This is a genomic window from Flavobacterium sp. HSC-61S13 (assembly GCF_024171535.1).
In the GTDB taxonomy this organism is placed as follows: Bacteria; Bacteroidota; Bacteroidia; order Flavobacteriales; family Flavobacteriaceae; genus Flavobacterium.
The window spans coordinates 1-57,671 of record NZ_JALJZV010000014.1 but is presented as its reverse complement, the minus strand read 5'-3'; the positions used below and the strand labels follow the sequence as shown (position 1 = coordinate 57,671).

Genomic DNA, 57,671 nt, shown 5'->3' with positions numbered 1-57,671 from the left:
TCATTCGATACAGGGATTCTCTTTGTTCGAGTTTTATTTTAATACTACTCGATTTTGCTAGTATCAATTGCAGGTATGCTCGCAATACGATCTCCGTTGATTCAACAGCTCTGATCTCTTGCTGCATTTGAGTAATTAGTTGCTCAAAAACACCCCATTCGATCGACGAAATACGTACTGTAGGATCTATATAAATAGAATTAAATAGGAGTCCATTACAAGCCACCTCTTCACGATGGGTTTCTATACAGTAAAAATCTGAATGAAACTGTAAGGTAAAAAACTCCAGCTCCCCTTCAGACGCTATCGATAAACCTTGCATCGGTGTTGCAAATAACAGTACGGGACCTGAAAAAGGGAAGGAATTACTATCTGCATAAAAAGTACCTTTACCATCTTTGATTAGGAAAACGGTATAGTCCGAAAAATGAACAGTTAATAGGAATTCTTGGCATACTCCTTTTTTAATGCCCAGTAGATGGATTCCATCTTTTGTAACAACTTGCTCCATCTTAATTTTACCTCTGAATTAACACTGTCAACTACGGCTATCTATGACTGCGTAAAAAAACTTTTTCGCAGTCATAGATAATCGATCCTACAAACCGCTTTGATTCTCTATACTTAATCGATCAACATCGGCTAGTAAACCATATATGTCAATGGACAGCAATATACAAAAAAAGTCTGGATCAAGGTCGTTGAACGACTTCCCGCACCTCTATAGTGCCTCCCACCTTATAAATGGGATTACTTAATGCTATAGTCACAGCCTGATCGATATTTTGAGCCTGTATGACCAAGTAGCCACTGATAAAAAAAGAATAATCATCACATACATCCTCTTCAATTCCCCCCTCGGCATCAATTCGCCTTGCAGGAGTAGACGTTAGTGTATTCCCCCGATCAACCACTGTTTGATTGTCTATTAAATCGCTCAACCAAGTTAGGCGTTCAGCTAATTGTTCAGCAGTAGGAACAGCAGGACTAGCGCCATTTAATCTAAAAATAAATGCAAATTTTTTCATGTTTTGTGAAATTTAGAAATTTTATTTATAACAATTCAATCTTGGAATTAGGGACAATTCGGATTGGTTTGTCAAGAAAAATTTCGAATTCACAGATACACAATAAAGAATATCACAAATGCTTAAACCTCATTAAAAGTTTATTCGAGTGAACAGCTCGCAAATTATTAACTACTGTTCATTTCATCTGTGTATAAACCTGCTTTGTCAATTAGTACTTTTAACTACTTTTACTCTGTCTGATGGGCAATTTAAGAATTGCTTCAAGACTGATCAAATGTTCGTATTCCACTTTCTGATTGGATCCCAAATGATAAAAACTAGGTCGATAGATCAAACCAAAACTAAAAAATTTATTTAACTGAAAAGAGGTCGGAAATACAAGACCCAAGGCATAACTAGTTTTAGTAATTGAAATATGATCTGGTGAATCCACATCTATATCATAGCCAGAATTGTCGAATTTCCACATATTATGCGAATAGGAAACTCCATAACCCAGATTCCATCTATTCCATTTATGGTTGTTTGAGAGACTCCAATAGGCAGACTGTATATTTTCAAAATCACTAAAAGGAGGAGGTGTTTTACTTGCTACATAAGTCCCTGAAGTACTTAAATACTGATTGGTTTTATAGTAATAATCAAAACCTAAAGAAATACCAAAAATTCCTGTTCTGTCCTTGATCGGTTCCTGACTCGGTTTCAGAACAAATGAATTTAAAGCTGGAATTGATACTCTAAAAAAAATATCTCCTTTGTTTTTACGAAATTCCTTACCGAAGTATCGACGCTGTTTTATAGCCATACTTCCTTCGTAAATCCTAAGCGTATCTGCTGTATTAAGGAAAACTTTATTGCCGTAATAAAAGCGTTTATGATTGGTCAGGTCAACGACATAATTTATTGGAGCGGCTAGCTCCCCCACCAGATTCATATATAAAAATTTCGCGGATAAACGCGGCTTAATGGTATATTCTATATTTACACTATCTGCGATCAGTATCATATTCAGATCCTTATTTGATCGGGTGACTTCTACATCAGCTGGTAATTCATAAACCTGATCATAAACCTTGACCTTGGCTGGTTCGATATTACTTGAAACGGGCATGATATAAGTTTTTTTATTCAAAATTGTAGCACAGGAAGTCATTACTAACCCACATACGACTACCGTCAATAATTTTTGCATCCTTGAAAGTCTATTTGTTGTCTCGTTGTTAATAATTTAAATTTCATTACTTCTCAAGCGTCGATTTTCTTGTTCCAACAATTTTATCAGTCGTTCTTTATCATGCAAACTCGCTTGTAACAATAAATTCATTTCTTTGAGCAATTTGGCTTCGCTTAAAAGTACGAGATTAGGTTGCTCTATACTATCGTGATTCGATATGTTCTCTTGACCTTGGTCCAACATCTCTCCATTTCCCGTTAAAAGCCATACTGGATTTATTTCAGGATATTTTATAATGATACTCTCTAACTTATCGGATCCCAGTGATTTGGTATTATTAATCAGGCTATGAGATACTCCAATAATCTCCGCAAACTTTCTTAGACTAATTCCTTTAAACTTTATAAACTGTTTAACTCGGTCTACCGTGGTGTATGACATAATATCCTAAAATGAGTAATGTTTTTTTAATTGTCGCATTGTAATCCAATTCAAACTTTCTCATCAAAATGCTATCAAAACAAGCTTTTTACTATCAAAACAAAACTTTAACACACTTATTTGCATAAAATACTTTACATAAATTTTGATAATGTAAAATATATTATACATTTGTGATTGAATTCTTATTAAGTCGTATTGTTTAAAAAATGAAATCAGTTTGAACAATACGCAAATATATATAAATGATTTAACATTTTAAATCGCAATACATGAAAACAAATCGCAGAAAGTACAACACTTTAGTAATTCACGAACTTTTTATCAAGTATGGTTACACAAAAATGTTTATACGGCAATGCATCAAAGGAGAACGCAATAGTGTTACAGCTATAAAGATTGCTGAAGAGTATAAAGTTTTAAGCAAAAAGATCGACCATCTAGTAATTAAGACCTTAAAAAATAATGAATAAATTAAATATTATACGATGAAAAACACATACAAAATAATCATTACAGTCGTCTTTCTATTGTGCACATTCAACCTATTAAATGCCCAAAACAATACTATACAGGGAATTGTTAGTGAAAATGGAAATGGTTTACCTGGCGCAGTAGTTACCATTGTAGGAACTAGCTTTGCTGTTCAAACTGATTTAGATGGAAAGTATACCATCCAAGCACCTATTGGTTCGTCCCTGGAATTCTCTTTTTTGGGAATGACTACAAAAAAGGTCTTGATTGGAAGCTCAAAAACGATAAATGTAACGTTGCAATACGATAATGCAATACTAGATGACGTGGTAATCATCGCCTATAGCACGGCAAAAAAAAGTTCCTTTACCGGTTCATTAACGCAAGTTAACGCAGAACAAATTGAAAAAAGAGCCATAACACATGTGCTTTCTGCTTTAGAGGGGGCTTCTCCGGGTATCCAACTCTCCTCGGCTTCTGGTCAACCCGGTAGCGCTCCAGATTTTAGAATTCGTGGAATCAGCTCAGTCAATGGTAATAATGCTCCTTTATACGTGGTCGATGGTGTTCCCTATTCCGGCTCGTTGCAGAGTCTCAGTACGATCGATATCGAAAGTTTTACGATTTTAAAGGATGCTTCTTCTACAGCTATTTATGGGTCCAGAGGTGCAAACGGTGTGGTGATGATTACGACCAAAACCGGTAAAACATCTGAAGATAAATTCAGTTTAAATGTAAGTCAGGGAATGATTACCCGAGCAATACCCGAATATAAAAGAGTGAATGCCTATCAATATTATCCGCTGATGTGGGAGGCCTATAGAAATAGCTTATCGATGTCTAGTAGAAATCCCATATCCACAGAAGCCGCTAATGAAAGAGCCTCTGAAAACATCTATGATTTGTTGGGATACAACCCTTTCAATGTTGCCAACGATCAAATTGTCGGTCAAAACGGTGCCCTGAATCCCAATGCCTCCCTCTTATATAGCGATGATTTAGATTGGGAAAAGGAACTACAGAGAACTGGAGTTCGCCAAAACCTCGATTTCTCGTATCAAGGCAGATCGTTAAAATCAAATTATTACGCTTCTTTGAGCTATCTAAAGGAAGATGCCTATATTCAAAATTCAGATTTCGAAAGAATAACGGGACGTGTCAATATCCATACTCAATTTAAAGAGTGGTTTAAAACAGGCTTTAATCTATCGGGCTCTACTACCGATTCAAATCAAGCTGTCGATGGGGTAAGCAGCTCTTCGTCCTATATTAATTCATTTTATTTTAACCGAAATATGGGACCGATTTACCCTGTATTTCAACACGATCCTAAAACCGGTTCTTTTATCTTAGATGAACTCGGTCAAAAAATATATGACCCTGGTAATCTGGCTGAAATTAGACCCGCAGGTGCTTCACCCGGACGACATGTTATACAAGAAACCTTATTAAATAGGGATCGAAATCAAGGTTTATCTCTTAATGCACGTACTTTCGCAACCTTCAATTTTTTAAATCACTTTAGTTTTACAGCTAATTTTGCTTTGGATAGAACCAGCTTTAATCGCAGTACCTATACCAATAATTTAATTGGCGATGCCATTGGTGCAGGTAGAGCTTCCAAAACCTATTCGGACTACACGGGTGTTACCTACAACCAATTACTGAATTACAATCAACGTTTTAACGAAAACCACAACCTAACCGTGTTGTTGGGTCATGAAAATTTTGACTATAAATTTGATTATTCGACAGGAACAAAAACAGACCAAATCATTGAAAACAATATCGAATTAATCAATTTTGTCTCTATTAATAGTTTGTATTCTCAACTGAGAAATTATACTTCCGAATCTTATTTTTCCCGTTTGGAATATGACTATAAAAACAAGTACTTTTTCTCAACCTCTTATAGAACAGATGGTTCTTCTAAATTCTCAAAAGACAACCGTTGGGGAAATTTTTGGTCATTCGGAGCTGCATGGAGATTGGACCAAGAACAGTTTATTCAAAATATTCCGTGGATCACAGCTCTCAAGTTAAGAGCCTCATTTGGAGAAGTTGGTAACGATTCATTTACCAGTTATACTGGACTGAGCTATTATGCCTATCAAGCCTTATATCAGCTGGGCGTTAATAATGCCAATGAAGGCGGCGTTCTAGCAGAATCCATAGAAGCTCCAAACTTAAAATGGGAAGTCAATACACAAAAGGATCTGGCATTAGAGTTTGCCTTGCTGGATAATCGAATCAAAGCAACGGCTGAATACTATCATCGTAAAACCGACGAATTAATCTTTGAAGTTCCCAATCCGTTGACCGTTGGATTAGATACAAGATTGGAAAATATCGGAGCCATGTATAATAAGGGGTTTGAATTTTCAATCGATGCCGATTTAATCCGAACTGCAAATTTCACGTGGAATTTCACAGTTAATGCTGCGACTATAAAAAACAAATTCACCAAACTTCCCCAAGAAGAAATAATTTCAGGTAGTAAAAAATTAGTTGTAGGTAAATCGATTTACGAATATTGGTTGCGCGATTGGTATGGAGTTGATCCAGCAGATGGTGCAGGACTATTTATAGCTAGCGAGGAAGCAATTGCTTTAGGTGGTGATGACATAAGAACGATAGACAATATCAAAGTAACCACCAATCAAAATAAGGCAAAGTATGATTTTGTCGGAACTGCCTTACCCGACCTATACGGTAGTTTTGGAAACAGTTTTAGGTACAAAGGCCTGTCGTTTGACTTTCTATTTACTTATCAATTGGGAGGAAAAACGTACGACAGTAACTATGCCAACCTGATGCATGCTGGAAATTATGGAAATGCATCTAGTGTTGATATTTTAAAGCGCTGGCAACAACCCGGAGACATTACAGATGTACCAAGATTAGATACTTCCCAGAGAACTATTTACGGAACTGGTAGTAGTAGATGGTTAGTAGATTCTGACTACCTGGCTTTAAAGCAAATGACACTGTCTTATAGTTTTGATAACGATTTTATAAAAAAATTAGGCGTAGATCAGGTCAGACTATATGTCAACGGTGAAAACTTACAAGTTTTTTCCAAAAGAAAAGGCTTAGACGTGGGGCAAACATTCAACGGAACCACTCAGAATCGTTTTAGCCCGGCTAGAACTATTTCATTGGGTTTCAATTTAAACTTTTAAACTTTTATTATTATGAAAAACCTTTTATATTTCGTCGTTCTAATTGTAACAATCTCCTTTTACGCTTGTTCAAGCGACTACTTAGATCAAATTCCGACGGAAGCTATTGATGAAAATGAGGTGATTGCCACGACAAAAAATCTAAGTGTCGCTTTAAGTGGAATACACCGATCATTATATCAGAGATATGAAAGTCAAGGCGAAGGAGGTCTTGGCGCTATGATGATAATTGCTGACGCTCTCGGAGAAGATGTCGTCATGACCTCCTCAGGCAATGGTTGGTATAATCGCGACTATCAGTGGTTGGATCATCGAAATGCCAACAGTAACAACGATTTATTCCCCTATCGTGTATTATATCGCATCAATCGAAACGCCAATGTTATTATCAATAACGTCGATCAGGCACAAGGTTCTCAAGAAGAGCGCGACATGCTAAAAGGCCAATCGCTATTCTATCGTGCATTTTGTCATTTTCAACTGGTACAACTTTATGCCATGCGGTATCAATCAGCCTCAACCAACAATCAACTGGGTATACCCATCATCGTTTCCAAAGCGATTGAAACACCAACTCGCGCTACAGTAGAGGAAGTCTATCAACAAATCAACGATGATTTAGATCAATCGATTACCTTATTACAAGCGTACCAACGTCCAAACAAATCACATTTAGATCAATCTGTTGCAAAAGGTTTGAAAGCTCGTGTCGCTTTGGTACAAGGTAATTGGAATATCGCAGCACAACTGGCGCAAGAGGCAAAACAAGGTTTTGCATTAATGAGTCCAGAATTGTACCGTTCGGGATTTAACAGCTATGAGAATACAGAATGGATGTGGGGTAGTCATATTGTAGTCGATCAAACTTTGTACTTTGCCAACTTTGGAGCTTATATGTCACGAAACTATAGTTCATCAAATATCAGAAGTAATCCAAAAGCGATTAATAGTTGGCTTTACAGCCAAATATCAGAGTCGGATGTAAGATCTACTATTTTTGATCCTAGCGGACAACACTTGGATATGCCTGCGGGTTATGAACTACCTTCCGCATTTAGCAAAAGACCTTACACAAGCCAAAAATTTTTAGCTGTCAGCAGTGCTGATAGTCGCATGGATATACCCTATATGCGTGCTGCAGAAATGTATTTAATCGAAGCCGAAGCAAAAGCGAGATTGGGCTCTGTCGATGCCAATCAAGTGCTTTATGAATTAGTTAAAAGCAGAAACCCATCCTATGAAATTTCAACAAAATCAGGTCAAGAATTAATTGATGAAATTCTAATACAACGTCGAATCGAGTTATGGGGTGAAGGCTTCCGTTTTTTCGATTTAAAAAGAACCAATGCCCCACTCGATCGAACTGGTGCTAATCATTCCAGTACACTTACCGGCGAAGTTATGACCGTGCCGGCGGGTGACCAAAGATGGGAATGGTTAATACCGCAAGCAGAAATTAATGCAAATCCGCTAATTATTCAGAATCCGCTTTAATTTTATAAATAGTTTTTATTGTTTGTTTTTCTTTAGTACAGCAATGTACTTAAGTATTGGGATTGCCTTGGGTATTTAACGAGTACATAAATGCCTGAGCAATCCCTATTTAATTATCTTCGGCTCAAAGCTTTTAAATGCACTAAATATTGATCAGCTATCCATAAAGTGCATTAAGCAGTTATAATTAGAAACGATTTAAAAAATGGCTATTTAATTTTTAATCACTTTGTGTTGTGACTGATTTCCCGAAGCTGAAGTGACTTTGATGATATATATACCCGCAGCATAAGTAGTTAAATCAATCACTTTATCCCTGATAAATCCAACTTTTTTCCCCGTTAGATCCCATATTTCAACTGAAGTAATTTCATGATCCGAACGAATAGTAACAATATCGGTAGTAGGATTTGGAAACAGCTTTATATTATCAGCTGTATAGACCTCTTCCACGCTAACCGTATACGGTTTATTATGTGCCTGAATATAAAGCGAAACTGGAATTTTCCCGTCGCCACCCGCGAATTGTGCTTCAGGTACGTCTAAAACAACGGTATGCGTTCCGGCGGCGAGTGTTCCTAAATCAATAATCCGTATCGGAATGCTATTGCCTGGACACCAGTTGTTCCAAGAGGCCCAAAATTGATCCGATTGCGGTGCATTTTGATAAATTCCATTGGGTTGGGTGTTGTATTTTCTAAAGGGTTCGCACGACAAGCCTCCAGGTTTGTATTGTAATTTTAAACTTTGATCAAAATACACATAGTGTTCGCGTCTGACATATTCTTCTCCCCCACTACCAGCACCGTGATTGGAAGTGATTAAAAACAATTTAGCGTTGTAAATCGTGTTGTCTAATTCAAAATTTATCGTCTTTTTAGATAGACCGATAGCATCGCTCGCACCCACTTGATAATTATTCAAGTCGTGCTTGATCAACAACGGAACTAAAACCAAATCATCGACCTTTTGTGGATCCGCTACAAGGTTGGAAACCACCTCTACACTTCCATAAAAAACATCGTTTCGCCCAGCACAACCCGGGATTTGAGTCTGGGCACTATAGGGTACTCCAAACAATTCCAGTTCAACCCAAATATCATACTTTGCCAAGGTAGCTTGATCCTTAAAAATACGACTGATATGATTTAAATCGTATGAATATGGAACGATATTAGGCGTTTTATTCTTATTCATAAAGGGTGTAATATAACGGCCCAACTCGATTCTAACCAGATCAGCAGCATCGAGTGTATAGGTTACTTGACCTTTGGGTACCAAGGCCAAATTGACATTTCCAATACGATCATAATTATCGCAAGCCGCTTTGATATTTACGTTAATCGTGATCTCATCTCCAAAAGCAGCCAATTGTTGTGCGCTGAGTTTTTTAGCATACAAATCGTTGCGATGGCGAATAACGTCGTTTGGCACCGGTTCATTTACCGTAGGTGCATAACCATCATAGAATAAAATATCATCAAAGATGACCGTCTTAGTTTGTTGTGCATATGTTGCAGTAACTATCAAAAGAAAAAAAAGTAGTTTTGTTTTCACGAGTTCCAATTTAAAGTTGTTCATAAGGTTATCACAAAGTCTATTTACCATAGTAAATCAAATAAACTATAAACAAATATAAATTTTTCAGCAAACAAATCGCCTTAAATGTATTTTTTTTATGTTAAAAAATCACAATAAAAACAAGAACTGTTCAATCAGTGTGTAAAATTAGAGAAGAACACAAGAAATCACAGTGATTCTATCACAATCGGACTAGCCCAAAGCAGGCTTTTAGACATAAAAACGGGCATGAGCTTTTTTCTGATTGTCATCGGGTCCTGCCCTACTACCTTCAAAATCACATACATGTCATCTTCACTTTTATCAATAGAAAAATGGTAATGATGCGGCGACGGAATTCCATCATAAAAATCATTGGGTATAAAATGCCTGATAATCGTGTAATATTGTTGGTCATAGAATATTAAAAAATCGTTTTCTCCACAGATCGTTTCGAAGCTGTATTTAGAAACTCCATCGAAAACAGCTTGCTCTAAACCCTTTTTCAACAAATCCTCATCGGTAGTGGAATTGATGGAATAAAATCCCGTTTGAATAACTACCCGCCTTAAATCTAAAGATTCACCCACCAATACGGTTGCGGTATTAGCCTTAGACGTGGTTGTATACCACAAATACACCAGTCCCAATACAACTAATAAAAAAACAAATACCGCCACGAAACTCTTTCTTCTCAATGTAAAATAATTAGTTAGTAATCAACTGCAATATAAACGTTTTTTCATATTTAGAACCTAAGTGATAAAAATATGCATTTTAAAAATTTACGATAGTTTGTGACAAATAAAAATTATAATTTTACTTCCCGTTTGGAGATTTACAATCGGCATTAACACTTGATATTTTACCTTATGTCGCTGATAAAAGATATTTACAATGAAACTTTTTTTAATCATTTTTCTATGGTTTTAAAACAAGTATTGCCAGAACTAAATCAAGCAGATTTTATCGCGCAGATTTATTCCGATAATTTCTTGGAAAAGGAATGGAAAGATCGAATGATACACGTGACAGATGTCTTGCATTTATCCATGCCGAAACAGTTTGAAGCTGCAGTACCGAAACTAACGAAATTGATTTCAATTCTACAACAGAGTCAAGAACGCGGAGAATCACTTGCCTATATTTTTTTAGCAGAATACATTGCACGATACGGAATAAACGACATCGAAAGGAGTATCATAGCCCTGGAATGCACCACGCAATTCATCAGTTGTGAATTTGCTGTTCGTCCGTTTATAATAAAATATCCCGATCAGATGTTGCATCAAATGTTATTGTGGTCAAAACATCCCAGTCATAAAGTCCGCCGTTTTTCCAGTGAAGGGTCAAGACCAAAACTACCTTGGTCAATGGCCTTACCGCAGTTACAAAAGGATCCTAGTCCTACTTTTAAAATTTTGCAAAACTTAATGCAAGATCCACACCCGTGGGTTAGAAAAAGTGTAGCCAATCACTTAAATGATATTTCTAAAGATCATCCCGACAAAGTAATGGCCTTTGCAGAACAATGGAAGGGCATGTCAAAGGAAACCGATGCCATCATCAAACACGGACTGCGTACTTTACTAAAAAGTGGATACCCGCAGACTTTATCCTATTATGAACTCAATGATACAGGAATCGAACTCGAAGGTTTTGTCATAAGCACGCCTGTGGTAACCATCGGAAATGCCCTGTGTTTCAGCTTTGAAATTGAGAACCAGAATACAAATGCAAAAACCATTCGCTTGGAGTATGGTTTATACTACCAAAAAGCAAATGGTCAATTGAATAAGAAAGTATTTAAGATTAGCGAGCGGGAATTTAAACCTTTGGAAAAATCAAAGATCCAACGCAACCAATCTTTTAAAATCATCACCACTAGAAAATTTCATACGGGATTACATCAATTATCACTGCTGATAAATGGCATAGAATCCGAAAAGCTTTCCTTTCAGTTGGTGGAATAGTCCCCAAGTTATCGCAGGTTTAAAACCAACATTTCTGCAGGGATTTCGTTGGAATTTATAAAAAAGGAACTGTCGCTATGCTTCTCAAAACCTCGATTCCTCAAGAGCGATTGCATAGAGCTGTTTTGCGTTTTTGTAACGGCAACAATGGCGTCAAAACTTTTAAAGACGGAAAGGCATTTATCCAGTAGAAGTTGCCCAGCATTGGTTTGATCATAACGCCCTAAGATTTCAAAATTGCGCAGATATCCAATCTTCTTATCGGTCAACTGTTGCGGTACCTCACCCTTTTCTTTTAATAAGGCGTATCCTGCCGGTTCATCGTCGACATAGACTACCAAAAATTGATTGGTAAAATCATTTAATTCCGTGATTATAAATTCACCACTATATTTTTCTGTTACAAAATCAGTAATATGTGACGGTTGAATTTGGCTTTGATGCAACTCTAAAAAGCGTTGCGCAGTTAAGTTCTGAAGTAATTCAACTCCTTCTGCTGAGGCAATGGTAAATTTTATCTTTATAGTAGAATCCATAAGTACTAATTATTAGTATTGAGCGAGTCAAGTAAATTTTATAAGTAACAACAAGGTTTTTAAAGAACGCTGTTCGCTATGGGTAAAGATAATCATTAAACCGATTTTACAATTCGCTTCAAAAATAGACTGAAAATCAATTATTTTTTTAATTTTATCTTTTATTAGGTTAGAATATCTTATTTATAATACTATTAGCCTGTTATAATCTATAAAAATTATGGTAATTAATATTTATGCAATAATCAAATATTTTAAAAAAAAGTCGATACTAATTTATTTTATTGTAAAATAAATAAAATAGATAAAGGATTTAATCTTAAAAAATTTAAAATTTTTAATGATCTAAAGCCTAGTTTTCAAATTTTTTATTGTTAAATGTGTAATATTTAATAATAAAACAAGTCTATACTAGTATAGAGCATCCCTCTACCACAACAAAAAACATAATATTAAACTCAAAACAGCTCAATTGGATAATAGAAATCATCAAAATATTGACTCGCTGATTACATTGTGTAAACTTGGAAATGCTAACGCGCAATTTGAAATTTACAATCAATTTAATAAAGCGATGTACAGTATTGCACTCAAAATAGTCAACGACAAAGTTTTAGTGGAGGATATACTTCAAGAATCCTTCCTTAAGGCTTTTATGAGCTTGCATGCCTTTAAGAACGAGGCTACTTTTGGAACTTGGCTTAAGAAAATTGTGATGAATGAGAGTATTGATATTTTAAAAAAAAGGAATAAAATTATATTAGAAGACATCAATAATGTTTTAAACACACTGATTGATGAAAATTCCAAAGACAGCTACCATATAGACCAAGAAAACAATCAAAATAAATCAAATCAATTATTAGATGTTTTATATACACTAAAAGGAAAAAATAAAATTATCATGATATTGTACTACGTCAAAGGTTACAACAAACAAGAGATATGTGAGATCATGAATATTACAATACAAAATTTCCATACAATTCACTTTCGAGCTAAAAATGAGCTGCGAAGAAAATTATATGATCCAAAACCAACCAAAAAAAGACATAAAAACCAACATAAAAAGCAAGTGTAACCTCGCTATAGTTTTTTTAAAAATTCCCTTATAGATAATAATCTACAACCAATAGATACAAATTTTATAAAACGATTTTTTTATCGCATGGTTTGTAAACATCTTATGATGGAATTAAATCGATGAATTTTTACATTGTGGAAGAATAATCCGTTGATCTTCCTAAATGATTTGAATAGAATGCCTTTAATTTTTTATTTTTTTTTTTGATTGGGCAGTTGGGGGACTGCCCTTTCTTTCTATTGAAAAACTTGCGTTTTTACTGATTTTGAACGAATTAACACCAAGGCTAATCCAATAATGATAAAGGGTATACTCAATAATTGTCCCATATTCAATAATAAATCATCTTCAAAATGCTCCTGATTTTCTTTGAAAAATTCTATAATAAATCGAGCCGAAAACATGAATATCATAAAGTACCCAAATAACACACCCTTGAATTGATCGTTTTTATGTTGATATAAAAACCACAAAACAACCGCTATCACCAAATAAGAAAATGCTTCGTACAATTGTGTTGGATGCCTCGGTATCAAATCATCCTGAGCAAAAACAACTCCCCAACTCCCATTGGTTGGCTTGCCATAAATCTCCGAATTCATAAAATTACCAAAGCGAATAAATGCCCCAGCAACCGGTATTCCAATGGCTACACGATCCAAAAGCCAAAGCATATTCATTTTATTTTTACGACAAAACAAATAGATAGCAATCAATACACCTATAGCGCCTCCGTGACTCGCAAGCCCCGTAAAACCAGTAAAAGTAAACTCTCCCCCTTCAATTTTAAACGGCAATAGTATTTCTAATGGATGTTGTGAGAAATAATCAAAATCATAAAACAAACAATGCCCCAATCGAGCACCTAACAAAGTACCTACAAATATATAAACCAATAAGCTCTCTAAATATTTCATCGGAATTGCCTCCCTGTTAAAGATGACGCTAACTATTTTATACCCCAATAAGATACCCAATCCAAAAAGTAAGCCGTAATAACGTAACGGTAATGCTCCTATTTGCACCATCACAGGATTTGCATCCCAAACTATAATTCCATCAACCATCTTTAATTTTTTTGTCTTGTTATTCCTATATATGCCAACGGCATTATTTTATTTCACTTTTCAAAGAGGGCAAAGCTACTCTAAAATATAAAGCCCACTATGCAAAAACAGCATTTTTACACTAATTTACCTAAACGCACTACCACACTTTTTTTGTTAAAACTGTAATACTAAACTTAAAATTCAGTCTTTATACTTAACCGAACCAAGGTTGCCGACCAAAAAATGATTGTTTCACGAAGATGCAAAACCATGAAATTCCTTTTTTACAGCCTATTTATATGTTATACTACTTTCTGCTTTGCACAAGCTTCAGCAACCAACCCATTCGAAGCCGATTTAGCCCTGCTGATCAAGCGTTGCAACCAAAATATTCAGTATGCCACACCCAAAACCATTTTAAAGAAAGCAAATAATTCCGCTGCTAAATTAACCGAAATGGCAAAGGAAGAAGATCATTGGAGTTGCAATTATTTCTGCGCATATTATACTTTTATAGCTTACCAACATGCTAATAAAATCACCAAGGAAGCTTATAGCAACAAATTGAATAATCTGTTCTTTCGCCTAGAACGAACCTCACATACAGCTGCCCAAAAAAGTGAATGTAAGACACTAAAAGCCTATTTCCTGATGCAGCTCATTCAAGACAAAGCTTTTTACCTGCATCCAAAATTAGTGGAAATTACAATCAAGGAACTGTTTGAAGAAGCCTTACAACACAATCCTAAAAACCCAAGAACGGTATATCTCTATCAGTTTTTTAAAACAACTGATATTAAAAGTCGAGAATTATCAACTGCCTTTTGCAAGGATATTATGTTAGCCAACCAATACTTTAAAGAGGAAGCTCAAAATGAAAACAGCCATTTGTTCCCTAAATGGGGAGCTAAAGATATACAACCCTACATTAAAAACTGTTCCGTTCCAAATAAGTAATTACCCCCAACCCACTGCAACAACATTGCAAAGTGCAAACAAAAAAAAGTAAATCGAGAATATTTTAACTATAATTGACTACTTTTGTTTCAATGAAAAAAGGAAGGCAAATAGTAATCATGTTTATTTCAGTACTATTACTAGTACTGGCCTTACTGCCTTGTGCAGATAAGAAAACTGTTACTGCTATGGAACATACACTGACACAAGTGTCGACCTCTTCCCACCAACATGTTGGTATGGACAAATGCAGCCCGTTTTGCGTATGCAATTGTTGCACTTCTCCCATCATGATCAAAAACAACGTGTTTTTTGAGCAATTTACCTTTCCAAAAACAACCTTAAAAAGTCCGGATTATTACCAATCTTTTGTAATCACGGTCTTCCACTTTATCTGGAAACCCCCACGCATAGTATATTTCAATTAAACGTATAAGCCTAGATAGGCTTTATTTCTATTAATTTTAATATACTACTATGTTAGATAAAATCATACATTTTAGTATCCATAATAAATTTATCATTGGGCTATTCACGCTGGGATTAATCCTTGTGGGTACTTACTCTTTGATCAATTTACCAATGGATACACAACCTGATATAACAAATAATCAGGTGCAAATCATTACAAGCTCCCCGACTCTTGCAACCCAGGAAGTTGAAAAATTTATTACATATCCGATAGAACAAGCGGTGAAAAGTATTCCGAATATCGTCGAATTGAGATCGATTAGTCGATTTGGTTTGAGCGTTGTTACCGTAGTTTTTAAGGAAAATGTCGATATCTATTGGGCGCGAACTCAAGTCTCTGAGCATTTAAAATCTGCCGAAGAGGTGATCCCTAAAAACGTCGGAAGTCCAGAACTTGCTCCTGTAAGTACAGGATTAGGAGAAATATATCAGTACATCGTTTATCCTGAAGAGGGTTATGAAGAGCAGTATACTCCAATGGAACTTCGAACCATACAAGATTGGATTATCAAACCGCAATTAATCGGTATTCCTGGAGTAGCGGAAATCAATACTTTAGGTGGAGAACTGAAGCAATACGAAATTTCAGTTCAACCCGACCGATTAAAAAGTATGAATACCAGTATTGCCGAAATTTTTGATGCTTTAGAGCGCAATAATGAAAATACAGGAGGGGCTTATATCGATAAAAAACCCTACGCCTACTTTATTCGTAGTATCGGTATGATCAGCTCTTTGGAAGACATCGAAAAAATCGTCGTTAAAAACACCAACGGAATTCCCGTACTAATCCGCGATGTAGCCACCGTTCAAATCGGAAGTGGTATTCGCTACGGCGCCGTCACCAAAGACGGCAAAGGCGAAGAAGTCAGCGGTATGGTCATGATGCTCAAAGGTGGTAACAGTAAGGTAGTAGTCAATCTGGTAAAAGATAAAATGGAGCAAATCCGAAAATCATTGCCAAAAGGTGTGCTTATCGAACCGTTTATAGACCGAACTACTCTAGTAGATAAAACAATCAATACCATTCAAACCAACCTTATTGAAGGAGCGTTAATTGTGGTTTTTGTGTTGGTAATGCTACTGGGCAACTGGCGTGCAGGTATCGTAGTGGCATCTGTGATTCCCTTGTCGATGTTATTTGCGGTGAGTTTGATGAAAGCTTTTGGCGTCAGCGGTAACCTGATGAGTTTAGGAGCTATCGATTTCGGGTTAATAGTCGATGGTGCTGTAATAGTCGTCGAGGCCATTTTACACCGCCTACAGATTGGTAAGAAAACCAAATTGAGCAAACAGCAAATGAATACGATGGTTTATGAAGCATCGTCTAAAATTAGAACCAGCGCATCCTTTGGAGAAATTATCATTCTAATTGTTTACCTACCTATACTAGCTCTTGTTGGTATTGAAGGAAAAATGTTTGGCCCTATGGCGCAAACCGTTTCCTTTGCCATACTTGGAGCCTTTATACTTTCGTTGACCTATGTACCAATGATGACTTCCCTAGTACTAAAAAAGGAAAGTGGAAAAGATAAACCCAACTTTAGCGACCGTATTATACAAGCGATTTATCGATTGTATGAACCGATTTTACAAAAGGCTTTACGCATTAAAAAGACACTATTATTATTGGCTTTTTCAGCGCTAGCTGCCTCCCTATTGATTTTTAATCAACTCGGTGGTGAGTTTATACCAACCTTAGACGAAGGGGATTTGGCGACGCATGTGATCATATCGTCGGGTAGTTCACTATCACAGGAAATTGAAACAACGACTAAGGCTGAAAAAATTCTAAAAGATCGTTTTCCCGAAGTAAAAATGGTCGTTACCAAGATTGGAAGTGCCGAAATCCCAACGGATCCAATGCCTATGGAAGCTGGTGATATGATTATTGTTTTAAAGGATAAAAAAGAATGGACTTCCGCTAAAACCAAAGAGGAGTTAATGCTAAAAATGGAAGAGGCTTTACAGGAAATTCCTGGCATTACTACCGAATTCTCCCAACCGATTCAAATGCGATTTAACGAATTAATGACCGGAGTTCGTAGCGATGTAGCTATTAAAATATTTGGGGAAGATTTAGAGAAATTAGTTAATAAAGGCGAAGAAATACAGTCTTTGATTCAAGATATCCCTGGAGTTACAGAACCAAAATTAGAGCGCGTAGCAGGATTACCACAGATTGCGATACGCTATAATAAGGACAAACTTGCTTTATACGGTTTGAATATTGGAGATATCAATAAAATTGTACGAACCGGTTTTGCTGGTGAAATTGCTGGTACCGTGTATGAGGGTGAAAAGCGTTTTGATCTTGTAGTCCGAATGGCGGAAAACAATAGACAAGATATCACCAACATCAAGTCCCTGTTTATTACATTACCTTCTGGGCATCAAATTCCCCTCGAACAGGTTGCCGATATCGATTATGAAGATGGTCCGATGCAAATAAGTCGTGAAGACGGTCGCAGGCGAATTGTATTAGGTTTTAATGTCAGAGGAACGGATGTACAAACCGTTGTAGAACAAATCCAAAATAAACTGGATGCCCAATTGGTTTTACCAGAAGGCTATTACTTGACATATGGCGGACAATTTGAAAATTTGATTCAAGCGAATCAACGCCTTGCAATAGCCATCCCGATAGCGTTATCTTTAATTTTTATACTGCTGTTTTTTACCTTTAAATCCGTAGCCCAAAGTTTAATGGTGTTCACAGCTATTCCATTATCAGCTATAGGTGGAATCGCTGCACTATGGCTTAGAGATATGCCTTTCAGTATTTCTGCCGGAGTTGGTTTTATAGCTTTGTTTGGTGTAGCGGTACTTAACGGTATCGTACTGATAGGCCAATTTAATATTTTGAAAAAAGAAGGAGTTACTTCCATTGAAGAGCGTATTTTACAAGGTACCAAAATCAGACTTAGACCCGTAATTTTAACTGCTTCAGTAGCTTCTTTAGGATTCTTACCGATGGCTTTGAGTACCGGTGCAGGTGCCGAAGTACAGAAACCTTTGGCTACAGTTGTCATTGGAGGATTAATCACCGCCACCCTCTTAACCTTAATTATATTACCTATCTTATATTATTATGTAGAAAGGGGTTTTCGTTTTAAATTTCCGAAAAAGACAGCGGTTATAGTACTCTTTCTAGGTCTGCCACTATGGACTATGGCACAAGAAGTTCCAAAAAAGAGCTTACAACAATTGATAACAATCGGATTGGAAAACAATTTGAACCTCAAAGCCAATAAACTGGAAACACAGGTCCAAAAACAATTGCAAAAAACGGCTTTTGATCTACCGAAAACAGAACTGACCTCCAATTTTGGACAGTTGAATTCAACCACAGAGCGCGATGTGAGTTTTGGGATTTCGCAGAACTTTAATCCGTTTGTTGTGAGTAGTCGCAAAAAACTTTTAAAGCAAAACTTCGAAGCCAGCGAACTGCAATATACCACCGCTCAAAAACAATTAATTTTAGACATCCAGCAATCGTGGTACAATCAATGTTTTTATTTGGAGAAGAAAAATCTTTTAGATCAGCAAAACGTCCTTTTAAAGGAATTTAGCAAATCGGCACAATGGCGTTATAAAACGGGTGAGTCCAATATTATGGAAAGTCAGTTAGCACAAGTCAAGCAACAAGAATTGGAGATTCAAATTCAACAAAACAACGCGGTTTTGACTAGTTTAAAAGCCAAGATGAAGACCTTGCTAAATACCACGGAAGACTTTGATCTTGCAGATCCCACTTTGGAGGTTTTGAGTAACCCGAAAACAGATTTACTCGATCTTTCGAACAGTACTTTAATTCAGGAAGCCGATAAAAAGATTCAAATTGCAACGGCACAAAAGAACCTAAAAAGAGCTTCTTTATTACCCGACTTGACTTTGGGTTATGCGATTGAGTCACTCGCAGGACTGGATCAAGTCAACGGAATTAGCAAAAATTATGGCAGCCAACCGCGTTTGTCATCTTTTTCTGTCGGAATTAGTCTCCCGATCTTTTCGGGTAGTCAACGCGCTGAGATAAAGGCAGGAAATTATGAAATCGAGAAAGCCGCTTTCGAAAAGAGTTATTTAGAGCAAGAGATCACACAGTCCGTAGCCCAGCAAAAGGATTGGATCAAAACACAACAAACGCTAATAACCTATTATCAAACCTCAGCTTTACCGCAAACAGAGACTTTGAGCAGTCATGCCTTAAAATCATACCAAAGTGGTGCGATATCTTATGTGGAATATTTGCAAGCCGTCGAGACCTCTTTAGCGATAAGACTAAATTACAATGAAGCGATGATGCAATTGAATTTGGCTGAAAGTAACTTAGAATTCTTGTTGAGGTAACTAAGGTGACACGAGGTTTCTTATAAACATTGATTAAATTAAAAGCATCGCACGGTTTAGGCCTATATACTAGTTTATAAAACGACCGAAACATCAGCAAATCTTCTGATTAAATGAGGGTTTCGTTTTAAAGCGGTGCACTAAACATAAAATACCATTTATCTATGAAAAAATATTTTCCAATATCATTAATAGTTTTGCTTCTATTTGTGATCGGCTGTAAAAAAACCAATGAAGAGTCGACTCCAGACAAAGCTGTAGAACACCAAGAGGAAGCAACTGCTTCCATAAAAGAAGTAGCTTTAAATGAAGCGCAATATCAAGGCGCGGGTATACAAGTTGGGGAAGTTACTTTAAAAAACCTCAACGAGGTGATTAAGGTTAATGGATACACCAAGCTTCCGCCACAAAATCAAGCAGATGTGCGCACTTTTGTAACGGGTATCATCAGCAAAATATTAGTCAATGAAGGGCAATATGTCAAAAAAGGACAGCTGTTAGCCGTTGCTGAAAGTACTGATTTTGCCAGATTGCAGGAAGAATATGCTGTAAGTAAAAGCAACGTAAACTATTTGCAATTGGAATTCGATCGTCAATCAACACTGAGGGAAGAAAATGTCAATTCTGAAAAAACCTTTCAAAAAACCAAATCAGAACTTGAAATTGAAAAGGCAAAATACCGTTCTTTGAAAAAGCAACTTTCAATTATGAATGTTTCGGATGTAAGAGACAGCCAATCGCTATCAATTATTGCTCCTATTGCGGGATATATCGCCAGTATCAATATCAAAATCGGTTCTCAAACCAATCAAGAACTGCCTTTATTCAGTTTGATCGACAATTCCAAACTGCATTTAGATCTGATGGTATATGAAAAGGATTTGCCTCAAATTCAAATTGGACAAAAAGTTGTTTTTAATTTGACAAATAGGGATAATACCGAAATACAAGGAAAAATATTCAGCATTGGTAAATCATTTGAGAATGAAACCAAAACAATTGCAGTTCATGCTGATATTGAAAACCAACATGAAAACTTAATACCGGGTATGTATGTCAATGCGCTTATTAATAGTGGTAAACAACAATTGGAGGCCTTGCCTAAAGAAGCCTTTGTTCGGGCGGATGGACGTGAATTTGTATTTGTATTAGAAGCGGATCACGCAAATGATGAAGCTGCGACATCTAAAGAATATCATTTTCAACGTATAGAAGTGAAATCTGGGGTTTCCGAATTGGATCATACTCAAGTCACTTTTTTACAAGAGATCCCTAAAAATGCGAAAATCGTAACCAAAGGAGCCTACTATATTCAAAGCCATTTAATAAAGAATGAAAGTGGCGGCGGACACGCTCATTAGTCGAGATTCTTAAGTCGAGATTCGAAATTTAAAAAATCAAAAAAGGCCAACCAAATAGTATTTTGGAAGGCCTTTTTTTATTGATAACGAATCACGATTCTCGAGTAACGAATCACGATTTAAAAGAAGCCATATCAACCACAAATCGATATTTCACATCGCTATTCAGCATGCGTTCGTAGGCAGCGTTTATATTGTGCATTTCGATCAATTCAATATCGGATACGATGTTGTGTTTACCACAGAAATCTAACATTTCCTGTGTTTCTTCAATACCGCCAATCAAGGAACCCGCAACGGCTTTTCTACCTAAAACTAAAGGTACGGTATTTAGCGCTGGTGATAACTCTCCTAAAAATCCAACCAATACCAAAGTACTGCTGGTTTTCAAAGTAGTCACATAAGGATTTACGTCGTGCACATAAGGAACGGTATCGATGATAAAATCAAAGCTATTCGCTACGGCTTTCATCTGTTCGTCATCTGTAGAAATCACCACATGATCGGCACCTAATTTTAATGCATCTTTGGTTTTTCCTGGAGTGCGTGAAAACAAGGTCACCTCTGCCCCCAATCCTTTAGCCAATTTAATAGCCATATGTCCTAAACCTCCTAAGCCCACTACAGCAACTTTACTACCTTTTGTAACGTTCCAATGACGTAACGGCGACCAAGTTGTGATACCAGCACACAATAACGGAGCCACCGCAGCCAAATCTAAATTAGCCGGGACTTTTAATACAAAACTCTCTTTAGCTACTATCTTTTCAGAATAACCGCCATAAGTTTGAGTACCTAAATGCACATCGGCACTGTTATAAGTACCTGTGAAACCACTAGTGCAATATTGTTCCTCTTTACAATTTGGACAACTACAATCGACCATACAACCGATAGCGGCAAAGTCGCCCACTTTAAATTTGGTTACCTTCGAACCAACTGCCGTTACTTTTCCTACAATTTCGTGACCGGGAACTGCGGGATACTTCGTACCGCCCCAATCATTTCTGGCTGTATGTAAATCTGAATGACAGACACCACAGTAGAGAATATCGATTTCCACATCGTCTGCTAATACTTGACGACGTTGAATTTCCATCTGTTTTAAATCTGCATCTGGCGCTACTGTACCGTAGGCTTTTACTTTAAATGTTTCCATATAATATTGAATATATTGCGATTATTAAATTTCATCAAATTGTGGTCATCGGCAAATTTACTTCTATAAATTTACGACTTATTGACTACGCTTTTTATTTGTAGTACAAATTTCCGCACTAAAATTAAGGTGTTGCTTATACAGATTACTGCTTTATATACCAGTTTTACGGATTGGAAAGAAGATGAAGTAAAAACAACGCACTTATGCTTAAATTTGTAAGATCAAATGATTGAGTATATGAGCGAAATTATAAAAATTGAAACGATAGATCAGTACAACAAGTTACGCGGCATTAAAACCTTGCATCCGTTGATCTCCGTAATGGACTTATCGCAGTTAGCTGCCATGCCCTCTCATACATTTAATTTTGGTTTTTACGCTATTTATCTCAAAGAGCTGATATGCGGTGAAATCAAATACGGCCGCAATAAATATGACTTTCAAGAGGGAACACTCGTATTTACCGCTCCAGGTCAAATTGTTAGTGTGCAACCCAACTTGCAAATCCCCGAAGCCAAGGGCTGGGCTTTACTTTTTCACCCCGATTTAATCAAGGGAACTTCCTTGGGCAAACACATTCAAGACTACTCTTTCTTTTCCTATGATGTACACGAGGCCCTTCACTTATCGGATAGCGAAAAACAACTGCTTACCGATAGTATCCTAAAAATTCATCAAGAGATGCAACAATCCATTGATAAGCACAGTAAAACCTTGATGGTATCTAACTTGGAGTTATTTCTAAACTACTGCACCCGCTTTTACGATCGTCAATTTATTACTAGAGATCACGATCACAAAGGGATTATAGAAAAATTCGAGCAAATTCTCCATACATATTTCTCCACAGATAAACCCCAAAATATCGGTTTACCTACTGTTGCTTACTGTGCTGAGGCCTTAAATTTATCGGCAAACTATTTTGGGGATTTAATCAAAAAAGAAAGCGCTATCACTGCTCAGGAATACATTCACACGATTATAATGGATGTCGCTAAAGAACGACTCTTTAATATGGATTACTCCATTAGCGAAATCGCTTATAAGCTGGGATTTAAATATCCTCAGCACTTTAGTCGTTTGTTTAAGCAAAAGGTTGGTCTTTCACCGAATGAATACAGGCGTATCAATTAAAACACCATTTTCGACGCAATGCTGAGTTAAAAAAGGGATATTCTTTTGTTTTTTACTTTGTTTTTTATTCCCTGTAAATCTTGATACTTCACTATTATAAAGCCGGTTGCTGACGCACTAAGGAACGATGTTCTGCTCCCCAAACATCAAGCATATCCCATATCGGTATCAGTTTAGTGGTGATCTCTGTTAATTCATAATCTACACGGGGCGGTACTTCAGCATACACTGTACGTTTTACCAGTAGATCTTTTTCCAATTCTCGCAATTGCAAAGTCAACATCCGCTCAGTGATCTGCGGTATGCATTTTTTCAGTTCTCCAAAACGCAGTTTACCCGTTTTGAGTTCACACAAAATCATCATTTTCCATCGCCCCCCTATTTTACAGATGGAGTAAATGGAATCGCAATAATTTACAATTGCCTCTTCATTAAACTTATTGGTCGAATTTTCTTTTCTTATTGCCATTACTTACAAAAATGTTAGTACCATACATTGGGTTGTATACCATACAAAAATAAGTCATTTCAAATAATTTTGTGCTTTTAAAAATATATTTGACATGAAAAAATATGCATACATTGGTTGTCTCGGATTTATCGGAGTAATTACCACCGAATTTGGCGTTATTGGAATATTACCGCAGATCGCTACTCATTACAGCATCAGCATTGATGTCGCGGGTTATTTGCTCAGTGCTTTCGCGCTGATAATTGCCTTAACAGGTCCAGTAATGACCCTACTGATGTCGCGCTTCGACAAAAGAACCATGATGTTATTAGCCATTTCTATCTTTGTTATTACTGGTGTGATTTCGTCCCTATCTCCACCTTTCTGGTTGTTGATGTTGGTACGAATACTTCCCGCTTTTCTACAACCCGTTTATATTGCCACTGCTCTATCAGTAGCTGTAGCTCAAGCTGATAAAAGTCGGGAAAATGAATTAATGGGTATTGTTTTTAGCGGAGTCGCCATAGCAATGGTAACCACCGTTCCTCTGGCTACTTTTTTAGCGACGCTTTGGACTTGGGAAGTATCGTTTATGATTCAGACCGCAGTGAGTATACTGGCTTGGCTAGGTATCTATTTTGTACTCCCTCCCATGCCGGTTACGCAGAGAAAATCTTATGGCAGTCAATTGATCCTTTTAAAAAAACCTTTATTCCTCCTCAGTACTGCTATGAATTTCTTTATGGTAACGGCTTGGTTCTCGACTTATAGCTATTTCGCAGAATATTTAACCAAAGCTAAAAACATGGATAATACCATGATGAGTTTGATGCTTTTATTATTTGGCGTTGTAGGGGTATTATCGATGCGTGTAGCGGGTAAAATGCTCAATAGAAGTGTTCCGAGAACCACGGCTTTTTATCTTTCAGGTACCATTCTCGTTCCGATATTACTATATATCGCTGGTACTAATTTTTGGGCTACGCTGGCAGTGATTATCATTTGGGGATTTCTTTATGCTCCCTGTTTCTTGAATGCTTCTTCCTATATGATATCGGTTTCGTCGGGTAATTTGGAATTCGCCAATAGCCTAGCAACCTCATTTGGCAATCTTGGAGTATTTCTCGGTACCACCTTGGGAGGCTGGATGATCGTTTATAAGGGCGTTCAATACACACCGTTAATCAGCATACTATTTGGTACACTCGCTTTAACCATGATGGGTGTTCGGCAGCTATTAGAAAACAGAAAAACAGCTGTTGCAAACAGTACTGATGACAAGATATGTTGTTAAAATCCTAATCGCTTTGTGAATATACTTTAAAAAAAATTCAAAACCGAATGCGCATAGCTGAGAATCTGTATAAGATCCCAAAGAAGGTTTATGGCTTACTTTGGGATTTTTTTATCTCGTCCCATCAGCGGACATAAAAGCCAAGTAAAAATGTCTGAATTGCACAATAATAGGACTCTTTATTATAAGTGTAAACCGTTTTAAACAACTACCTTTAATAAGATTTTTGAATCAATCGAAAACGGAATTCCTTGCTCTAAATTTCTTTATTATGGATGACTTTCTTGCTGCCAGATCGCAAATGGCACTCTCCCTAGGTTTTCATATCATCTTTGCTTGTGTCGGCATGGTTATGCCTTTTTTCATGGCAATCTCTCATTACAAATACTTAAAAACAGACGACCCCTTATATAAGGGAATTACCCAAGCATGGAGTAAAGGCGTAGCTATATTATTCGCTACGGGTGCCGTTTCTGGCACCATGCTATCTTTTGAATTGGGTCTGCTCTGGCCAAGCTTTATGGAGCATGCAGGGCCTATATTTGGCATGCCATTTTCTCTGGAGGGTACAGCCTTTTTTATAGAAGCTATTGCCTTGGGTTTTTATCTCTATGGGTGGGATCGTTTTAACAAATGGTTTCACTGGGCTACGGGTTTAGTTGTTGGAATAAGTGGACTGGCTTCTGGTATTTTAGTTGTAGCCGCTAATGCATGGATGAATAGCCCCAGTGGATTTGATTATCACAACGGTGTGTTTTCCAATATTGACCCGGTCAAAGCGATGTTTAATGATGCTTGGTTTTCTCAGGCATTACACATGACCATTGCGGCCTTTGTTGCTACGGGTTTTGCTGTAGCTGGAGTACATGCGTGGATGATCCTAAAAGCTAAAAATATTCGCTTTCATCAGGAGTGTTTTAAAATAGCGGCGATAACTGCTTGTATATTTGCATTACTTCAACCGCTCAGTGGTGATATCTCTGCTAAAAGTGTAGCAAAGCGACAACCGGCAAAACTAGCTGCTATGGAAGCTCATTTTAAGACGGATGGAAGTGCTCCTTTTATCATAGGTGGTATTCCAAACGAACAGACGCAACAAGTGGATTATGCCCTTAAAATCCCCGGAGGCTTGAGTTTTTTAGTTCATGGAAATTTCAGTGAACCCGTAATCGGTCTAGACCAATTTCCAAAGGAGAATCATCCTCCCGTTGCCATTACTCATTATGCATTTCAATTGATGATCGCTTTGGGTATGTTTTTAGTTCTCGTGGCCTTGTTGTATTTTCTTTCGCTCACTTATAAAAAGAATTGGAAAGAAAAACCTTGGTTATACAAGTTGTTTGTCGTCAGTCTTCCCTTTGGGTATATTGCCTTAGAGGCTGGTTGGACCGTAACAGAAGTAGGTCGCCAGCCGTGGATTATTTACAATATCATGCGTACTAAAGACGCCTTGACACCAATGCCCGGTATTCATTATTCCTTTATTCTGTTTAGTGCCGTGTTTGTCTCACTAGCTGTAATTGTTATTTTTCTATTACATCGTCAAATTAAAATGGTAGGTATTCTTTACGACTGTACGGATCCTCAATTTCAATCTAAAAAAGCGATATTATGATGTTGTATGTAGTTATACTCTTTTTATGGGCGTCTATATGCCTGTATCTCCTATTGGGTGGAGCGGATTTTGGTGCCGGTATCTTAGAATTATTTTCTAATAAAAAAAGAGAAAAAGAAGTCAGTTCCACTATGTATCGAGCCATAGGACCGATATGGGAAGCCAATCATATGTGGTTAATCATCGCTATAGTTATCTTATTTGTTGGTTTTCCCAAAATATATACTACCCTATCTGTTTACTTACACATACCATTAGTACTGATGTTATTGGGGATTATTGCGCGCGGTACTGCATTCTCTTTTAGGCATTATGACGCCATCGATGATCAATGGCAAAAAATCTATTCTAAAATCTATGTCATCAGCAGTTTATTAACACCTTTTTTTCTAGGTATGATTGCTGCTGCAACGGTATCGAGAACAATGGATACCGAGGCACCTGATTTCCTACAAGCTTATTTATGGAGCTGGCTCAATCCCTTTGGGCTTAGTGTAGGTATTTTTACTGTCTGTATTTGTAGTTATTTAGCGGCAATATTTATAGTAGGAAAGTCGAAAAATGACAGTGAGCAACGTTATTTTATCAAAAAATCCAAACGGGCTATGATCGCTATAGTAACTAGTGGCTTGATTGTTTTTATCACAGCCCACCTATCGGCTATTCCGTTGTTAAACTGGGTATTACAAACCTTTATAGGAAGAATTTCTTTATCCTTAGCCAGTATCTCTTTGATCTTTACCTTTTTTGCTTTTAAATATAAAAAAGTCATTACTTTAAGAATATTAGCTGGTTTTCAGATCATCATGATACTCGTAGCGGCCACACATAATCACTATCCGGAAATTATTTTATTTAAAAACGGATCCTCGCTTTCGTTAGTAGATGATATGGGATCCGAGAAAACCATAGATACGTTGGCTTGGGCTCTATTGATAGGGAGTGTATTTATTTTGCCGTCGTTGTTTTATTTGATTTACTCTTTTGGAGGCTCATCAAAGAAAAATGCGGAATAGTTAAATTTATTTTTTTATTTCTCAATTACATAAATAAAATAAGGTTCCTTAATATATTTTACATTACTGATTATGAATGGATTATTCATTAATTTTCAAGCATAAAACTTATAAATTCCTATTAAAAAACATTTTATACCGCATTTTAGATTAATAAATTTTAATTTTTTTTTTTGATTTCTCAATTCATTAATTTGTCTATATTTGTTTTTTAGACCTAGTAAATAATGAAATACATATATAGTAGCTTATTAGCTGCAACCCTAATCTTAGCATCTTGTAATAAAAACAAGGATTTAGCTGAGCGGATTCCGGCTGATTCGGAACTCCACATTACCGAAAACCCTTATGAGGTTCAGTTTAATGAATTGGATCCAGAATACATCTTAAAACAAAACCATATAGTAGAAGAATTTTATCATAAAAACATCAACAAAAACGATTATTCAGGTGGTTTCTTAGTCGCTAAAAACGGAAAAATTCTCTTTGAAGAATATTCGGGTTACTCCAACCGTGCTAAAAATGAAATGATTGGTCAAAACACGCCTATGCATGTAGCTTCCGTGGGTAAAGTGGTCACTTCTATAGCTACTTTACGTTTGGTTAATGACGGCTTATTGGACTTAGATCAAAGTGTAGTTAGCGTATTGCCTTCATTTCCTTATCCACAGACTACGATTCGCATGTTGCTGAACCATAGAAGTGGGTTAAAATATTACGGATATTTTACCGCAGAAAAAAACATTTGGAACACTACACAAACCATTACGAATCAAGATGTTTTAGATATTATTAGTAGTGGAAAAGTAGCTTTGGATTTCAAACCCAATAGCAAATTCACCTATTCCAATACCAATTACGTATTGTTAGCGTTAATCGTTGAGAAAATCAGTGGTAAACCGTATAAGAAGGCACTTAAAGATTTGATTTTAGATCCTTTGGAAATGACCCATACCTTTGTGTTTGATGATATCAACAAAAAAGATGAGGTCTGCCAATCTTATGATGGTAACTACCGATTGATGCGCTTTGATTACCTCGACGGTACCTATGGTGATAAAAACATATACACTACACCGAGAGACCTTTTAAAACTCGATAAGGCTATGTATTCCGATGTGTTTTTGAATAAAGATCTAAAAGATCAAATGTACAAGGGTTATAGTTACGAAAGAAAGGGAAAAAACAACTACGGATTGGGTATGCGTTTAATCGAAATGAACAACGGTAAAAACTACACCTTCCACAACGGTTGGTGGCGCGGTAATACTTCTTCTTATATTCGCTTACAACAAGATACCGTATCGATTATTTTGTTGTCAAACAAATACTCCAAGCTGACGTATAAAACCATTGATTTGGCGCACCACTTTGGTGACTATTCCGTCGGAAACTTAGAAAATTAAAAAACAAAAAACGCCTTTACTAGTAAAGGCGTTTTTTGTTTTTATAGGGTCGTTTCCTATATTATTAAATAGAAATCATCCGATTTTCAGCGAAGTCATACTTAAAGATCCCGCTACATACTTATCATTAAAGATTTCCACTTCTTCATTGGCCAACTGTAAGGCAAGTACATAAATCAACGGAAAATAATGATCTGGCGTTGGAATAGCAAGCTGTACTGCAGCTCCTAACTGTTGGTAATTGATTAAATCATTGTGGGATTTTGAAAGTATCTTTGCCTTAAACAATTCATTGCTTTCTTTTGCCCAATCAAAGCCATAGTTATCGCTATTGAGATGGCGCCAATCCATGATTCTTAAATTGTGAACCATATTACCACTTCCGATAATCAATACACCCCGCCGTCTTAACTCCATCAATTCTCCTGCGAGTTTATAATGATATGCTGCGGGTTTTCCATAATCAATACTCAATTGTATTATGGGAATATCAGCTTCTGGATAAATATGTTTAACAACACTCCATGCCCCGTGATCCAAACCCCAATCATGGTCCAATTCAATAGCGGTGCCCTTAATAATTTTTTGAGTCTCTATGGCTAATTCTGGGCTTCCGAGAGCTGGATACTGTACTTCATATAAAGCTTCCGGAAAACCGCCGAAATCGTGAATCGTCTTTGGTGCAGTCATGGCTGTAACCTTAGTAGTACCTCTGGTTAACCAATGAGCAGATACAACCAAAACCGCTTCAGGCTTATCTAAGATGCGCCCTAACCTATTCCAATAAGCTGTAAACTCATTGTCTTCTATCGCATTCATAGGTGATCCATGTCCGATAAATAAAACGGGGAATCGCTTATCTCGTATAGGGAAATGCAACATTTCATCTATAGACGGATGCGTTGACGGATGCTGTGAAAAGTTTGCTTTCATAATCTGAAAAATATATCATAACGAACTTATTTAAGACATACCAACTCAAATAAATTTTACTACAAGTTACAAAAAAAACTCCCAAAATGGGAGTTTTCATATAATAAGCTTTTATTGCTTTATTCGAACGAAACGTCTTCTTCCTCGATGAGGTAAATCCCGTCTTCTTTAATCTCTATCTTTTTTTCTTTGTAAAGTGTACCAATAGCCTTCTTAAAAGTCTTTTTACTCATGTTTAAGACTGTTTTAATATCTTCTGGATGACTGGAGTCGCTAAGTCCCAAAAAGCCACTATTGGCTCGCAATTCTTCCAAAATCATATCCGCACTACTAACCACTCCATCAAAACCGAGTTTGGTACGAGATACATCAATTTTTCCATCCGGACGAACATTTTTAATATATCCAATGATTCGATCTCCGGTTCTTAAATCTTCAAACAATTCGTTTTTATAGATCAGACCTTTAAACTTTTCATTGATAATCACATTAATTCCCAAATCGGTGATATGCGAAACGATCAAATCTACCTCTTCTCCTGTTTCAAGAGTCACTTCCTCCAAATCCAAAAACTGATTTAAGCGACTGGATCCAACCAAACGATTTGTTTTTTCATCCAAATACATATAGATGATATAGCGATTACCGTCTTGCATAGGACGCGCTTGTTCTTTAAAAGGAACAAACAAATCCTTTTCCAATCCGATATCCATATATGCTCCGAACTCATTCATATAGTTTACTTTCAATAAAGCAAACTCATTGAGGTATATAAAAGGTTCTAAAGTCGTAGCAACGGGTCTTTCTTCGTGATCTAAATAAACAAAAACAACGACTTCATCGTCTATTTCATATTCATCAGGCACGTATTTATTCGGCAATAATATATCATTCTCTCCATCGGTCAAAAACAAACCTACTTTAGTCGTTCTTGCGATTCTTAAAGTATTATCTACACCAATATTTATCATAACTGTCGTTCTTTATAATGCAAAGGTACAAAGTAAAATCTTTACTCCACTCATAATAGTTTTACGAATAGATAAAATCATTTAACGCTCACTTAACAGGCATATACTGCTATTTTTTTGTAGATTTACTAAGAACCCCATTAAAAAAACAAATTATTATGGAAAAGATGTTTCACTATGCTTCGGCCAGTATCGCGATAGAAGAATTAAAAAAGAAAGGTTTTGATATTGATTATAATATTGAAGAAGACCTAATTATACAGAATCCCGACAACTTCCAAATTGTTCATCTTTATCGTTATGAGGGTTTCAGTAATCCAGACGATGAATCAACCGTATATGGAATCCAAACCAAAGACAACACGAAAAAGGGAATTTTTGTTGCAGGTCAATTGGGCAATGATGAAGATAATGCCGCCAAAGTCTTGTTGGACTTATCCATACGCGACAACCAAGCTGCGAATCAAAATCGCCGAGAAGGTTTTGAAAAACAATAAAAATTTAAGCTAAAAATTAGGTTTAAACATTAAAAACGGGAGTATACTTCCGCAAGATTTACATTTTAGTAATATCGAGTTCAAACGTGCGAACCAACATTTCCAAAGCGGGATTGATTTGGTTCAAATGTTTGTACTTGTCTTCAGGAGTAAATGCGCGTTTTATGGTAATCTGCTCATTAACAAAAATATGGATCTCCAAATCATAGTTATTTAATCTCTTTCTCAAAAAATTAACCAACTCGTATTTATTTTCATCAAAACTTAGCTTGGAACCCTCATTCGGCAATTCAATATGAACCAGTACGCCTTCTAATTTGGGCTGACACATTCCCATCAAAGAACACATCAACATTAAACCAGACTGACTTAAGCGATTGGAATAATAATTCCAGTGCTCCATCATCTCATCCATCGTAAACGGGTCTTTAGGTAAATCTTCTAGGTTGATGACTTTCTTCTGCAACGAAGCTGCCAATTCTTTTTTAGAACGAATACTCGACAAGGACATGGCCGATACCTTTTTAGTCAGTACTGGGGCTTTTACTTCCTCAACTACGGCTTGGACTTCGATTGATTTTTCGTCCACTGCTACAACTGGTTCAACAACCTCTGGACTTTTTTCAGAGCTTGATGTTGTTGTAGGAGCTGTCACAGGAGAATCAACAGAAATTCCTTTAGCGCCTTTTAAAAAATGTGGTGGAATTATGTAGTACTTACTTTTTTTTTTTCGCCTTCAAAGGTGATAGATGCCAATTGCATCAGACACAACTCAACTAATAATCGTTGATTTTGGCTGGTTTTGTATTTAAGATCACAATTGTTGGCAATTTCAATTCCCTGAAGCAAAAAAGCCATAGATGTTTTCTGTGACTGTTCTCCAAACAATTGTTTTCCATGTTCTCCGATTTCTAGTAAACTCAAAGTAGCCGGAGTTTTACAAACCATCAAATCTCTAAAATGTGAAGCCATACCTGCAACAAAATGATGTCCATCAAAACCCTTTGCGAGTATATCGTCAAAAGCTAATAATAAATTGGGTATATCATTTTGTAAAATCATATCGGTGATTCGAATATAATATTCAAAATCCAAAACATTTAAGTTTTCCGCAACGGCTTGACGCGTCAAATGGTTTCCACAATACGATACTACTCTATCAAAAATAGACAAAGCATCACGCATCGCACCATCTGCCTTTTGAGCTATGATGTGTAAAGCATCGTCTTCGAAAGTAATGTTTTGGCTGGTTGCTACCTCTGCCAAATGATTTTTAGCATCCGATATGGTAATTCTCTTAAAGTCAAAAATCTGACAACGCGATAGAATCGTAGGAATAATTTTGTGCTTTTCCGTAGTTGCCAAAATAAAAATAGCATGACGTGGTGGCTCCTCTAGGGTTTTTAAAAAAGCATTAAAAGCCGCCGAAGAAAGCATGTGAACCTCATCGATGATATACACTTTGTATTTACCGGTTTGTGGCGGTATACGCACTTGGTCGATCAAATTTCGAATATCGTCTACAGAGTTATTTGAAGCGGCATCCAATTCAAATACATTAAATGCAAAATCCTCTTCCGGATCATCATAACCCTCTTGATTGATATTTCTGGCGAGTATACGCGCACAAGTAGTTTTACCGACTCCACGTGGCCCTGTAAAAAGCAAGGCTTGTGCCAAGTGATTATTTTCTATGGCATTAACCAAAGTATTCGTAATAGCTTGTTGCCCCACAACATCTTTAAAGGTTTGAGGTCTGTATTTACGAGCTGATACGATGAATTGTTCCATAGAAATAATATTAAGGCAAATATAATCTATTTTTTACGAAGAATAAAACCTCTTCGATTTAAAAAAGCTATTCTTTCAACTCCGCAGGATAAGCGTCTGAGTTTCCGATTTCAGCCTCCCATTTTTTTTTTAGTGCGTTAAAATCTATCGGTGGCGTTGCCTGTTGATAAGATAATCGGTAATTGTAAAAGAGGTAATTCAATTGGGTTTCTATGTAAAAATCTTCCAAGTCCGTATCGGGATGGTATTCTGACTTTAGGTTTAAATCAAATAAACGAGCAGTATTATTCGACCAAAATGCCGACCATCCGCTTTTAAACTCCTTGATCAAACTAAAGGTGGTATTCCCCGTTTGTCGATGAATGAGTTTGATTAAAATCCGACCGTCTTTTCGAGATAATTTTTTTAAACGCTCTTTAAATTCGGTCTCCAAATATTTTTGAGATCGGCTGATATACTGGTTTTTTTGTCTACGCGTTTGCATCTTTTCTAAATTGGCATTTAGAATCGTCAAATTTTCCGCCGTTGCTTTGGCATAGGGATATACACGTAGAATTCTATTTCGCAAAATACTCATTTCGCGCAAATACTTTTCCTCCTTTTCATTGACTCCAATGAAGATTTCGGGCATGGTATAAAATTCGGCAATAGAATCCTGTTCACTCTGGATCGCGACAGGTGGATCGGGTATCTGAGGAACGGGTTTGAGCTCCACTTGTGCCTGTACACCAAGTGCAAAGGAAAGGGAAATCAAAAGATAAAGCGCTTTTTCCATGGGTGTTAATTATCTCCAAAAATATACAATTATTTCGATTTGTATCCGCTGTATTAAGTATTTTAGCAAAAAAAATTAAGATGAGTCATCAAAGCATATTAAATGAGAAATCGCTCGAATTTCTTGAGCAATATTTGAATAATGCATCCCCTACAGGCTATGAGAGTTCGGGTCAGAAACTATGGATGGATTATTTAAAACCCTATGTTGATACCTTTATAACAGACACCTATGGAAATGCCGTTGGTGTAATCAATCCAGAGGCTTCCTATAAAGTAGTTATCGAAGGACATGCTGACGAGATTTCGTGGTATGTCAATTATATTTCAGAAGACGGTTTTATCTATGTCATTCGCAACGGCGGTAGTGACCATCAAATTGCACCGTCAAAACGGGTAAACATTCATACTAAAAACGGTATTGTTGCTGGAGTTTTTGGATGGCCTGCCATTCACACCCGCAATAGAGCAAAAGAGGAAACACCAACAACAGACAATATCTTTATCGATTGTGGTTGTGATACCAAAGCAGAAGTGGAAGCCTTAGGTGTACATGTAGGTTGTGTAATCACCTACCCCGACACCTTCAGCATATTAAATGAGAATAAATTTATCTGTAGAGCTTTGGACAATCGCGTAGGAGGTTTTATGATAGCAGAAGTTGCGCGTTTATTAAAGGAAAACGCTAAGACACTTCCCTTCGGATTGTATATAACCAATGCGGTACAAGAAGAAGTAGGATTAAGAGGCGCAGAAATGATTACGCAAACAATCAAACCCAATGTTGCCATAGTCACTGACGTATGCCACGATTCGACAACTCCGATGATCGACAAAAAGATTGAAGGAGAGATCAAAATCGGACGCGGCCCCGTAATTACTTATGCTCCTCCAGTACAAAACAACTTAAGAGATTTAATCATCCAAACAGCGGAAGCAGAAAACATTCCCTTTCAACGTTTGGCATCGTCGAGAGTGACCGGAACCGATACAGATGCTTTTGCTTATAGTAACGGCGGTGTAGCTACGGCCTTGATATCATTACCTTTACGCTATATGCATACCACGGTAGAAATGATTCACAAAAATGATGTCGAAAATGTGATACAACTGATTTATCACAGCGTTTTGACAATCGCAAATGGTGAAGATTTTTCTTATTACAAATAACCCAATTACTCCAACAAAAAAAGCTCCTTAGTAAATAGACTTAGGAGCTTTTAATGATTTTGTTTTCTAGTTCATTGCAATTTTATATACTAAATATACAACTATTTTTTACATTAACCTAGATAATTCAAATAAATTTATCCTTTTATCCTCTTTTTCTTCAATACAATTCACTAACATTTGTGCGGCTATCATACTGAACGTTATCCCGTTACCCCCATACCCCAAAGCAAATAACATTCGATCATTTTTAGGATAAGGTCCGATCAAAGGCAAACCGTCCTTGGTACTGCTAAAAGTACCACACCACGTCATATCTGCTACAAAATCTATCTCGGGAAAGAGCTTGTTAAACTGTTTGATTAATTGATCCTTTTTACTTCTGATTAATTTATCTCTTTTTATAGGATCTTTAAAAGGAACATCTTCCCCACCGATGATGATTCTGTTGTCCTTGGTAGTCCTCATATAGAAATATGGATTTGCCGTATTCCAGATCAGACAACGTTCTTGCCAGAGTTTAGTCTCTTCAACCGGTTGTGAAATAACTGCATAAGTGGATTCGAGTTTCATCAGTGGCTTGGGTAGAAAACGGCCCGCTTCGAAACCCGCCGCTATAATGACATATTTACACCTTATAAAATGTCCCTCACTACTAATTAAATCATAACCGCTTTCCCGCTTCTTAAAATCTATAATCTCAGTATGCGTGTACAATTCGAGTTGTTTCTTTTTTCTTCTATACTCCAACAGTTGTGTTGCCGCTTTATATGAATCCATTTGCGCAGAAGTATCGTTGTAAAGAGCACCTCGGCCATCGATATTAAACTCTTTCTTCAGTTCCTTCTTATCGACAAAACGGACGGGTAAACCGTATTTTTCACGAGCGGTAAATTCTTCTTTTATCAATTGAAAACCCTTTCTACTATCGGCTAAAAATAAAGTCGGAACCCTCTTAAAATCAGGGTTTATACCAACCTTTTCAAATGTTTGCTCCAAATCTGTGATCGACTGCAAACTAGCTTTATAAGCAGCAACCGCTTTTTCTTGACCAATGTCCTTGATCAATTGGCTGAGCGGAACATCAATCTCATATTGCAACTGAGCGGTACTCGCTATAGTACTACCCGTAGAAGCTGTCCGGCGATCAAATACCGTACACGATATACCGCGATCACACAATTCATTAGCAACTAAAGCTCCAGTTATACCAGAACCTATGATGGCTATTTCAACTTGTATGTCGCGCTTTAACGGATTGAAATAATCGTACAAAGCATTTTTTGCTATCCAAAAGGGCAAACCCGAATGTAAATCCATAAGCGGTTATTAATGGGTTAGTAATAAGGTTAAATACCCGAGCTATTAATAATAAATATACACCAAAAAAAAGATACAGCTCCCCTTTTCATCACAACTAATTTGATAAGGCTTCCAAAGCAGCCTCCACCGTTGGCAAGAAGTTAATCTGCCTTCCTCTATTGCTTTCCCTAATAAAATCAATCAGGCTCTGTTTTTCGAACATCGCAGGCTGACCAACAAAAACCAATCTAAGCCGAAAATTGGAACTTGTTTGCAATACAGCTCCAGCAATTCCATTGCTTAAATCAAAAAAATCAACTCCGATATTTTTAAGGTGCAGAATTATTTTATCGAAATCTTGATAATACAAATCAGCCAATAACGCATTACCCTCAGCGCTAGTATCGATTAAAATTTCATTGGAGATTAATTCGGCTATATTGGTCCCTTTTACGCTATGAACTTTAATTTCCATCTTCTAGAATTAGTAACTATTTAAAAATTAATTCGTCAAAAAAAAGGCTTGGGCAGTACCAAACAGAATTTGCGAATTCACCTTTCAATAATACAAAAAAGTATGGTTTCTCTAAGAAATAATCAAACGAATCGATCTTGATAATGTATCAATATTTTATATCGGTTTAAATGTGTTTACTGCGATACTTCATCAATAAAAAAACATATTATTCACTGACTGCATTCCAGTATAAAATCTAAATATTAACAATTATAGTGGTATAAAGAATTTTTTTTGGTTTAAATTTGAACTCCTTACTTAAATAAATCAAATTTATACCCCCCTTAAAAACTAAGATTTGAAAAAAACAACTTTATCCGAAATCCTTGAAAAAGCAGGTAATGACGCAACATATCGGGAACAGTTCTACCGTCGTTTTCTCGAAGAGAACGTCTATGTATTAACTCAAAAAGAATCCAATGGAAAGGAAATTGGTTCGACATCAGATCTAAAAAAACGTCCCATTGTTGTTTTCCCCAATCAAGTCATCCCTGTATTTACTGAGGTTACTAAGATTTTTGAACAGGAATCTATCCGAAATGAGGTGACGCCAGTACCGATAAACGGAAGGGAATTTTTAAAAATGGCACAGAGCTCTGCCGTAGTGGTGAATCCATTTTCAGCGATCTATAAAGAACTTATCCCTCTGGAAATATCCGAAATGCTCAGTGGCTCTATGTTTAATAAACAAGCTAATATTGCAAAAACCAAACAGACCATGGCCGTGCAAATTGGTCAGCCGAGTATTTATCCAACGGAATTGGTCGACTGTTTGATCGAATTGTTTACTACTCAACCCGAAGTAAAAGCAGCGCACATCGGCTGGATATACAATCCCGCAGTCGGAGACCCTCCGCATTATATTTTTGCACTGGAATGCGCTACAAAAGACATGAAACGAATCACAGATCAAGCAGCTCTTGCTTCTCAACCGTTTATGAATGCCGATCAATTTGTAGACTTTATGCAATTGGAAAAAGGTGCGGATATCAGTACTTATTTTTATGAACATACGGTACCGTTTTATACGAGTAATTAAACATCGAATAAATGATAATAGGTCACCATTTACAATAATAAAAAAAGGCTAACCGTTGACGGTTAGCCTTTTTTTACATTATTTCACCAAATCAAATCCCCAAGTTTTACCTTTTAAAACCGCAGGAATCCCAGTATCCATCCATACGGGTATCGGAGCTCCTTTTAGATAATGGTCAAAAAATTGTTGTTCACGTATTTGTATATCTTTTCGATTTTGGCGTTGCATTAAATTGTGCTCATCTCCATTGTAATTCAGCATCCAGACCGGCTTTTCCAAACGTCTTAACGCGGTAAACATTTCGATTCCCTGATACCAAGGCACAGCGCCATCGTTGTCATTATGCATAATCACCACTGGTGTTTCAACACGATCCATAAAGAAAAGCGGTGAGTTTTCAATATATAACTCGTGTGCTTCCCACAAGTTCGCGCCTATTCTACTCTGTGTTTTTTCATATTGAAATTGTCGATTCATTCCAGTTGCCCAACGTATACCGCCATAGGCTGACGTCATGTTCACTACCGGAGCTCCAGACCACGCTGCCGCATATCTATTGGTTCTGGTAATCAGATGCGCAACTTGATATCCACCCCAACTCTGCCCTTGTATTCCAATTTTTTTGGAATCAACCCAGCTGTTTTGCTTTAAAAAATCAACGCCAGAGTTGATATACTCCTCAGCAGATCTTCCTGGATATCCCTTTTCATAACTGATATCAGGTGTAAATACCAAATAACCATTACTGACAAAATAAGAGATATTCAAACGCGACGGTGTTGGTGCAGGCGCTTCATAACGATACAGATTATCGGTTAACTTCTCATAGAAATAAACAATCATTGGATAGGATTTTGCTTCGTCAAAATCTTCCGGTTTATACAAAATACCCGTAGCATTTTTACCGGTATCAGTAGTCCAATGGATCAACGATGCCGTACCCCAATTGTAGTTAGCTTGTTGTGGATTAGTAGCCTGCAAAAGCTCGTCTGATTTAAAATCTGTAGTGGTATAAATACGCGGTGCTTGTGTAAACGATTCCTTAACATACATATATTGCTGTGCATGCTTTGCCTTAACAACAGCATTGTTACTAAACATCGCTTCCATTCGCAATAACTCAGGATCTTTTTTAGCCAGAACTGTAGTTGTAAAAAAACCAGCATCTTTAGATACTTCGTTAAAAGCACCTAATAAAAGGGGCGCTTTTCGAGAAAGACTCCGAACATCAGTATCTAATTTTTCGATATCAAATCGGATTTTGTTGGTGCGTCCGTAACCTTTAGTAATCTGATGTGCTGCTTTACTTCCATTCAAAGAAAACTCCCAAATGTCATAACGATCTTTGATCAACACCGTCTCATCATGATCTGTCCACGCTGCAATACCATAGGCGTTTGGTAAGTCGGGCATATCAAAATCCTCATCGGCAAAAGCAACATCTAGATTTTTATTAAGGGCCACCTGTTTTTTGGACCCAACATGGTAACTAAACCAATTTCCTCCCTCTCGATTAAAATAAACGATGTATTTTCCCAGAGGCGAACTGTATGCGTATCCATTTAAGTTCGCTACGATTAAATTTGAACGCCCGTTACTCGTATTGATTTCGTAATAATCTCTTGGTGCAAAACCCGTCCACTGCGTTGCTAAACGGCCCTTAATATCAGAATACCCCAAAACATAGTCCGCATTACCTTCATCAACTAATACAACCTCCTGCAATTGTGCATCTGACAAGGGTACTAAAGTTTTTGGTTGATCTAATTGGATCACCGCTAAATAGGACCTCTTTAATTCTTTATCCAAGTTTTTAAGTTGGATGGTTTGCAAATAATCGTCTTTATAATGCCAAACATCTACTATAGCGTGATCCTCGACAATTAATGTAGTGTCTTTGGCGATTTTAACCGGCGCTATTCCGAAAAAAACCTTTTTACCATTACGGCTAAAAAGGGGTTTTCTATGCTCTGAAACAGCCCATTTATCGGGCATTCCTAAAGTTTGACTACTAGCCAAGATTTGAGCTTGCTCCGCTTTAAAACTACTGTATAACTGATAGGACTTGATTTCCTTTTTCTTTTCATCCAGAGTCCCAATGAATGCAACTCGATTACCCAATTCATCAAAAGCAAACTGATTAAATTCACCATTTCCTTCCAATAAAGTAGTTTGGACATTCGTATCGGTGTCGATCAGATAAACCCCATAAGTGGTCTTTTTGGATTCTTCCGCTATACTTAGGTCTTTTTCGTCTTTCTTAACTTCCTTTTTAGTCGGTTCTTGGGTTGCAAAAACCAATTTCTTACCGTTTTTACTAAACTCATATTCCACAACGTTTTCAAAAACCAACTGTTTTCCGCTTACCAAATCCATCAAAACCAATGGAAGCGGTTCAGCCTGTTTGTCTTTCTTTTTGGCTGGTTCAGTAGCAACGGCTTTCTTTTTTTGCAACGAATCTGTTTTTAAGCTATCCACTACCTTTAAAGCAACGGCTTTATGTAATTGATAAGCCAGTTTTGAACCGCCTTTTTCAGGAACCTTAAATGATTTTACCAAAGCAACCTTTGTGATTGAAAAACTGGAAGTATTGATGATCGCCAACGAATCTTTAGGAGTCTCTTCTTCTTTTTTCTTTTTGATTTTAGCCTCCCGAATATCCTTGTAAAAAGGTTTAATCAAAGCCACAGCAAATTTCGAATCGTAGGTAAAAACCGGATTCTCTCCTCTTGGTAGTTGATGCTTTAATGGCGAATCACTCCTTTTCATATACAGGAGTTTATCACCCTCTTGAGGGGACACCTGATAGATCGCCGTCTTCCCATCCGCGGACCATAATTTGACACCTATGCTTTGCCAAGCGTCATAAACACTGTGATCAATTGGTTTTTTTTGCGATAGCGAAACCGTTGAGTAAAGCAGTATAATCGAAACAAAAAACGATTGACGCAACAAACGAGCAGCCGTATTAAAAGGTAAATGGTATTTTAAAAAATTCATTGTCTTTAATCTTTATTATAGAATTTCCAAATTAAAGCATATTAGGTCAACCCTACAACTTTAGACAACAGTTTATCAATTAGGTCCAGCAATTAACAGCCCATTTCACCGGCTGCTAACCATATTAAATCCCAATTCATGAGAATATTTTATTGAATAAAAACTAATTAAAATATTAACTAAAAAGACAATTTTAGAACAAAACACCTCCAATTTTATATTTTTTTATTAAATAAAATCCTTATATTGAAAAAAAAATATTTAATTTTAATCTGCCATCTGAAGAAATAAACAGCTATTCCACACTTATTTAAAACTTTTTTATGAGTGATGTTTTTCATTGGAGTATGGACCAAATTTAGAAGCTTATGCAAAAAAGGGCAATACTTATTACTGGAGCAAGCAGGGGAATTGGTTTAGCAATAGCTAAAAAACTAGCCTCTTTAGATTTTTTTCCGATTGGGTTGGCCCGAAATACATCAGGGATTGATTTTCCAGGTGCGTTATTTTCTTGTGATTTGATGGATTTTGATAAAACTGCTATAGTATTAAAGGACATCAGTGAGCAATATCAAATCTATGGTGTAGTCAATAATGTGGGAGTCTCGCTACCTCAATGCCTCGAAGAACTCGATTTTGAAAGTTTGCAAAGCGTTTGGACCTTAAATGTCCGCTCATCTATACAAGTGACTCAGTTTTTTATTCCGTTTATGAAACAACTCGGACAGGGTCGTATTGTTAATATTTGTAGTAGAGCTATACATGGGAATGTCAACCGAACCGCTTACTCCGCAGCAAAAAGTGCGCTTATTGGATGTACCAAAACTTGGGCATTAGAGTTTGCAAAACATGGTATTACATCCAATGCTGTGGCACCTGGCCCCATAGAAACGCTATTGTTTCGCACTTCAAGACCTGTAGGCAGCCAAGCTGAAAAACAAACGATTAGTTCCGTGCCGATGAAGAGAATTGGGCAACCCCATGAGGTAGCAGCCGCAGTGTGTTTTTTCCTTTCTGACGATGCGGCTTTTATTACAGGCCAAGTCTTAGGAGTTGATGGCGGAGCTAGCATTGCTGGCAAAGAAGTATAAAATCCTCCTTGCCAACTTGCTGTAAAGTTATCTATTACGCTTATTTTTTGGTAATTTCAGCTACAAATTCCTGCAGATCTGAATCAAAAGTAGGTTGTTGAAGTAATTCCATCGCTTTAGATTTTAAAGCCACAAAATCTTCCTGATCAAAGGCATCTCCAAAACTATCGCGATAAAAATTACCTATTATTCCAAAAACACCCTGAATCTCTTCCTCTTTTACCTCTTTCACTACTTGATAACGTCCGCGTAAAACACCTGCTCCTACATAAGCACCAATAGCAACTAAATCTTCTATTTTGAGTTCTGATTTACTCGATTGTGCTTTTATTAAACCGTCTAAGTTTTGAATAATCACGTCTTGTATATGCATGGTATAATTTTTAAAACTCGACAAATTTAAGCAATTTATACCACTCCTTGATCACAATCATCATCTCGAAATGATGCCATAGATTTTTAAAATTCCCTATGTGATCGCCCAACATTACAATTCCTCCAATGCCTGTAGAATAAGTCTATAAATCTCATCCAATTCCGCATCTTCAATACAATATGGAGGAAGTATATACAGGACGTTACCCAAAGGGCGCAACAGTACTCCGTTGTTTAGAAAAAAATCATACAACTTTCCTCGTATCTCACTAAAATACGATCCGAGATGTTCGGTTTTCCAATTTAGTGCCAAGATGGTTCCCAGTTGTCGTACGCCTTCTACTTTAGGATGCATGGCAATGGATTTGGCGAAAACCCGATGCTTTTGAGTAATGCGTTCAATAGCAGCTTGAGTGGTAGGTAACAACAACAATTCTAAGCTTGCCAAGGCTGCACTACATGCCAAGGGATTTGCCGTAAATGAATGGCCGTGAAAAAGTGCTTTATGCTGATCGTCAGAATAAAATGCTTGATAAATCACTGCTGTACACGTGGTGATCCCCATCGGTAATGTTCCTCCCGTTAGTCCTTTAGAAAAACACATTAAGTCAGGCACTGCCGTTAAATAATCCACTGCGAACAATTTACCTGTTCGACCAAAACCAGTAAAAACTTCATCTTGAATCAAGAGTATATCGCGTTGACGGCAATAATCCATCAAAGCACTTAATGATTCAGCATCGTGCATCAACATCCCAGCTGATCCTTGGACTAAGGGTTCATAAATAAAACATCCCACCTCATTTGCAATAACATCAATCTGCTGTTGTATCTCCTTCAGATTTGCAGTCGTAGGAGCATCTATAAATACTACATCAAATAGTTGTTCTTCAAAGGGGTTCGTCCATACGCTACGCCCACTTACCGACATCGCACCAAAGGTATCTCCGTGGTAAGCATCTTTAAATGCCAGGATTTTCCTTCTGCTCTGCCCCTTATTATTCCAATATTGAAGGCACATTTTTAAAGCGACTTCTATAGCGGTAGATCCGTTATCTGAGTAAAACACCCTTTTCTGATTTTCTGGTAATATAGCCAGTAAATTTTCAGAAAGTTGAATGGCTGGCTCGTGTGTAAAACCCGCAAAAATCACTTGTTCCAAAGTATTTAATTGTTCTGAAACCCGTTGTGCAATATAAGGATGAGCATGTCCGTGAAGTGTTACCCACCACGAAGAAACCGCATCGATATATCGCTTACCATCTTCATCGTATAAAAAAACACCCTCACCTCTTACAATACCTATAGCCGCAGCCGCGGTTTTCATTTGAGTATAGGGATGCCAATTAACCGCCTGATCACGCTCTTTTAAACTTTTCATACCAGTGATACCGTTTCTTTTGACATCGGATGCAAACCGAGATTAGCAAACATTTTTTTATCTTCGGTTATACCTGGGTTGGGCGTCACTAATAAGGTTTCACGGTCGCCAGAAAATATCGAATTGGCTCCGGCCATAAAACACCATCCCTGCTCTTCTTCCGTCATTTCTACACGACCCGCACTCAATCTTACCATAGCTTTAGGCATTAATATTCGCGCCGTAGCAATCATACGTACCATATCCCAAGTTTGAATTTTTGGTTGGTTTTCCAAGGGTGTTCCCGCTACACGAGCTAAAGCATTAACCGGCACCGATTCTGGATGTTGCGGCAGTGTAGCTAGCGTTAGTAACATAGACATACGGTCTTGATGGGTTTCTCCCAAACCGATAATACCACCTGAACATACCGTAATTCCCGCTTTACGGACATTATTAATCGTATTCAATCGATCGTCAAATTTTCGAGTACTGATGATTTCTTCATAATAATTCTCAGAAGAATCCAAATTGTGATTATAGGCATGTAGACCAGCATCTTGCAAACGCTTAGCCTGATCTTCTGTCAACATCCCCAAGGTACAACACACTTCTAATCCCAATTCATTGACCCCTTTAACCATATCGATGATACGATCAAAATCGCGATTATTCCTTACTTCCCTCCAAGCTGCTGCCATACAAAAACGCGAAGATCCCGCATCTTTTGCCTGTTGCGCATGTGCAATCACTTCTGCTGTTGGCAATAAGGCTTGTACCTTTATATCCGTGTGATATCGTGCTGCTTGCCCGCAATACGAACAATCTTCCGGACAACCTCCTGTCTTCACAGACAGCAACGTACAAACTTGAATCTCTGTTGATTTATGCCATTGTCTATGCACTGTTGCAGCCTGATAAGTCAATTCCATCAACGGTTGTTCATAGATGGCTTGCACCTCTTCCTTGGTCCAATTCGTTCTTATTTCTAATTCGTTATTCATGATTATGCTAGTTTATAAGTTTGTATAATTGTTTTATTTAATTCTGAAAATTCTGGGATACGTACGATTTGTGTTGCCGAATCAACAGCTTTTAAAATAACGCGCTCCGAATCCACGTCCATAGTTCCGTTAATGACCAAATAAGCAATAGCTATCTTTTTTTGTCTTAAAAAAGCAATCGACAACAGACTGTGATTGATACAACCAAGATAATCGCGAACCACCAATACCACTGCTGCCTCTAAATCGATGATCAAATCAATCATAAAAAAATCATCGGATATCGGAACCAATAAACCTCCTGCTCCTTCAATTATTAGTCGATTGGCAGTAACTGGCAGATTAAAATCTTGTTTTTGTATCTGTATATTTTCCTGTATCGCTGACTTATGCGGAGAGGCCGCCAATTGCAACCGATGGCGTTCTGGATGAAATTGTATGCCAGCACCATCAACGAGTTGCTGAACCTTTTGAGTATCACTATCATCTAAATCACCCGACTGAATGGGCTTCCAATAGTCCGCCTGAAAATGCTGTACGAAAACAGCCGAAACCACCGTCTTTCCAACTCCAGTTCCTATTCCCGTTATAAATAAATTTTCCTCCTTATTCATCTGTTTATTCTTTATTTAGTAGTGAAACCAGTTCACTCATTTGACATTGTGTATTAAAAGTATGTATGCAAATTCTCAGACGCTCTTGACCAACCGTTACCGTCGGGCTTAAGATTGGATATACCGACATTCCTTGCTCAACCAGCTGTGAAGCTTTATCCCTAACGTTAGCATTACCTGGATAATAAAAAGCTTGTATAGGACTGACCAATGCATCCGACTCAAGCAGTAATAATTGGCGGAAAAAACGAATATTTTGATCTAATAGATTGGGTAATTCGCGTTGTTCTGCTAAGAAATCATAACCGTGTTCAATGGCAATCCATTGTGCTAAACTCGCCGAAGTACTGTAGATAAATGGACTTCCGAAATTTATGATCGTCTGCCGTAGCAATTGGCTGCCTAATATCGCCGCTCCATGACACCCCATTGCTTTGCCATAGGTCACCACTGTGGCAAAAACTTGTTGCTGTAAATGATAAAAAGAAACCAAGCCCCAACCAAAAATCCCGAATGCATGTGCTTCATCCACGATTAAGTATGCTTGATATTTTTGACACAATGCTACCAACTCAACTAACGGAGCAAAACTGCCATCCATAGAGTAAACACTTTCAACAGCCACATAACAGTTCACATCAGCTTGCGACAACAATCTTTCTAAATCGTTTAAATCATTGTGTTTAAACTTCCATTTTCGCGCGTGACTTAACTGGCAACCGTCGTGAACAGAACGGTGTATATGCTCGTCGATGATAACCACATCTCCGCGTTGTGGAACACAAGAGAACAAACACAAGTTTGCCAAATAGCCAGAACCCATTAAAAGCGCTGAATCCACTTGATGTAATTGACTTATTTTGTATTCTAAGTTTTCAATATATTTCGAGTTACCCGTCAATAAACGAGAACCGCTACTACCTAACAGCGCAGATTTTTGTTTACTAATAGTATCGAATACCCTCTCTTGAAATACCTCATTGGCAGCCAAACCCAAATAATCATTGGAGGCAAAATCAATGCCTTGAACCGTGCTTCCCAAACTGCGATATAATTGTGCTTCTTTTCGCGCCCTTAATCGCTTTTGTAACCTATCATGCCCTAGAACCATTGTCTGGTATCATTTTCTAAAGCTTTAAACCAAGCGCTATGTAATTCGTTTTCGATGTCGAGTATCTGAGCTGCCACACTTTGCCAGTCCACCGAAAATCGCTCTAATTGTGTAATCATCTCTTCTAAATGGCCTGCCTCTTCTAAAATGATCGACTTGACCATGACACGACTTTTTTGCTCGCTCAGTACCTCTTGATAGATCGGGTACAACTGATCTGCCCGAACTTCTATAGCATAGGTGACAAATAAATAAGCTGCAAATTTTAAATCCTTACCCGTCAAATTAAACTGTTGCTTTAACAAACGACAGGCTTTTATATCCAATTGATTCAGATACTGCTTGGTAGATACAGCGGCTAATAATTCGTCAGCATTATAGGTCAAACACCAATTAACATTGATTTTTTGAATTTGTTTTTTGAGGTAATAAGCGTGTCTATGCTCTTCTGCTGCGTGCTTTAATTGCAGTAAACTGACTTCAATCGGATGCTCGCAACTCGAAATTTTTCGCGCTCCTGCATTTTCCATAAATGAAAGCGTATTTAAAAATCGAGCGTGTAACCCTTGATTTTTAACTACGATATTCAATAAATTATTCCATTCCATATCTTTCATTTTCAGCAAAAGTAGTACCTTGCCGGGACATACAAACCTACCAGTTTTAAGATTATGAATAGTCCGGTTCAGATTCCATTTAAGAGTTTTATCACTATTGATAGACAGTCGATCACAGCGGTTTACTTACAAATTGCCTCACAAATCATCAACGCTATACAACGCGGATACTTGGTTCCTGGTACCAAATTACCGGGAAGTCGAAGCTTGGCTAATACCCTTGAAGTTCATCGAAATACAGTAGTTTCAAGCTATGAAGAGCTACAGGCACAGGGTTGGATTAATATGCTGCCGAACAAGGGGAGTTTTGTTGCGGGTACTCGTGAAGACAAACCTCAAAAGATCAAATCATTTTCTGCGAACAATCTGGCACATTACCCCCAACGTACCGGATTTGTTTTTAAAAAAGACAACCTACTCGACTACCCGATAAACCAATCCAATAACAATTGGGCATTTACTGATGGAGTTCCCGATGTGCGGCTGTCTCAAATTGAGCAGCTGTCCAAATGGTATAGTGCCAATTTAAAACGCAAAAGCAATCGCAAACATTTGGGGTATTCACAAGGAGCAGGCAGTGAATACTTTAAGGAAAATTTGGCCAACTTCCTCAATCTTTCTCGCGGATTGCACATCTCCAAAAACAATATCATGATTACTCGCGGTATTGAAATGGGTATTTATATCGCTACCGAAATATTAATTGAACCGCGCGATGTTGTATTAATCGGAGAGCTGAGTTATTTCGCCACCAATATGATTTTTCAAAAAGCTGGTGCAACCTTAATTTCTGTAAGAATGGATCAGGAAGGTATCGATGTGGATGCTGTGCGACAACTTTGCGAGACGACCAAAATAAGAATGTTGTACCTCACACCACATCACCACTATCCCACTACTGTCACCTTAAGTGCCGCACGAAGAATTGAACTACTGAATCTATCAGCACAATATGGTTTTATCATTATGGAAGATGATTATGACTACGATTTTCATTATAACAGCAGTCCGATCTTACCGCTGGCAAGTGCCGATAGTCAAGGTATGGTTGTTTACATAGGATCCTTTTGCAAATCACTGGCTCCTGGATTCAGAACCGGATTTATAGTAGCCCCCGAAGAATTAATACGCGAATTACACAAATTTTTAGGAATTATCGATCAACAGGGTGATGTTTTAATGGAAGGCGTACTCGGAGAAATGATCGAAGAGGGTGAAATTCACCGCCATTTAAAAAAAGCCTCTAAGATTTACCAACAACGACGCGATCATTTCAGCGGCCTACTTCGCAATCAATTAAATCCTTATATACAGTTTGATCTACCAACAGGAGGACTTGCAATTTGGACTCAATGGGATTCTAAACTCAACCTCATGCGCATAAGTAAAGAATGCCAAAAACAGGATCTCTACTTACCTACTCCATTATTATACCAATCTAAAGCGATTACCGCGATGAGATTGGGTTTCGGTAATTTTAACGATCAAGAGCTTGAAATCGTCGTTGATAAGCTGGCTACCGCAGTAAAAAAGTCGCTGTAATTCAAATGCTACAGCACTACATAAGTTCTGCGTCAAAAAGCTTTGACCCTATTACTGCGCTCAAATTAAAACAATCTGAATAATAATTATATCTTTGCACAAACAAAATATATTCTAATGAAAAAATTAATTTACATGTCGACTTTTGTGTTGGCTGCTTTAACTTTTAATAGCTGTAGTAGTGACGACAATTCTTCAACTAAAGAAAATCTTCGCGTTGGGAAATGGGAAGCGACTACTTTGAGCTATACCTATGAAGAAGGTAAAACTAATACACATCCTTTTTCGCAATTTAAAGAGGGTTGTGCTGTAGATGTAATTGAACTGACAAAAGAAAACGTTGGAACATTAAAAGTAGAAAACAAAGTAGAACAAAATTGTGCAGCCTCAACTGCCGTGGCAACATGGAATGATGCGACAATTAAAGTAGTTGGTGAAGAAAAAGAACGTACGATTATTTCAGTTAACGATAAGGAATTGGTCTTAAAATACTTAATGACGTATCCTAAATTTGGTACTATTGACGTCATCGTGAATTATACGCGTAAATAGTTTTTTCAAACTAATAAGAATACACAGAGTGGTCGGAAGTAATTCTGACCACTCTTTTTTTATATTAGTGCAAGCCTATATTATCGGTTTGTTCTTTGTTTGGTTTGATACTGACGATTTTATTATGGATGCGGTATTCGGTCGGCGTAATTCCGGTTATCTTCTTAAAGAAACGCGTAAAATACGAGGCTGAATGAAAATTTAGTGCATAGGCAATCTCCGAAATATCCTTAGTTGCATCTTGCAATAATATTTGACTTCTTCGAATAAAGATCTCATTAATCCATTGCTTTGTCGACATCCCCATGACTCTTTTCACGCATTTGTTTAAATAGTTTTCCGAAACAGCTAATAAATCTGCGTAAAACGAAACCGGTTGATGTTCTACATAATGATCCTTAACCAGTTCTTTAAATTTATACAGTATTTGTACATCTCGTAGATTCCAAGATACGTCTTCCGCGTGATAGGATAAACGCGATAAAATCGAGAAAAATAAATTTAGATAAATATCCGCTCTGTTTTGAGGCTGTTTTAATTCTTCATCCAAAATGATAAAACTGGCCAACATCGCTTTCATCTCATACATATCAAGCGGAAAAAATGGTGCGTAATTATAATAAAAAGGTTTGGAATTATGCCACAAGAAATGCGTTAAAACCTCTTCCTCATATATAGCAATAAATCCCTCTACATCTTCTGAAACTTCTATAGTTTTAGTGCGAATCCCCCTATTTACATTCAAACATTGCCCCTGTAAAACAGGATATTGCAAATCCTCATACTGTTGAATCACATGACCGTGAGTGACAAAAAGCAAAAAATTAAAGGTCGTTTTATACACTTCATTAGCATTTAGGATACCCTTAAAATAATCCTGTATGCTATACAATTGCAAGCTATTTCTATTAAAAAGAATGTGAGGAGATGCCGCTGGCAGAAAGAGTTTTTTAAACTCTTCATTCGTTATGAATTTAGATGGTATTTCCACGATAAAATAAAAGTTAGCTACAGGTAAAGATACAAAAAATCGCTGCGAAAATCTCGATTTTTATCGGTTGAAAAAGTACTAGCAATGTCCTGATTTGTATTACTGCGGCAAAAGCGAACATACTAATTTTGCACTAAAATAAATCGAGATTATGTATTTAACAAAGCAAGAAAATGAAAAGTTATTATTGTTATTTGCCGCAGAAATAGCTGGGAGAAGGAAAGATAAAGGTTTAGCCTTAAACTATCCGGAGACCATCTCTTATTTTTGTGGACATATTATTGAAGGTGCTCGAGAAGGTAAAACAGTAAATCAATTGATTGAAGAGTGTAATAATTTACTTACTGCAGATCAAGTGATGCCTGGAGTTGCAAATCTATTAGTAGACATGCAAGTTGAGGCAACATTTCCTGATGGAACAAAACTAGTTTCTCTACAAAGACCCATCGCAATAAATAACCAAGATGTCGCGCCAGGCGCTTATGAGTTTGCAGCGGACGATATCGAACTACTACCAAACCGCGAGCGTATTACTATCAAAGTAATCAACAGCGCAGATCGTCCCGTACAAGTGGGTTCACACTACCATTTTTACGAAACTAATCCAGCCCTAATCTTTGACCGTGAATTAACTTTAGGTTATCGTCTGGATATTGCATCAGGATTATCAGCCCGTTTCCTACCCGGTGAAGAGCAAACCGTTGACCTAGTGAAATATGGCGGAACTCAAGAAATTTACGGATTTACAGGAAAAGTAAACGGTACGCTATAGTACAAGAATAGCTTATAGGATATCCCTTTGAGTTCATACAATAAAGAATTAATCAAAAGTAAACATCGCCTTAAATGACTTGCTTGTATAAATAAGTACGATGAAGATGAAGCGGTTGAGCAGCTACTTTTGACAAACAAATATAATCTACACATGAAAAAAATAAATAGAAAAGAATACGCCAGTTACTACGGTCCTACGACTGGAGATAAAGTGAGATTGGCAGATACCTCTTTGTGGATTGAAATCGAAAAAGATTTCACTACTTATGGGGACGAATGTCTTTTTGGCGGAGGAAAAGTGATCCGTGACGGTATGGGACAACACCCAACAGCAACGCGTGCCGATGGAGTGCTAGACACCGTAATTATCAATGCAGTAATCGTTGACCACTGGGGTATCGTAAAAGCCGATATCGGTATTAAAGATGGTATTATAGTGGGAATAGGAAAAGCGGGAAACCCAAATGTTATGGACGGAGTTAGTCCAAATATGACTATTGGCGTTGGAACTGAAGTAATAGCGGCAGAAAATCTTATTGTTACTGCTGGAACTATTGATACACATGTACATTATATATGCCCACAACAGTTTGATGTGGCTCTGCAAGCTGGAACAACCACAGTAGTTGGTGGAGGTACCGGACCAGCCGCAGGAAGTTTAGCAACAAACTGTATGTCTGGCGTTTGGAATTTAAGAAAAATGCTTTTGGCGACAGATACTATTCCCATCAATTTCGTATTTCTTGCAAAAGGGAATAGTTCTAGCGCCGAGGCACTACATGAAGTCATCACTGCGGGTGCGGGTGGAATGAAAATTCACGAAGATTGGGGAAGCACTCCTTATGTATTGAATAACTGTTTGGAAGTGGCTGATGAAGCCGACATCCAAGTTTGCATACATACCGATACCTTAAATGAGGCGGGATTTGTTGAAGATTCGTTAAAATCATTTAATCATCGTACCATACACACCTATCACACGGAAGGTGCGGGCGGTGGTCATGCTCCAGATTTATTAAAAGTAGCGTCCTATGCAAACATCTTACCGTCTTCTACAACTCCGACGAATCCTTTTACCATCAATACCGTCGATGAGCATTTGGATATGATGATGATCTGTCATCATTTAGATAAAAACATTCCCGAAGATCTCGCTTTTGCAAAATCACGTATTCGTGTTCAAACCATTGGTGCTGAAGGAGTACTTCAAGATTTAGGAGCCATCAGTATGATGAGTTCAGACTCACAAGCCATGGGAAGAATCGGAGAAGTGGTCAGCAGAACATGGCAAATTGCCGATAAAATGAAAAAAGATAGAGGTTCACTCGGAATAGATATAAAAAACGACAACTTCAGAGCCAAGCGTTATGTAGCTAAATACACGATCAACCCTGCAATTGCTCATGGTATTTCAGAACATGTGGGCTCTATAGAAGTAGGCAAAATGGCTGATATCGTTTTCTACAAACCTGCGGCTTTCGGAGTAAAACCAGAAATGGTTCTTAAAGGCGGAGTTATTGCCTATGCTGGTATGGGAGATCCCAACGCATCGATTTCTACACCACAACCTTATATGTATAGACCCATGTTTGGCTGTCATGGCGACGTGGTTGGACAGATTTCCGCGTTGTTCGTAGCACAACAAGCACTAGATAAAGGCGAAATTAAAGAGCTTGGTGTCAAAAAAATGCTTAAATTAGTAGCGAATTGCAGAACAGTCAAAAAAACATCTATGATTCACAATGATGCGCTTCCCGAAATTACTATGGATCATAGTACTTACGATATACGCATTGATGGAGAACTCGTTCAAGCTTCTCCATCAACAAGTTTACCGCTAACACAGCTATATTTTCTAGCTTAAGATTATACAACAGGATTACACTAAACAAACTCAAAACTGAGAAACGGGGCAAATACATCATTTGCCCCGTTTTGATTGATAAACTGTGTGGAATTAAAACTTAGCTCCAAGGATGATTCTTTTAAAAGCGTAAAAGGCTGGTGACTTTGGAAACCTATAACGAATGCGTTTTTTAAATTCCAACGCAAATGAATTTTGTAACTCTGGACTCATCCTTTCAAAATACGGGATCAAAGCCGAACCTGAGATGAAATCATAAAGTTGACTCGCATCTTGTACTACAATGGGATAAATTTTCTCGAAAACCGTTATATTTTTCCCTCCTTCTTCAAATAAAATCCGCGCATATTCATCTGTACTTAATACAGGCGACTGCCTTTTCCAATCGTTTAAAGCCTCCTTATACGGACTTTCCTGAACCAATTCCAACAGCAACTGATTTAAAACATTATCATTTTGGGATGGCATTTGAATCAATAACTGCCCCTCAGGTTTTAAACAGGAAATCATTTTAGGTAAAATTATTTCATGATTATCGATCCATTGAATCGCCGCATTAGAAAAAATCAAATCCCACGAAGTCTCTCTATCTAACTGTTCTTCAATGCCACGTTGCTCAAACCCAAGTCGATCATTTGAAAATGCTTTAGACTTTTCTAACATCTCAGCCGAAGTATCTACTCCGAGAACCATGGAATGAGGTAAGCTCTCCGCTAAAAAACTAGTCAACTCACCTGTTCCACATCCCAAATCCAACACCGCTAAATTTATTCGTGGTTCTGCCAACGCTAGTAAATCATAAAAAGGCGCATAACGCTCGGACTTAAACTGATCATAAATATTTGGATTCCATGCCATATTTTTAATTTTAAATAACAAACTATTACAATTTCAGCCTATTATAGCTCTAATAAATATAAGCAATTTTCTGTTTGAAATTCGGTATTTGGACGATGAATTAATGTTCAAATACCAAATTAAATGAAAATATGCTTTGGCAATACCTAGCCTACTCCCATGCAAATTGGTGTCGTGCTGCATCGCGAATACGTCCGTTATTTCTGCTTTGAACAAAACCGATCAACTCCCACTCCTTGGTATTCCATGTTGTCGGAATTGGTATAAACTGTTCCTTAACTATATTGTCTAACTTAACCAGTTGATGAACGATTTGTATATGTGATAAAAGCTTACCCGAATTGGGCCCTGCTTTCACCTGAGTTTGCCCTTCCTTTTCAATCAAAGCGACAACTACTTCTTCATGTTCAAGTAATTGAACTCCTTGATAACGAACTCTTATACCATTTTTTACATAATCACTGGTTAATTGCAAAGAACTAGGGTTTTTTCTCGAAAATTCATCTCTAATGACACTATTGACCGCCTGTTCGTCAGACCCTATAAATTCCTTACTTCCATTTACTACTAATTGTGGTGTGTATACCGTACTGTTTAGCCACCGAGCATATTGTCGTTGGCGATCAGAAAAAATCGCCTGTCCAAACTGATCCTTCCACCCACGGATATCCCAATAATCGACGTGATATGTGAGGATATAAAGTGCCTTATTTACATTTTCCGTTTGAATTTTGGCTAGCAGCACTTCAGCAGCAGGACATTTACCACAACTCTCTGAAGCAAACAACTCGAACACAGCAAACCCAGCTTCCTCTTTTTCGATAGCGGCATCATTAATTGCTGTAATGCTAAAGATCTTTCCCGCATAAAATAAATAACTAAAAATGAATAAAATTAAGAATGAAACAACCCCAATAAACTGATAAACTTTCGACTTCATGATTTTTTGTTTTTTAAAATGAAGCGCTAAAATACCAGTCTGCTTTCTATGTAAAACGTATAAATCGACGAAATAGACAACTTGATTACTGAATTAGTCCGATTACAAACTGAACTAACAAAGGATATTCCATTGAACAGTAAGCAAGTTTAAAATTGTTAATTAACGCTAATTATATACAGATATGTAAAAAAAACAACTTATTTTTAACCGATAAACATAATGTTATTCAAACTAGCAGCAGGTAAATAGTAAAGATGTTACACTTTAAGGTCTCACATAAAATAATTTTTTTAAGTTCCCTTTGCATAGGGTTTTTAGTAGCTGTCCCGAAAATCGTCGACCCACTCGCCACCCCAATATTAACGTTACTAGATTCCACTATAACTTTTCTATATGCCATAGACATGTGGTATATTAATATAGCTATTCAAAAACGGAGTTATACTAAACTTCCTTATCATCCTAGAAGATTATCACCATTGATACAAGGTCTGTTGTGGGGAATACTGATTATGCTTGTCTTGTCGTCTACCTTACTATTTATAATACCTTCGCAAAACTATGGAACCATGATGCTAATGTTGCAAGTAAGAGGAATATTCATACACTTTACCTTCTATATGTTTATACAATTGTTAGCACAAAATGCGATCAATCAAGAAATAAATTTACAACTTGAACGCAGTAAAACCAATCGTATTTGGGCCCAATATGAACTATTAAAACAACAGATCAATCCCCATTTTCTGTTTAACAGTTTAAATACGCTGAAATATATGGTAGAAAACCAAAATTTAAAAGCTGTAGATTTCATTTTAAAACTCTCCAAATTTTATCGGTATACGCTAAAAAATCGTCAGCTAAATACTATAAGCTTGGGAGAGGAACTAAAAATTTTAAAAATATATAATTATCTACTAATCACACGCTTCGAAGAAGGTTTACACATAGATATACAAGTCAAGGAATTCTTTAAAACGACCATAATTCCCCCTTTCACCCTACAACTGTTAGTTGAGAACGCCGTCAAACACAATGTCGTTTCACAAACCAATCCCCTGTTTTTAAAAATTTATACCGACGAGGAGTTTGTCTGCATTGAAAATAAAATCTGCGCCAAAAAAAGTAACCAATATTCTATGGGAATTGGTTTAAAAAACATCCGAGAGCGGTACCAATTGTTATTTAATCGAGAAATAATCATCGTCACAGAAAATCAAAAATTTATTGTAAAAATTCCCATTATCTATGAATGTACTGATTATTGAAGACGAACCTAAGGCGGCCAGAGCATTAAAAGATCTACTGGCGAAACAAGATAGCAGTATCGTATTTCTCAATACCATACAAAGCATTGCGGCTACAGTAGATTTTTTAAAAAACGAACCATCTCCCGATGTCATATTTATGGATGTACAACTTTCAGATGGGCTTTGTTTTGAAATTTTGAAAGAAGTAGAAGTCCTATGTCCCATTATATTTTGTACAGCCTATAGCGATTATGCGATGGACGCGATAAAATCAAATGGCATAGACTATATTTTAAAACCGTATTCGAGCAATGATTTAAAAAACAGTTTAGACAAAATTCAGAGATTTAGAAATCATTTCACGCAAAAACAGTCTATTCCCATTGATTTATTAATGGATTTGGCTCATACAAGAACCGGTAAAAAATACATATTAGTGATTAAGAACAACAAATACCTTAGTATAGCAACCAAACATATTGCTTATATCTATGTGAAGTATCACGGTCCTACTATCGTAACGTTTACTGGAGAAGAGTTTGACCTTGACCAATCTTTGGATAGCTTACAATCCAAGTTGTCGCAAACGTTTTTTTTTCGGGTAAATCGGCAGTATTTGATTTCCTTTTCGGCTATAAAAGAGATCGAACCGTATTTTTCAAGAAAACTGATGATCCGTCTGACATTAACTACTCCCGACCTATTATTAATTAGAAAAGAAAAAAAACAACTTTTTTTAAGCTGGCTAGACAATCGTTAGTCGATTTTCGTGAGTCGATTTTCGTGAGTCGATTTTCGTGAGTCGATTTTCGTGAGTCGATTTTCGTGAGTCGATGTTCGTGAGTCTATATTTTACAAAAACGATACATTATTTTTTGTAATCATTTCACCCCTACGGGGTTTTTCGAGAATCGAGAGTCGTGAGTCGAATCGCGATTTTCGTAGATGATCCCTCGAGTTTGAGTGATCAGTAATCAGTGACTGGGATTCGCAAATCATAAGTACCTACTCCCGAACATCGACTATCGGGTTTTTAGAATGTTTGTCTTTTTATAGCGATTTTACGTTACGCGGTTTATGACTAAACGAAACGGTTTTGTCAATGCGTAAATTAAAAATGATATGTCGTTTTCGTACAACCTCGTAGGGGTGAAATAATTCTAGAAAATGATGCGTCGTTTTCGTAGAACCCCGTAGGGGTGAAATGATTATAAAAGCAGATATGCCTATGTGCAGATTCGCGTATATGCAAAAAGTCCCTGATCAATAAAGATTAGGGATTTTTTGGTCGGGAGTCGATTTTCGTGATTCGACTCCCAAATCCCGACAAACCCCGTAGGGGTGAAATGATTGTAAAGCGTATACGCTCATGTGCCCATTCGCGTATAGGCACAAAAAAACCCTCATCAAATAAATGATGAGGGTTCTCTAAAGAAAGGCGACGACATACTCTCCCACATAAATGCAGTACCATCTGCGCTAACGGGCTTAACTTCTCTGTTCGAAATGGGAAGAG

At 37.2% G+C, this 57,671-nt stretch carries 52 protein-coding genes and 1 rRNA gene (1 of these 53 running past the window's edge); 25 read left to right on the top strand and 28 right to left on the bottom strand.

All coding sequences use genetic code 11. The annotated features are described in order from the left end of the window. The 4 genes from L1275_RS12865 to L1275_RS12850 form a co-directional block, all read right to left on the bottom strand. Nucleotides 1–511, bottom strand: partial view of an AraC family transcriptional regulator gene (locus L1275_RS12865; protein WP_253473979.1) — the 5' portion only. The gene continues 350 nt to the left of window position 1, outside the view; only the first 511 of its 861 coding nucleotides appear in the window; it begins with the start codon at nucleotides 509–511; its stop codon lies off the left edge, out of view. 181 nt (nucleotides 512–692) lie between these two features. Beyond that, on the bottom strand, nucleotides 693–1,028 hold the full coding sequence (locus L1275_RS12860) for a transcription initiation protein (protein ID WP_253473976.1): 336 nt from the start codon (nucleotides 1,026–1,028) through the stop codon (nucleotides 693–695). 220 nt (nucleotides 1,029–1,248) lie between these two features. Continuing rightward, on the bottom strand, nucleotides 1,249–2,223 hold the full coding sequence (locus L1275_RS12855) for a hypothetical protein (RefSeq protein WP_253473972.1): 975 nt from the start codon (nucleotides 2,221–2,223) through the stop codon (nucleotides 1,249–1,251). Between the two features lie 36 nt (nucleotides 2,224–2,259). Beyond that, the gene (locus L1275_RS12850; RefSeq protein ID WP_253473969.1) at nucleotides 2,260–2,646 is read right to left on the bottom strand and encodes a helix-turn-helix domain-containing protein; all 387 of its coding nucleotides are present in this window, start codon (nucleotides 2,644–2,646) and stop codon (nucleotides 2,260–2,262) included. Between the two features lie 272 nt (nucleotides 2,647–2,918). On the opposite strand from L1275_RS12850, the gene L1275_RS12845 reads away from it, so the two are divergent. The 3 genes from L1275_RS12845 to L1275_RS12835 are packed head-to-tail and all read left to right on the top strand — an operon-like array spanning nucleotide 2,919 to nucleotide 7,796. After that, a complete protein-coding gene (locus L1275_RS12845) occupies nucleotides 2,919–3,119 on the top strand; it encodes a hypothetical protein (protein ID WP_253473967.1) in 201 nt (66 codons plus the stop codon). Between the two features lie 15 nt (nucleotides 3,120–3,134). Then, on the top strand, nucleotides 3,135–6,302 hold the full coding sequence (locus L1275_RS12840) for a TonB-dependent receptor (RefSeq protein ID WP_253473964.1): 3,168 nt from the start codon (nucleotides 3,135–3,137) through the stop codon (nucleotides 6,300–6,302). Nucleotides 6,303–6,314: 12 nt separating this feature from the next. Next, complete coding sequence (locus tag L1275_RS12835) at nucleotides 6,315–7,796, top strand: RagB/SusD family nutrient uptake outer membrane protein (RefSeq protein ID WP_253473961.1); 1,482 nt, start codon at nucleotides 6,315–6,317, stop codon at nucleotides 7,794–7,796. Nucleotides 7,797–8,009: 213 nt separating this feature from the next. Here the strand turns inward: L1275_RS12835 and L1275_RS12830 are convergent, their stop codons facing one another. Next, a complete protein-coding gene (locus L1275_RS12830; RefSeq protein WP_253473958.1) occupies nucleotides 8,010–9,353 on the bottom strand; it encodes a peptide-N-glycosidase F-related protein in 1,344 nt (447 codons plus the stop codon). Nucleotides 9,354–9,544: 191 nt separating this feature from the next. Further along, a complete protein-coding gene (locus L1275_RS12825) occupies nucleotides 9,545–10,054 on the bottom strand; it encodes a hypothetical protein (RefSeq protein ID WP_253473955.1) in 510 nt (169 codons plus the stop codon). 225 nt (nucleotides 10,055–10,279) lie between these two features. Between L1275_RS12825 and L1275_RS12820 the strand changes: the two genes are divergently transcribed. Continuing rightward, nucleotides 10,280–11,329, top strand: a complete 1,050-nt coding sequence (locus L1275_RS12820) for a DNA alkylation repair protein (protein ID WP_253473952.1) — start codon at nucleotides 10,280–10,282, stop codon at nucleotides 11,327–11,329. An 8-nt stretch (nucleotides 11,330–11,337) separates the two neighbouring features. Here L1275_RS12820 and L1275_RS12815 read toward each other — a convergent pair whose 3' ends face one another. Beyond that, complete coding sequence (locus L1275_RS12815) at nucleotides 11,338–11,865, bottom strand: GNAT family N-acetyltransferase (protein WP_253473949.1); 528 nt, start codon at nucleotides 11,863–11,865, stop codon at nucleotides 11,338–11,340. Between the two features lie 472 nt (nucleotides 11,866–12,337). Here L1275_RS12815 and L1275_RS12810 point away from each other — a divergent pair, with 472 nt between their 5' ends. Next, nucleotides 12,338–12,946, top strand: coding sequence for an RNA polymerase sigma factor (locus L1275_RS12810; protein WP_253473946.1), 609 nt, complete (start codon nucleotides 12,338–12,340; stop codon nucleotides 12,944–12,946). Nucleotides 12,947–13,185: 239 nt separating this feature from the next. Here L1275_RS12810 and lgt read toward each other — a convergent pair whose 3' ends face one another. Then, nucleotides 13,186–14,016 carry a prolipoprotein diacylglyceryl transferase gene (gene lgt / locus L1275_RS12805; RefSeq protein WP_253473943.1) on the bottom strand — a complete coding sequence of 277 codons (831 nt, stop codon included), beginning with the start codon at nucleotides 14,014–14,016 and terminating at the stop codon, nucleotides 13,186–13,188. 252 nt (nucleotides 14,017–14,268) lie between these two features. On the opposite strand from lgt, the gene L1275_RS12800 reads away from it, so the two are divergent. The 4 genes from L1275_RS12800 (at nucleotide 14,269) to L1275_RS12785 (ending at nucleotide 21,137) form a co-directional block, all read left to right on the top strand. Then, nucleotides 14,269–14,955, top strand: coding sequence for a hypothetical protein (locus L1275_RS12800; RefSeq protein ID WP_253473940.1), 687 nt, complete (start codon nucleotides 14,269–14,271; stop codon nucleotides 14,953–14,955). A gap of 92 nt (nucleotides 14,956–15,047) precedes the next feature. Beyond that, nucleotides 15,048–15,383, top strand: coding sequence for a DUF6660 family protein (locus L1275_RS12795; RefSeq protein WP_253473937.1), 336 nt, complete (start codon nucleotides 15,048–15,050; stop codon nucleotides 15,381–15,383). Nucleotides 15,384–15,432: 49 nt separating this feature from the next. Beyond that, nucleotides 15,433–19,776: a CusA/CzcA family heavy metal efflux RND transporter gene (locus tag L1275_RS12790; protein ID WP_253473934.1), complete on the top strand. Its 4,344-nt coding sequence runs from the start codon at nucleotides 15,433–15,435 to the stop codon at nucleotides 19,774–19,776. Between the two features lie 164 nt (nucleotides 19,777–19,940). Next, a complete protein-coding gene (locus L1275_RS12785; protein ID WP_253473931.1) occupies nucleotides 19,941–21,137 on the top strand; it encodes an efflux RND transporter periplasmic adaptor subunit in 1,197 nt (398 codons plus the stop codon). A gap of 112 nt (nucleotides 21,138–21,249) precedes the next feature. On the opposite strand, the gene L1275_RS12780 is transcribed toward L1275_RS12785, so the two are convergent. Beyond that, on the bottom strand, nucleotides 21,250–22,296 hold the full coding sequence (locus tag L1275_RS12780; RefSeq protein WP_305882340.1) for an NAD(P)-dependent alcohol dehydrogenase: 1,047 nt from the start codon (nucleotides 22,294–22,296) through the stop codon (nucleotides 21,250–21,252). A 240-nt stretch (nucleotides 22,297–22,536) separates the two neighbouring features. Between L1275_RS12780 and L1275_RS12775 the strand changes: the two genes are divergently transcribed. Next, nucleotides 22,537–23,433: an AraC family transcriptional regulator gene (locus tag L1275_RS12775; RefSeq protein WP_253473928.1), complete on the top strand. Its 897-nt coding sequence runs from the start codon at nucleotides 22,537–22,539 to the stop codon at nucleotides 23,431–23,433. A gap of 94 nt (nucleotides 23,434–23,527) precedes the next feature. Here the strand turns inward: L1275_RS12775 and L1275_RS12770 are convergent, their stop codons facing one another. Further along, nucleotides 23,528–23,902 (bottom strand): helix-turn-helix domain-containing protein, encoded by a 375-nt coding sequence (locus L1275_RS12770; protein ID WP_253473925.1) that lies wholly within the window; start codon nucleotides 23,900–23,902, stop codon nucleotides 23,528–23,530. A gap of 94 nt (nucleotides 23,903–23,996) precedes the next feature. On the opposite strand from L1275_RS12770, the gene L1275_RS12765 reads away from it, so the two are divergent. The 4 genes from L1275_RS12765 (at nucleotide 23,997) to L1275_RS12750 (ending at nucleotide 29,215) form a co-directional block, all read left to right on the top strand. Further along, a complete protein-coding gene (locus L1275_RS12765) occupies nucleotides 23,997–25,178 on the top strand; it encodes an MFS transporter (protein ID WP_253473922.1) in 1,182 nt (393 codons plus the stop codon). 271 nt (nucleotides 25,179–25,449) lie between these two features. Beyond that, nucleotides 25,450–26,793 carry a cytochrome ubiquinol oxidase subunit I gene (locus L1275_RS12760; RefSeq protein ID WP_253473919.1) on the top strand — a complete coding sequence of 448 codons (1,344 nt, stop codon included), beginning with the start codon at nucleotides 25,450–25,452 and terminating at the stop codon, nucleotides 26,791–26,793. Next, nucleotides 26,790–27,809, top strand: a complete 1,020-nt coding sequence (locus L1275_RS12755) for a cytochrome d ubiquinol oxidase subunit II (protein WP_253473916.1) — start codon at nucleotides 26,790–26,792, stop codon at nucleotides 27,807–27,809. The genes L1275_RS12760 and L1275_RS12755 overlap by 4 nt, the downstream gene beginning before the upstream one ends. A gap of 227 nt (nucleotides 27,810–28,036) precedes the next feature. Further along, complete coding sequence (locus L1275_RS12750; RefSeq protein WP_253473913.1) at nucleotides 28,037–29,215, top strand: serine hydrolase; 1,179 nt, start codon at nucleotides 28,037–28,039, stop codon at nucleotides 29,213–29,215. 75 nt (nucleotides 29,216–29,290) lie between these two features. On the opposite strand, the gene ygiD is transcribed toward L1275_RS12750, so the two are convergent. Continuing rightward, nucleotides 29,291–30,148 (bottom strand): 4,5-DOPA dioxygenase extradiol, encoded by an 858-nt coding sequence (gene ygiD / locus L1275_RS12745; RefSeq protein WP_371923478.1) that lies wholly within the window; start codon nucleotides 30,146–30,148, stop codon nucleotides 29,291–29,293. A 119-nt stretch (nucleotides 30,149–30,267) separates the two neighbouring features. Beyond that, a complete protein-coding gene (locus tag L1275_RS12740; RefSeq protein ID WP_253473910.1) occupies nucleotides 30,268–31,119 on the bottom strand; it encodes a S1 RNA-binding domain-containing protein in 852 nt (283 codons plus the stop codon). A gap of 158 nt (nucleotides 31,120–31,277) precedes the next feature. On the opposite strand from L1275_RS12740, the gene L1275_RS12735 reads away from it, so the two are divergent. Further along, nucleotides 31,278–31,616: a hypothetical protein gene (locus L1275_RS12735; protein WP_253473907.1), complete on the top strand. Its 339-nt coding sequence runs from the start codon at nucleotides 31,278–31,280 to the stop codon at nucleotides 31,614–31,616. 58 nt (nucleotides 31,617–31,674) lie between these two features. Here the strand turns inward: L1275_RS12735 and L1275_RS12730 are convergent, their stop codons facing one another. Continuing rightward, nucleotides 31,675–32,127 carry a DNA polymerase III gene (locus L1275_RS12730; protein ID WP_253473904.1) on the bottom strand — a complete coding sequence of 151 codons (453 nt, stop codon included), beginning with the start codon at nucleotides 32,125–32,127 and terminating at the stop codon, nucleotides 31,675–31,677. Between L1275_RS12730 and L1275_RS12725 the strand changes: the two genes are divergently transcribed. Then, nucleotides 32,126–32,329 (top strand): hypothetical protein, encoded by a 204-nt coding sequence (locus L1275_RS12725; RefSeq protein WP_253473901.1) that lies wholly within the window; start codon nucleotides 32,126–32,128, stop codon nucleotides 32,327–32,329. The two genes, L1275_RS12730 and L1275_RS12725, sit on opposite strands and share 2 nt — an antisense overlap. Here the strand turns inward: L1275_RS12725 and dnaX are convergent. After that, nucleotides 32,322–33,407, bottom strand: a complete 1,086-nt coding sequence (gene dnaX / locus L1275_RS12720; RefSeq protein WP_253473898.1) for a DNA polymerase III subunit gamma/tau — start codon at nucleotides 33,405–33,407, stop codon at nucleotides 32,322–32,324. The two genes, L1275_RS12725 and dnaX, sit on opposite strands and share 8 nt — an antisense overlap. A 67-nt stretch (nucleotides 33,408–33,474) precedes the next feature. Further along, nucleotides 33,475–34,182 carry a DUF4294 domain-containing protein gene (locus L1275_RS12715; protein ID WP_253473896.1) on the bottom strand — a complete coding sequence of 236 codons (708 nt, stop codon included), beginning with the start codon at nucleotides 34,180–34,182 and terminating at the stop codon, nucleotides 33,475–33,477. Nucleotides 34,183–34,262: 80 nt separating this feature from the next. Here L1275_RS12715 and L1275_RS12710 point away from each other — a divergent pair, with 80 nt between their 5' ends. Further along, nucleotides 34,263–35,351 carry a M42 family metallopeptidase gene (locus L1275_RS12710; RefSeq protein ID WP_253473893.1) on the top strand — a complete coding sequence of 363 codons (1,089 nt, stop codon included), beginning with the start codon at nucleotides 34,263–34,265 and terminating at the stop codon, nucleotides 35,349–35,351. A gap of 108 nt (nucleotides 35,352–35,459) precedes the next feature. Here the strand turns inward: L1275_RS12710 and L1275_RS12705 are convergent, their stop codons facing one another. Next, entirely contained in the window at nucleotides 35,460–36,671 is a 1,212-nt protein-coding gene (locus tag L1275_RS12705; protein ID WP_253473890.1) for an FAD-binding oxidoreductase, read from the bottom strand. A gap of 97 nt (nucleotides 36,672–36,768) precedes the next feature. Then, nucleotides 36,769–37,128, bottom strand: a complete 360-nt coding sequence (locus L1275_RS12700) for a DUF4180 domain-containing protein (protein ID WP_253473887.1) — start codon at nucleotides 37,126–37,128, stop codon at nucleotides 36,769–36,771. A 340-nt stretch (nucleotides 37,129–37,468) separates the two neighbouring features. On the opposite strand from L1275_RS12700, the gene L1275_RS12695 reads away from it, so the two are divergent. Next, nucleotides 37,469–38,209: an enhanced serine sensitivity protein SseB gene (locus tag L1275_RS12695; protein ID WP_253473884.1), complete on the top strand. Its 741-nt coding sequence runs from the start codon at nucleotides 37,469–37,471 to the stop codon at nucleotides 38,207–38,209. Nucleotides 38,210–38,287: 78 nt separating this feature from the next. Here the strand turns inward: L1275_RS12695 and L1275_RS12690 are convergent, their stop codons facing one another. Continuing rightward, nucleotides 38,288–41,209 carry a S9 family peptidase gene (locus L1275_RS12690; protein WP_253473880.1) on the bottom strand — a complete coding sequence of 974 codons (2,922 nt, stop codon included), beginning with the start codon at nucleotides 41,207–41,209 and terminating at the stop codon, nucleotides 38,288–38,290. 368 nt (nucleotides 41,210–41,577) lie between these two features. Between L1275_RS12690 and L1275_RS12685 the strand changes: the two genes are divergently transcribed. Further along, on the top strand, nucleotides 41,578–42,300 hold the full coding sequence (locus L1275_RS12685; RefSeq protein ID WP_253473877.1) for an SDR family oxidoreductase: 723 nt from the start codon (nucleotides 41,578–41,580) through the stop codon (nucleotides 42,298–42,300). 40 nt (nucleotides 42,301–42,340) lie between these two features. On the opposite strand, the gene L1275_RS12680 is transcribed toward L1275_RS12685, so the two are convergent. The 6 genes from L1275_RS12680 to L1275_RS12655 form a co-directional block, all read right to left on the bottom strand. Beyond that, nucleotides 42,341–42,673: a hypothetical protein gene (locus tag L1275_RS12680; RefSeq protein WP_253473874.1), complete on the bottom strand. Its 333-nt coding sequence runs from the start codon at nucleotides 42,671–42,673 to the stop codon at nucleotides 42,341–42,343. A gap of 114 nt (nucleotides 42,674–42,787) precedes the next feature. Then, the gene (gene bioA / locus L1275_RS12675) at nucleotides 42,788–44,056 is read right to left on the bottom strand and encodes an adenosylmethionine--8-amino-7-oxononanoate transaminase (RefSeq protein ID WP_253473871.1); all 1,269 of its coding nucleotides are present in this window, start codon (nucleotides 44,054–44,056) and stop codon (nucleotides 42,788–42,790) included. Further along, nucleotides 44,053–45,039 carry a biotin synthase BioB gene (gene bioB / locus L1275_RS12670; RefSeq protein WP_253473868.1) on the bottom strand — a complete coding sequence of 329 codons (987 nt, stop codon included), beginning with the start codon at nucleotides 45,037–45,039 and terminating at the stop codon, nucleotides 44,053–44,055. The genes bioA and bioB overlap by 4 nt, the downstream gene beginning before the upstream one ends. 2 nt (nucleotides 45,040–45,041) lie before the next feature. Continuing rightward, complete coding sequence (gene bioD / locus L1275_RS12665; RefSeq protein ID WP_253473865.1) at nucleotides 45,042–45,653, bottom strand: dethiobiotin synthase; 612 nt, start codon at nucleotides 45,651–45,653, stop codon at nucleotides 45,042–45,044. A gap of 4 nt (nucleotides 45,654–45,657) precedes the next feature. Beyond that, the gene (locus tag L1275_RS12660; RefSeq protein ID WP_253473862.1) at nucleotides 45,658–46,764 is read right to left on the bottom strand and encodes an aminotransferase class I/II-fold pyridoxal phosphate-dependent enzyme; all 1,107 of its coding nucleotides are present in this window, start codon (nucleotides 46,762–46,764) and stop codon (nucleotides 45,658–45,660) included. Further along, complete coding sequence (locus L1275_RS12655; protein ID WP_253473859.1) at nucleotides 46,755–47,372, bottom strand: hypothetical protein; 618 nt, start codon at nucleotides 47,370–47,372, stop codon at nucleotides 46,755–46,757. Before L1275_RS12655 ends, L1275_RS12660 begins: the two co-directional genes overlap by 10 nt. 63 nt (nucleotides 47,373–47,435) lie before the next feature. On the opposite strand from L1275_RS12655, the gene L1275_RS12650 reads away from it, so the two are divergent. Together L1275_RS12650 and L1275_RS12645 are read left to right on the top strand one after the other, a co-directional pair. Next, complete coding sequence (locus L1275_RS12650; RefSeq protein WP_253473856.1) at nucleotides 47,436–48,923, top strand: PLP-dependent aminotransferase family protein; 1,488 nt, start codon at nucleotides 47,436–47,438, stop codon at nucleotides 48,921–48,923. A 117-nt stretch (nucleotides 48,924–49,040) separates the two neighbouring features. Next, nucleotides 49,041–49,475 (top strand): hypothetical protein, encoded by a 435-nt coding sequence (locus L1275_RS12645; protein ID WP_253473853.1) that lies wholly within the window; start codon nucleotides 49,041–49,043, stop codon nucleotides 49,473–49,475. A 64-nt stretch (nucleotides 49,476–49,539) separates the two neighbouring features. Here L1275_RS12645 and L1275_RS16600 read toward each other — a convergent pair whose 3' ends face one another. Beyond that, a complete protein-coding gene (locus L1275_RS16600; RefSeq protein ID WP_253473850.1) occupies nucleotides 49,540–50,466 on the bottom strand; it encodes a helix-turn-helix domain-containing protein in 927 nt (308 codons plus the stop codon). 151 nt (nucleotides 50,467–50,617) lie between these two features. On the opposite strand from L1275_RS16600, the gene L1275_RS12635 reads away from it, so the two are divergent. Further along, nucleotides 50,618–51,238, top strand: coding sequence for an urease subunit beta (locus L1275_RS12635; RefSeq protein WP_253473832.1), 621 nt, complete (start codon nucleotides 50,618–50,620; stop codon nucleotides 51,236–51,238). 153 nt (nucleotides 51,239–51,391) lie between these two features. Further along, a complete protein-coding gene (ureC, locus tag L1275_RS12630; RefSeq protein WP_253473829.1) occupies nucleotides 51,392–53,104 on the top strand; it encodes an urease subunit alpha in 1,713 nt (570 codons plus the stop codon). A gap of 93 nt (nucleotides 53,105–53,197) precedes the next feature. Here ureC and L1275_RS12625 read toward each other — a convergent pair whose 3' ends face one another. Together L1275_RS12625 and L1275_RS12620 are read right to left on the bottom strand one after the other, a co-directional pair. Further along, complete coding sequence (locus tag L1275_RS12625; protein WP_253473826.1) at nucleotides 53,198–53,962, bottom strand: methyltransferase domain-containing protein; 765 nt, start codon at nucleotides 53,960–53,962, stop codon at nucleotides 53,198–53,200. 151 nt (nucleotides 53,963–54,113) lie between these two features. Then, nucleotides 54,114–54,902: a thioredoxin family protein gene (locus L1275_RS12620; protein ID WP_253473824.1), complete on the bottom strand. Its 789-nt coding sequence runs from the start codon at nucleotides 54,900–54,902 to the stop codon at nucleotides 54,114–54,116. A gap of 407 nt (nucleotides 54,903–55,309) precedes the next feature. Between L1275_RS12620 and L1275_RS12615 the strand changes: the two genes are divergently transcribed. Both L1275_RS12615 and L1275_RS12610 read left to right on the top strand, forming a co-directional pair. Next, the gene (locus L1275_RS12615) at nucleotides 55,310–56,173 is read left to right on the top strand and encodes a sensor histidine kinase (protein WP_253473822.1); all 864 of its coding nucleotides are present in this window, start codon (nucleotides 55,310–55,312) and stop codon (nucleotides 56,171–56,173) included. After that, entirely contained in the window at nucleotides 56,154–56,915 is a 762-nt protein-coding gene (locus tag L1275_RS12610) for a LytTR family DNA-binding domain-containing protein (protein WP_253473820.1), read from the top strand. Before L1275_RS12615 ends, L1275_RS12610 begins: the two co-directional genes overlap by 20 nt. A 673-nt stretch (nucleotides 56,916–57,588) precedes the next feature. Here the strand turns inward: L1275_RS12610 and rrf are convergent. Further along, nucleotides 57,589–57,671 (bottom strand): 5S ribosomal RNA (gene rrf, locus L1275_RS12605); the annotation flags it as partial.

Coding starts and splice junctions, on each gene's coding strand:
- L1275_RS12790 (WP_253473934.1), top strand. CDS start 15,433: ATGTTAGATAAAATCATACATTTTAGTATCCATAATAAATTTATCATT.
- L1275_RS12610 (WP_253473820.1), top strand. CDS start 56,154: ATGAATGTACTGATTATTGAAGACGAACCTAAGGCGGCCAGAGCATTA.
- dnaX (WP_253473898.1), bottom strand. CDS start 33,407: ATGGAACAATTCATCGTATCAGCTCGTAAATACAGACCTCAAACCTTT.
- L1275_RS12660 (WP_253473862.1), bottom strand. CDS start 46,764: ATGGTTCTAGGGCATGATAGGTTACAAAAGCGATTAAGGGCGCGAAAA.
- L1275_RS12715 (WP_253473896.1), bottom strand. CDS start 34,182: ATGGAAAAAGCGCTTTATCTTTTGATTTCCCTTTCCTTTGCACTTGGT.
- L1275_RS12815 (WP_253473949.1), bottom strand. CDS start 11,865: ATGGATTCTACTATAAAGATAAAATTTACCATTGCCTCAGCAGAAGGA.
- L1275_RS12800 (WP_253473940.1), top strand. CDS start 14,269: ATGAAATTCCTTTTTTACAGCCTATTTATATGTTATACTACTTTCTGC.
- L1275_RS12685 (WP_253473877.1), top strand. CDS start 41,578: ATGCAAAAAAGGGCAATACTTATTACTGGAGCAAGCAGGGGAATTGGT.
- L1275_RS12730 (WP_253473904.1), bottom strand. CDS start 32,127: ATGTCCTTGTCGAGTATTCGTTCTAAAAAAGAATTGGCAGCTTCGTTG.
- L1275_RS12645 (WP_253473853.1), top strand. CDS start 49,041: ATGAAAAAATTAATTTACATGTCGACTTTTGTGTTGGCTGCTTTAACT.
- L1275_RS12860 (WP_253473976.1), bottom strand. CDS start 1,028: ATGAAAAAATTTGCATTTATTTTTAGATTAAATGGCGCTAGTCCTGCT.
- L1275_RS12735 (WP_253473907.1), top strand. CDS start 31,278: ATGGAAAAGATGTTTCACTATGCTTCGGCCAGTATCGCGATAGAAGAA.
- L1275_RS12845 (WP_253473967.1), top strand. CDS start 2,919: ATGAAAACAAATCGCAGAAAGTACAACACTTTAGTAATTCACGAACTT.
- L1275_RS12840 (WP_253473964.1), top strand. CDS start 3,135: ATGAAAAACACATACAAAATAATCATTACAGTCGTCTTTCTATTGTGC.
- L1275_RS12775 (WP_253473928.1), top strand. CDS start 22,537: ATGAGCGAAATTATAAAAATTGAAACGATAGATCAGTACAACAAGTTA.
- L1275_RS12780 (WP_305882340.1), bottom strand. CDS start 22,296: ATGGAAACATTTAAAGTAAAAGCCTACGGTACAGTAGCGCCAGATGCA.
- L1275_RS12655 (WP_253473859.1), bottom strand. CDS start 47,372: ATGGAATGGAATAATTTATTGAATATCGTAGTTAAAAATCAAGGGTTA.
- L1275_RS12700 (WP_253473887.1), bottom strand. CDS start 37,128: ATGGAAATTAAAGTTCATAGCGTAAAAGGGACCAATATAGCCGAATTA.
- L1275_RS12770 (WP_253473925.1), bottom strand. CDS start 23,902: ATGGCAATAAGAAAAGAAAATTCGACCAATAAGTTTAATGAAGAGGCA.
- L1275_RS12850 (WP_253473969.1), bottom strand. CDS start 2,646: ATGTCATACACCACGGTAGACCGAGTTAAACAGTTTATAAAGTTTAAA.
- L1275_RS12740 (WP_253473910.1), bottom strand. CDS start 31,119: ATGATAAATATTGGTGTAGATAATACTTTAAGAATCGCAAGAACGACT.
- ygiD (WP_371923478.1), bottom strand. CDS start 30,148: ATGAAAGCAAACTTTTCACAGCATCCGTCAACGCATCCGTCTATAGAT.
- L1275_RS12765 (WP_253473922.1), top strand. CDS start 23,997: ATGAAAAAATATGCATACATTGGTTGTCTCGGATTTATCGGAGTAATT.
- L1275_RS12820 (WP_253473952.1), top strand. CDS start 10,280: ATGGTTTTAAAACAAGTATTGCCAGAACTAAATCAAGCAGATTTTATC.
- L1275_RS12785 (WP_253473931.1), top strand. CDS start 19,941: ATGAAAAAATATTTTCCAATATCATTAATAGTTTTGCTTCTATTTGTG.
- bioA (WP_253473871.1), bottom strand. CDS start 44,056: ATGAAAAGTTTAAAAGAGCGTGATCAGGCGGTTAATTGGCATCCCTAT.
- ureC (WP_253473829.1), top strand. CDS start 51,392: ATGAAAAAAATAAATAGAAAAGAATACGCCAGTTACTACGGTCCTACG.
- lgt (WP_253473943.1), bottom strand. CDS start 14,016: ATGGTTGATGGAATTATAGTTTGGGATGCAAATCCTGTGATGGTGCAA.
- L1275_RS12750 (WP_253473913.1), top strand. CDS start 28,037: ATGAAATACATATATAGTAGCTTATTAGCTGCAACCCTAATCTTAGCA.
- L1275_RS12835 (WP_253473961.1), top strand. CDS start 6,315: ATGAAAAACCTTTTATATTTCGTCGTTCTAATTGTAACAATCTCCTTT.
- L1275_RS12755 (WP_253473916.1), top strand. CDS start 26,790: ATGATGTTGTATGTAGTTATACTCTTTTTATGGGCGTCTATATGCCTG.
- L1275_RS12855 (WP_253473972.1), bottom strand. CDS start 2,223: ATGCAAAAATTATTGACGGTAGTCGTATGTGGGTTAGTAATGACTTCC.
- L1275_RS12625 (WP_253473826.1), bottom strand. CDS start 53,962: ATGGCATGGAATCCAAATATTTATGATCAGTTTAAGTCCGAGCGTTAT.
- L1275_RS12690 (WP_253473880.1), bottom strand. CDS start 41,209: ATGAATTTTTTAAAATACCATTTACCTTTTAATACGGCTGCTCGTTTG.
- L1275_RS12680 (WP_253473874.1), bottom strand. CDS start 42,673: ATGCATATACAAGACGTGATTATTCAAAACTTAGACGGTTTAATAAAA.
- L1275_RS12635 (WP_253473832.1), top strand. CDS start 50,618: ATGTATTTAACAAAGCAAGAAAATGAAAAGTTATTATTGTTATTTGCC.
- bioB (WP_253473868.1), bottom strand. CDS start 45,039: ATGAATAACGAATTAGAAATAAGAACGAATTGGACCAAGGAAGAGGTG.
- L1275_RS12760 (WP_253473919.1), top strand. CDS start 25,450: ATGGATGACTTTCTTGCTGCCAGATCGCAAATGGCACTCTCCCTAGGT.
- L1275_RS12620 (WP_253473824.1), bottom strand. CDS start 54,902: ATGAAGTCGAAAGTTTATCAGTTTATTGGGGTTGTTTCATTCTTAATT.
- L1275_RS12615 (WP_253473822.1), top strand. CDS start 55,310: ATGTGGTATATTAATATAGCTATTCAAAAACGGAGTTATACTAAACTT.
- L1275_RS12795 (WP_253473937.1), top strand. CDS start 15,048: ATGAAAAAAGGAAGGCAAATAGTAATCATGTTTATTTCAGTACTATTA.
- L1275_RS12650 (WP_253473856.1), top strand. CDS start 47,436: ATGAATAGTCCGGTTCAGATTCCATTTAAGAGTTTTATCACTATTGAT.
- L1275_RS12725 (WP_253473901.1), top strand. CDS start 32,126: ATGGCCGATACCTTTTTAGTCAGTACTGGGGCTTTTACTTCCTCAACT.
- L1275_RS12705 (WP_253473890.1), bottom strand. CDS start 36,671: ATGGATTTACATTCGGGTTTGCCCTTTTGGATAGCAAAAAATGCTTTG.
- bioD (WP_253473865.1), bottom strand. CDS start 45,653: ATGAATAAGGAGGAAAATTTATTTATAACGGGAATAGGAACTGGAGTT.
- L1275_RS12710 (WP_253473893.1), top strand. CDS start 34,263: ATGAGTCATCAAAGCATATTAAATGAGAAATCGCTCGAATTTCTTGAG.